General features: G+C 57.8%; 53 protein-coding genes and 1 riboswitch (2 of these 54 cut by a window edge). Of the genes, 37 read left to right on the top strand and 16 right to left on the bottom strand.

Features of this window, described 5'->3' with window-relative positions; translation table 11 throughout:
• On the bottom strand, positions 1–411 hold the 5' portion of the coding sequence (locus tag PanJK_RS04385) for a gluconeogenesis factor YvcK family protein (protein ID WP_008102701.1). 492 nt of this gene lie to the left of the window's left edge; only the first 411 of its 903 coding nucleotides appear in the window; it begins with the start codon at positions 409–411; its stop codon lies off the left edge, out of view.
• Positions 412–607: 196 nt separating this feature from the next.
• Positions 608–743: riboswitch (molybdenum cofactor riboswitch) on the top strand.
• On the opposite strand from PanJK_RS04385, the gene moaA reads away from it, so the two are divergent.
• The 7 genes from moaA to PanJK_RS04350 all read left to right on the top strand — a co-directional run bounded on the left by moaA (position 733) and on the right by PanJK_RS04350 (position 5,375).
• Positions 733–1,719: a GTP 3',8-cyclase MoaA gene (gene moaA, locus PanJK_RS04380; protein WP_265297358.1), complete on the top strand. Its 987-nt coding sequence runs from the start codon at positions 733–735 to the stop codon at positions 1,717–1,719. Its footprint overlaps the riboswitch before it by 11 nt.
• Before the next feature lie 17 nt (positions 1,720–1,736).
• Positions 1,737–2,252, top strand: coding sequence for a molybdenum cofactor biosynthesis protein B (gene moaB / locus PanJK_RS04375; protein ID WP_265297356.1), 516 nt, complete (start codon positions 1,737–1,739; stop codon positions 2,250–2,252).
• A 2-nt stretch (positions 2,253–2,254) separates the two neighbouring features.
• Positions 2,255–2,740, top strand: a complete 486-nt coding sequence (moaC, locus tag PanJK_RS04370; protein WP_154153274.1) for a cyclic pyranopterin monophosphate synthase MoaC — start codon at positions 2,255–2,257, stop codon at positions 2,738–2,740.
• Complete coding sequence (gene moaD, locus PanJK_RS04365) at positions 2,733–2,978, top strand: molybdopterin synthase sulfur carrier subunit (protein WP_265297351.1); 246 nt, start codon at positions 2,733–2,735, stop codon at positions 2,976–2,978. The genes moaC and moaD overlap by 8 nt, the downstream gene beginning before the upstream one ends.
• 2 nt (positions 2,979–2,980) lie before the next feature.
• On the top strand, positions 2,981–3,433 hold the full coding sequence (moaE, locus tag PanJK_RS04360; RefSeq protein WP_265297450.1) for a molybdopterin synthase catalytic subunit MoaE: 453 nt from the start codon (positions 2,981–2,983) through the stop codon (positions 3,431–3,433).
• 80 nt (positions 3,434–3,513) lie between these two features.
• On the top strand, positions 3,514–4,608 hold the full coding sequence (locus PanJK_RS04355) for a DUF1615 domain-containing protein (RefSeq protein ID WP_256695971.1): 1,095 nt from the start codon (positions 3,514–3,516) through the stop codon (positions 4,606–4,608).
• A gap of 59 nt (positions 4,609–4,667) precedes the next feature.
• Entirely contained in the window at positions 4,668–5,375 is a 708-nt protein-coding gene (locus PanJK_RS04350) for a Bax inhibitor-1 family protein (protein WP_265297349.1), read from the top strand.
• A gap of 102 nt (positions 5,376–5,477) precedes the next feature.
• On the opposite strand, the gene PanJK_RS04345 is transcribed toward PanJK_RS04350, so the two are convergent.
• The 3 genes from PanJK_RS04345 to PanJK_RS04335 are packed head-to-tail and all read right to left on the bottom strand — an operon-like array spanning position 5,478 to position 8,454.
• Positions 5,478–6,452 (bottom strand): lysylphosphatidylglycerol synthase domain-containing protein, encoded by a 975-nt coding sequence (locus tag PanJK_RS04345; RefSeq protein ID WP_008102686.1) that lies wholly within the window; start codon positions 6,450–6,452, stop codon positions 5,478–5,480.
• A complete protein-coding gene (gene clsB / locus PanJK_RS04340) occupies positions 6,452–7,696 on the bottom strand; it encodes a cardiolipin synthase ClsB (RefSeq protein WP_265297345.1) in 1,245 nt (414 codons plus the stop codon). The genes PanJK_RS04345 and clsB overlap by 1 nt, the downstream gene beginning before the upstream one ends.
• Positions 7,693–8,454 (bottom strand): endonuclease/exonuclease/phosphatase family protein, encoded by a 762-nt coding sequence (locus tag PanJK_RS04335; RefSeq protein ID WP_256695973.1) that lies wholly within the window; start codon positions 8,452–8,454, stop codon positions 7,693–7,695. The genes clsB and PanJK_RS04335 overlap by 4 nt, the downstream gene beginning before the upstream one ends.
• A gap of 177 nt (positions 8,455–8,631) precedes the next feature.
• Here PanJK_RS04335 and PanJK_RS04330 point away from each other — a divergent pair, with 177 nt between their 5' ends.
• The 4 genes from PanJK_RS04330 (at position 8,632) to PanJK_RS04315 (ending at position 13,465) form a co-directional block, all read left to right on the top strand.
• A complete protein-coding gene (locus PanJK_RS04330) occupies positions 8,632–9,024 on the top strand; it encodes a YbhQ family protein (protein ID WP_007890591.1) in 393 nt (130 codons plus the stop codon).
• A 215-nt stretch (positions 9,025–9,239) separates the two neighbouring features.
• A complete protein-coding gene (gene rhlE, locus PanJK_RS04325; protein ID WP_256695974.1) occupies positions 9,240–10,628 on the top strand; it encodes an ATP-dependent RNA helicase RhlE in 1,389 nt (462 codons plus the stop codon).
• Between the two features lie 4 nt (positions 10,629–10,632).
• The gene (gene dusC / locus PanJK_RS04320) at positions 10,633–11,589 is read left to right on the top strand and encodes a tRNA dihydrouridine(16) synthase DusC (RefSeq protein WP_256695975.1); all 957 of its coding nucleotides are present in this window, start codon (positions 10,633–10,635) and stop codon (positions 11,587–11,589) included.
• Positions 11,590–12,262: 673 nt separating this feature from the next.
• Entirely contained in the window at positions 12,263–13,465 is a 1,203-nt protein-coding gene (locus tag PanJK_RS04315) for an MFS transporter (protein ID WP_256695976.1), read from the top strand.
• On the opposite strand, the gene ppk2 is transcribed toward PanJK_RS04315, so the two are convergent.
• Entirely contained in the window at positions 13,462–14,382 is a 921-nt protein-coding gene (ppk2, locus tag PanJK_RS04310; RefSeq protein ID WP_008102671.1) for a polyphosphate kinase 2, read from the bottom strand. The two genes, PanJK_RS04315 and ppk2, sit on opposite strands and share 4 nt — an antisense overlap.
• A gap of 12 nt (positions 14,383–14,394) precedes the next feature.
• Positions 14,395–16,005: an inorganic phosphate transporter gene (locus tag PanJK_RS04305; protein WP_265297338.1), complete on the bottom strand. Its 1,611-nt coding sequence runs from the start codon at positions 16,003–16,005 to the stop codon at positions 14,395–14,397.
• A 162-nt stretch (positions 16,006–16,167) separates the two neighbouring features.
• Here PanJK_RS04305 and PanJK_RS04300 point away from each other — a divergent pair, with 162 nt between their 5' ends.
• Positions 16,168–17,193: a transporter gene (locus tag PanJK_RS04300; protein WP_008102665.1), complete on the top strand. Its 1,026-nt coding sequence runs from the start codon at positions 16,168–16,170 to the stop codon at positions 17,191–17,193.
• A 166-nt stretch (positions 17,194–17,359) separates the two neighbouring features.
• Here PanJK_RS04300 and PanJK_RS04295 read toward each other — a convergent pair whose 3' ends face one another.
• Positions 17,360–18,412 (bottom strand): L,D-transpeptidase family protein, encoded by a 1,053-nt coding sequence (locus PanJK_RS04295; RefSeq protein ID WP_265297335.1) that lies wholly within the window; start codon positions 18,410–18,412, stop codon positions 17,360–17,362.
• Positions 18,413–18,608: 196 nt separating this feature from the next.
• The gene (locus tag PanJK_RS04290) at positions 18,609–20,423 is read right to left on the bottom strand and encodes a glycoside hydrolase family 15 protein (RefSeq protein WP_256695979.1); all 1,815 of its coding nucleotides are present in this window, start codon (positions 20,421–20,423) and stop codon (positions 18,609–18,611) included.
• A 117-nt stretch (positions 20,424–20,540) separates the two neighbouring features.
• Between PanJK_RS04290 and PanJK_RS04285 the strand changes: the two genes are divergently transcribed.
• Positions 20,541–21,317 carry an SDR family oxidoreductase gene (locus PanJK_RS04285; RefSeq protein ID WP_265297331.1) on the top strand — a complete coding sequence of 259 codons (777 nt, stop codon included), beginning with the start codon at positions 20,541–20,543 and terminating at the stop codon, positions 21,315–21,317.
• Here the strand turns inward: PanJK_RS04285 and PanJK_RS04280 are convergent, their stop codons facing one another.
• Complete coding sequence (locus PanJK_RS04280) at positions 21,318–21,893, bottom strand: DedA family protein (protein WP_008102658.1); 576 nt, start codon at positions 21,891–21,893, stop codon at positions 21,318–21,320.
• A gap of 166 nt (positions 21,894–22,059) precedes the next feature.
• Here PanJK_RS04280 and PanJK_RS04275 point away from each other — a divergent pair, with 166 nt between their 5' ends.
• The 3 genes from PanJK_RS04275 (at position 22,060) to PanJK_RS04265 (ending at position 26,404) form a co-directional block, all read left to right on the top strand.
• A complete protein-coding gene (locus PanJK_RS04275) occupies positions 22,060–22,647 on the top strand; it encodes a Yip1 family protein (RefSeq protein ID WP_258144801.1) in 588 nt (195 codons plus the stop codon).
• A gap of 221 nt (positions 22,648–22,868) precedes the next feature.
• Positions 22,869–23,798 (top strand): D-alanyl-D-alanine endopeptidase, encoded by a 930-nt coding sequence (gene pbpG / locus PanJK_RS04270; protein WP_265297326.1) that lies wholly within the window; start codon positions 22,869–22,871, stop codon positions 23,796–23,798.
• Between the two features lie 164 nt (positions 23,799–23,962).
• Positions 23,963–26,404, top strand: a complete 2,442-nt coding sequence (locus PanJK_RS04265) for a DUF3772 domain-containing protein (RefSeq protein ID WP_265297324.1) — start codon at positions 23,963–23,965, stop codon at positions 26,402–26,404.
• A gap of 48 nt (positions 26,405–26,452) precedes the next feature.
• On the opposite strand, the gene dld is transcribed toward PanJK_RS04265, so the two are convergent.
• Positions 26,453–28,162, bottom strand: coding sequence for a D-lactate dehydrogenase (dld, locus tag PanJK_RS04260; protein WP_265297322.1), 1,710 nt, complete (start codon positions 28,160–28,162; stop codon positions 26,453–26,455).
• 154 nt (positions 28,163–28,316) lie between these two features.
• Here dld and bglX point away from each other — a divergent pair, with 154 nt between their 5' ends.
• Both bglX and PanJK_RS04250 read left to right on the top strand, forming a co-directional pair.
• The gene (gene bglX / locus PanJK_RS04255) at positions 28,317–30,614 is read left to right on the top strand and encodes a beta-glucosidase BglX (protein ID WP_265297320.1); all 2,298 of its coding nucleotides are present in this window, start codon (positions 28,317–28,319) and stop codon (positions 30,612–30,614) included.
• A gap of 145 nt (positions 30,615–30,759) precedes the next feature.
• On the top strand, positions 30,760–31,623 hold the full coding sequence (locus PanJK_RS04250; protein ID WP_265297317.1) for an oxygenase MpaB family protein: 864 nt from the start codon (positions 30,760–30,762) through the stop codon (positions 31,621–31,623).
• Between the two features lie 3 nt (positions 31,624–31,626).
• Here PanJK_RS04250 and PanJK_RS04245 read toward each other — a convergent pair whose 3' ends face one another.
• Positions 31,627–31,920, bottom strand: coding sequence for a hypothetical protein (locus PanJK_RS04245; protein ID WP_008102643.1), 294 nt, complete (start codon positions 31,918–31,920; stop codon positions 31,627–31,629).
• 225 nt (positions 31,921–32,145) lie between these two features.
• On the opposite strand from PanJK_RS04245, the gene PanJK_RS04240 reads away from it, so the two are divergent.
• The 3 genes from PanJK_RS04240 (at position 32,146) to idi (ending at position 36,124) form a co-directional block, all read left to right on the top strand.
• Entirely contained in the window at positions 32,146–33,258 is a 1,113-nt protein-coding gene (locus tag PanJK_RS04240) for a suppressor of fused domain protein (RefSeq protein WP_265297315.1), read from the top strand.
• A gap of 152 nt (positions 33,259–33,410) precedes the next feature.
• Complete coding sequence (locus PanJK_RS04235; protein WP_265297314.1) at positions 33,411–35,306, top strand: methyl-accepting chemotaxis protein; 1,896 nt, start codon at positions 33,411–33,413, stop codon at positions 35,304–35,306.
• Positions 35,307–35,590: 284 nt separating this feature from the next.
• Complete coding sequence (idi, locus tag PanJK_RS04230; RefSeq protein ID WP_265297312.1) at positions 35,591–36,124, top strand: isopentenyl-diphosphate Delta-isomerase; 534 nt, start codon at positions 35,591–35,593, stop codon at positions 36,122–36,124.
• Positions 36,125–36,155: 31 nt separating this feature from the next.
• Here idi and PanJK_RS04225 read toward each other — a convergent pair whose 3' ends face one another.
• Positions 36,156–36,662, bottom strand: a complete 507-nt coding sequence (locus PanJK_RS04225; protein WP_265297311.1) for a DapH/DapD/GlmU-related protein — start codon at positions 36,660–36,662, stop codon at positions 36,156–36,158.
• Positions 36,663–36,980: 318 nt separating this feature from the next.
• Here PanJK_RS04225 and PanJK_RS04220 point away from each other — a divergent pair, with 318 nt between their 5' ends.
• From PanJK_RS04220 to PanJK_RS04205, 4 genes are read left to right on the top strand one after another with little or no spacing between them, the layout of a single operon-like run.
• Positions 36,981–37,889: an ABC transporter substrate-binding protein gene (locus tag PanJK_RS04220; protein ID WP_265297309.1), complete on the top strand. Its 909-nt coding sequence runs from the start codon at positions 36,981–36,983 to the stop codon at positions 37,887–37,889.
• A gap of 3 nt (positions 37,890–37,892) precedes the next feature.
• The gene (locus PanJK_RS04215) at positions 37,893–39,059 is read left to right on the top strand and encodes an ABC transporter permease (protein ID WP_265297307.1); all 1,167 of its coding nucleotides are present in this window, start codon (positions 37,893–37,895) and stop codon (positions 39,057–39,059) included.
• The gene (locus tag PanJK_RS04210; protein WP_256695993.1) at positions 39,052–39,987 is read left to right on the top strand and encodes an ABC transporter ATP-binding protein; all 936 of its coding nucleotides are present in this window, start codon (positions 39,052–39,054) and stop codon (positions 39,985–39,987) included. Before PanJK_RS04215 ends, PanJK_RS04210 begins: the two co-directional genes overlap by 8 nt.
• Positions 39,987–40,718, top strand: a complete 732-nt coding sequence (locus tag PanJK_RS04205) for an ABC transporter permease (RefSeq protein ID WP_265297305.1) — start codon at positions 39,987–39,989, stop codon at positions 40,716–40,718. Before PanJK_RS04210 ends, PanJK_RS04205 begins: the two co-directional genes overlap by 1 nt.
• Before the next feature lie 170 nt (positions 40,719–40,888).
• Here the strand turns inward: PanJK_RS04205 and PanJK_RS04200 are convergent, their stop codons facing one another.
• Complete coding sequence (locus PanJK_RS04200; RefSeq protein WP_256698384.1) at positions 40,889–41,623, bottom strand: MerR family transcriptional regulator; 735 nt, start codon at positions 41,621–41,623, stop codon at positions 40,889–40,891.
• A gap of 151 nt (positions 41,624–41,774) precedes the next feature.
• Here PanJK_RS04200 and PanJK_RS04195 point away from each other — a divergent pair, with 151 nt between their 5' ends.
• Complete coding sequence (locus PanJK_RS04195; protein ID WP_265297303.1) at positions 41,775–42,338, top strand: helix-turn-helix domain-containing protein; 564 nt, start codon at positions 41,775–41,777, stop codon at positions 42,336–42,338.
• The gene (locus tag PanJK_RS04190; RefSeq protein ID WP_265297301.1) at positions 42,335–42,853 is read left to right on the top strand and encodes a GNAT family N-acetyltransferase; all 519 of its coding nucleotides are present in this window, start codon (positions 42,335–42,337) and stop codon (positions 42,851–42,853) included. Before PanJK_RS04195 ends, PanJK_RS04190 begins: the two co-directional genes overlap by 4 nt.
• 166 nt (positions 42,854–43,019) lie before the next feature.
• Here the strand turns inward: PanJK_RS04190 and PanJK_RS04185 are convergent, their stop codons facing one another.
• Positions 43,020–43,991 carry a LysR family transcriptional regulator gene (locus tag PanJK_RS04185; protein ID WP_265297298.1) on the bottom strand — a complete coding sequence of 324 codons (972 nt, stop codon included), beginning with the start codon at positions 43,989–43,991 and terminating at the stop codon, positions 43,020–43,022.
• Positions 43,992–44,148: 157 nt separating this feature from the next.
• Here PanJK_RS04185 and argH point away from each other — a divergent pair, with 157 nt between their 5' ends.
• The 7 genes from argH to PanJK_RS04150 are packed head-to-tail and all read left to right on the top strand — an operon-like array spanning position 44,149 to position 51,163.
• Positions 44,149–45,576 (top strand): argininosuccinate lyase, encoded by a 1,428-nt coding sequence (gene argH / locus PanJK_RS04180; protein WP_265297296.1) that lies wholly within the window; start codon positions 44,149–44,151, stop codon positions 45,574–45,576.
• Between the two features lie 10 nt (positions 45,577–45,586).
• Complete coding sequence (locus tag PanJK_RS04175) at positions 45,587–46,465, top strand: amino acid ABC transporter permease (RefSeq protein ID WP_176970961.1); 879 nt, start codon at positions 45,587–45,589, stop codon at positions 46,463–46,465.
• A gap of 13 nt (positions 46,466–46,478) precedes the next feature.
• Positions 46,479–47,243, top strand: coding sequence for an amino acid ABC transporter ATP-binding protein (locus tag PanJK_RS04170; protein ID WP_008102604.1), 765 nt, complete (start codon positions 46,479–46,481; stop codon positions 47,241–47,243).
• Positions 47,244–47,259: 16 nt separating this feature from the next.
• A complete protein-coding gene (locus PanJK_RS04165) occupies positions 47,260–48,081 on the top strand; it encodes an ABC transporter substrate-binding protein (protein WP_008102602.1) in 822 nt (273 codons plus the stop codon).
• A gap of 11 nt (positions 48,082–48,092) precedes the next feature.
• Complete coding sequence (locus tag PanJK_RS04160) at positions 48,093–48,938, top strand: polysaccharide deacetylase family protein (RefSeq protein ID WP_265297293.1); 846 nt, start codon at positions 48,093–48,095, stop codon at positions 48,936–48,938.
• Positions 48,931–49,818 carry a polysaccharide deacetylase family protein gene (locus PanJK_RS04155; RefSeq protein ID WP_265297290.1) on the top strand — a complete coding sequence of 296 codons (888 nt, stop codon included), beginning with the start codon at positions 48,931–48,933 and terminating at the stop codon, positions 49,816–49,818. The genes PanJK_RS04160 and PanJK_RS04155 overlap by 8 nt, the downstream gene beginning before the upstream one ends.
• Positions 49,802–51,163 carry an MmgE/PrpD family protein gene (locus PanJK_RS04150; RefSeq protein ID WP_265297288.1) on the top strand — a complete coding sequence of 454 codons (1,362 nt, stop codon included), beginning with the start codon at positions 49,802–49,804 and terminating at the stop codon, positions 51,161–51,163. The genes PanJK_RS04155 and PanJK_RS04150 overlap by 17 nt, the downstream gene beginning before the upstream one ends.
• Positions 51,164–51,399: 236 nt before the next feature.
• Here PanJK_RS04150 and PanJK_RS04145 read toward each other — a convergent pair whose 3' ends face one another.
• Positions 51,400–52,485, bottom strand: a complete 1,086-nt coding sequence (locus PanJK_RS04145) for an iron-containing alcohol dehydrogenase family protein (RefSeq protein ID WP_265297286.1) — start codon at positions 52,483–52,485, stop codon at positions 51,400–51,402.
• On the bottom strand, positions 52,485–53,441 hold the full coding sequence (speB, locus tag PanJK_RS04140) for an agmatinase (protein WP_414858924.1): 957 nt from the start codon (positions 53,439–53,441) through the stop codon (positions 52,485–52,487). The genes PanJK_RS04145 and speB overlap by 1 nt, the downstream gene beginning before the upstream one ends.
• Before the next feature lie 124 nt (positions 53,442–53,565).
• Here speB and PanJK_RS04135 point away from each other — a divergent pair, with 124 nt between their 5' ends.
• The 3 genes in view from PanJK_RS04135 to ybiB are tightly spaced (at most 54 nt apart) and all read left to right on the top strand, a layout consistent with a single transcriptional unit that may run on beyond the window.
• The gene (locus PanJK_RS04135) at positions 53,566–54,462 is read left to right on the top strand and encodes a LysR family transcriptional regulator (RefSeq protein WP_265297282.1); all 897 of its coding nucleotides are present in this window, start codon (positions 53,566–53,568) and stop codon (positions 54,460–54,462) included.
• Between the two features lie 54 nt (positions 54,463–54,516).
• Positions 54,517–56,661: an ATP-dependent DNA helicase DinG gene (dinG, locus tag PanJK_RS04130; protein WP_265297280.1), complete on the top strand. Its 2,145-nt coding sequence runs from the start codon at positions 54,517–54,519 to the stop codon at positions 56,659–56,661.
• Between the two features lie 45 nt (positions 56,662–56,706).
• Positions 56,707–57,006: the start of a DNA-binding protein YbiB gene (gene ybiB / locus PanJK_RS04125; RefSeq protein ID WP_265297278.1), read on the top strand. It continues 669 nt past the right edge of the window; 300 of the gene's 969 nt are visible here — the first part of the coding sequence; the start codon lies at positions 56,707–56,709; the stop codon falls past the right edge of the window.

Raw genomic sequence — 57,006 nt, 5'->3', positions numbered from 1 at the left:
CAGATCAACCGGCTGTTCCGACATCGGAATCAGAAACGCATCAACCTTAAGCAGATTGCGAATGATATTGATGGCTTCCAGCGGACGTACGCTTAGGTGATCGAGCGCCTTCAGCATCAGGTTGCCCAGGTTGTGGCCGGCCAGCTCGCCATTGCCGGTGAAGCGATACTCAAACATCGCGGTGGCGACGCTCGGCTCGGTGATCAGCTGATTGATGCAGTTGCGCATATCGCCCCACGCAATGCCGCCTTCCGAGCGGCGAATGCGGCCGGTGGATCCACCGTTATCGGTGGTGGTGACAATGCCGGTTAAGCGCGAGCCTAACGGTGCCAGCGCCGACATCACGCGGCCCAAACCGTGTCCGCCACCTAATGCCACTACGCGGTCCAAATCTGCCAGGGTTCGATTCATGTTTCTCCTTTGTCACTGACGTCCTCGCGTTGAGGCGTAGTTGAACTGATGTGCATCAATATCTGTGATGCATTTTACCGTATCCTGTCGCGAAAATGCGGTGAAAAATACGTTATACATCAAGATATATAGCGAAATTCACTGATGGATGCGAATCGTTAATCGCGCTACCATTCGTTTTAACCGTGTTGTCCATAATGACAACAAACTCCCAAGCCTGGTTTCCTAAGTCGTTAACGATATGGAAGGCAGGCCGCAGCCTTGAGCTGCCAGGGTGCAGAAAGAAATGACTGCATCTCCCGACTTTGGAAAGGTGTTCAGGTGCCACAATTTACAGATGCCTACGCGCGCAGCTTTTACTATCTGCGCCTGTCGGTCACGGATGTGTGTAACTTCCGTTGTACCTACTGCTTGCCGAATGGCTACAAGCCAAACGGTACGCACAATAAAAGTTTTCTCTCGCTGGATGAGATTCGTCGCGTGACGCGTGCCTTTGCGGCGGCGGGCACGGAAAAAGTGCGCCTGACGGGCGGCGAACCCTCCATGCGGCGTGATTTCACCGACATCATCGCTGCAGTGCGTGAAAACGCCGCCATTCGCCAAATCGCGATGACCACCAACGGTTATCGCCTGGCGCGTGACGTAGGTGCCTGGCGCGCTGCCGGTCTCACCCATATCAACGTCAGCGTCGATAGCCTCGACGCACGCCAGTTTCACGCCATTACCGGCCAGGACAAATTTGCAGAGGTGATGGCGGGAATCGACGCCGCCTTCGATGCCGGTTTCGAGAAAGTGAAAGTGAACAGCGTGCTGATGCGCGATGTGAACAGCCACAGTCTCAGCACCTTTCTTGAGTGGCTGCGCCTGCGACCGATTCAACTGCGCTTTATCGAACTGATGGAAACCGGCGAAGGCAGCGATCTGTTCCGCCGTCATCACATCTCCGGTGAAGTAATTCGCGATCAGCTGGTGATGCAAGGCTGGCAACGCCAGCCGCGCGGTCGCAGCGACGGCCCGGCGCAGGTGTTCCGTCATCCCGATTATCAGGGCGAAGTCGGCCTGATCATGCCGTACGAGAAAGATTTCTGTGCCAGCTGCAACCGCCTGCGCGTCTCGGCGCTGGGCAATCTGCATCTGTGCCTGTTCGGTGACGGCGGCGTGTCGCTGCGCGATCTGCTGGCCTCTGACGATCAGCAAGACGAGTTGCAGGCGCGCATTGCGCACAGCCTTGGACAGAAAAAGCAGACGCATTTTCTGCATCAGGGCAACACCGGCATCACGCAAAATCTCTCCTTTATTGGTGGCTAAACACAGGAGTTACGGCCATGGGTAAACCTTCCGGCGAATTTGTCGCCTTAAATGTGGCGGTGATGACCGTCTCGGATAGCCGCGATGCCAGCAATGACACATCGGGCGATTATCTGCGTGAAGCGCTGGCGGAAGCCGGGCATCAGGTGGTCGATCGCGCGCTGGTGCCGGATAACCGCTATCGCATTCGCGCCACGGTGTCGCGCTGGATCGCCAGCGACGATGTGCAAGTGGTGATCGTGAACGGCGGCACCGGTTTCAACAGCCAAAACAGCACGCCAGAAGCGTTGCTGCCGCTGCTGGACCGCGAAATCGAAGGCTTTGGCGAGCTGTTCCGCATGATCTCCTATGAAGAGATCGGCAGCTCAACGCTACAGTCGCGCGCGGTGGCCGGATTAGCCAATCAGACGCTGATTTTTGCCGTGCCGGGATCGACCAACGCCTGCCGCAGCGCCTGGGAACGCATTATTGAAGATCAGCTGGATGCACGTACGCGTCCGTGTAATTTCGTTTCACATTTGAAGAAGTTGTAAGCATGTCATCGTTAACTCATATCAATGCCGCTGGCGAAGCCCACATGGTGGATGTCTCTGGCAAAACCGAAACGGTGCGCGAAGCGCAGGCCGAAGCGCTGGTGCTGATGAGCGCCGAAACACTGCAGATGATTATTGACGGCAGCCATCACAAAGGTGACGTCTTCGCCACCGCGCGCATCGCCGGTATTCAGGCGGCAAAACGCACCTGGGAACTGATTCCGCTCTGTCATCCGCTGATGCTGAGCAAAGTGGAAGTCAGTTTGATTGCTGAACCCGAGCACAATCGCGTGCGCGTTACTTCGCTGTGTCGTCTGACCGGCAAAACTGGCGTCGAGATGGAAGCGTTGACGGCGGCCTCCGTCGCGGCGCTGACCATCTATGACATGTGCAAAGCGGTGCAAAAAGACATTGTCATCGACCAGCTGCGTTTGCTGACTAAAAGCGGCGGCAAGTCTGGCGATTTCAAGGCGGTGAGCCATGATTAAGGTGCTGTTTTTTGCTCAGGTGCGTGAGTTGACCGGCACCAGCTCACTGGATTTGGCTCCAGAATATGATGACGTCGCGACATTGCGCGCGGCATTAGCGGAGAAGGGCGAACGCTGGGCGCTGGCGCTGGAATCCGGCAAGCTGCTGGCGGCGGTTAACCAAACGCTGGTGCCAATGACGCATCCGCTACGTGCCGGTGATGAAGTGGCCTTTTTCCCGCCGGTGACCGGAGGCTGATGATGGAAACGCGGATTCGTGTCGGATCAGAACCTTTCAACGTCGGCGAGGAGTACGGAAAACTCGCCGCCCATGACAGCGATGGCGCGGTCGTCACCTTTACCGGCAAAGTGCGCAATCACAATCTCGGTACCAGCGTGGCGGCCTTGACGCTGGAGCACTATCCCGGCATGACGGAAAAAGCGCTGGCCGATATCGTTGAAGATGCGCGTCAACGCTGGGCGCTGCAGCAGGTCACGGTGATTCATCGCGTTGGCGAACTTTTCCCCGGCGATGAAATTGTGTTTGTGGGCGTCAGCAGCGCGCATCGGGGCAGCGCCTTCGCTGCCACTGAGTTCATCATGGATTACCTGAAAACCCGCGCACCGTTCTGGAAGCGTGAAGCCACCGCTGCAGGCGATCGCTGGGTCGATGCCCGCGACAGCGATCATCAGGCTGCTGAGCGCTGGAGCTAGCGCGCAAAATCCTCCGGCTCCGATAGCGGCAGGCCACTGAAAACGTTAAGGTACGGTTTTTGTTGGCGTCAGGGAGCAGGATGAACACGAGCAAGATGATGAAAGGCGCAGCATTGCTGGCTGCGCTGGTACTGGTTGGTTGTAGCACTAAAAAAGAGCCGCAGGTGCCAGCGCGTCAGCCCGCCGATGTGAAAAGCCAAATCCAGCAGTTGTTGCCCAGCGACGTGAAGCAAAAATCCGCTTGGGCCGACGACATCTATACCGCGTTCCGCGTGCAGCAAATCGATGCCAGCGTCAGCAACATCTGCGCGGTCATTGCCGTCACCGATCAGGAATCCAACTTCAGTGCTGATGCGGAAGTGCCGGGCTTGCCGAAAATCGCCTGGGGCGAAATCGATCGCCGCGCCGCCAAAGTGCACGTTCCGGCATTTCTGGTGCGCACCGCACTGTTAATCAAATCGCCGAACGGTGAAAGCTATGCCGCGCGTCTGGATAAAGTGCGCAGCGAGAAAGAGCTGAGCGCCATCTTTGATGATTTTATCGATATGGTGCCGATGGGGCAGAAGCTGTTTGGCAATCTTAACCCGATTCATACTGGCGGGCCGATGCAGGTCAGCATTGAGTTTGCGGAAGCGCACGCCAAAGGCTATCCGTATGCGGTTGACGGCTCGATTCGTCGAGAAGTCTTCACGCGTCGCGGTGGTATCTATTTCGGCACGCTGCATCTGCTTGGCTATCCGGCCGATTATAGCCAGCCGCTCTATCGCTTTGCCGACTTCAACGCCGGTTGGTACGCCAGCCGCAACGCGGCATTCCAGGCGGCGATTGCGCGCGCCAGCGGCATCAAGCTGGAACTTGATGGCGATTTGATTATGTATGGCAGCGAGCAGGCCAGCTCCACCGAATTGGCGGTGCGCAGCCTGAGCAAGCAGCTGGATATGAGCAATCGTGAAATCCGCCGCGATTTGGAGAAGGGCGACACTGAAGATTTTGCCAAAAGCACGCTGTGGAAGCAGACCTTTATTCTTGCCGATAAGATGGCCGGAAAACGTCTGCCGCGCGAAATGCTGCCGGGCATCAAGCTGGAGAGCCCGAAAATCACCCGCAATCTCACCACCGCGTGGTTTGCCCAGCGCGTTAATGGCCGCTATCAACAGTGCTTGACGCGCCGTTGACGCAAACGGGTGTACACTCCACACTTACAGAGTTTGTCTAACATTTAATGAGGCGCTTCATGGATCGATATCCACGTAATGATTCAATCGTGCAGCAGGCATCCACTTCGCTGCAGACCTACATGGCGCAGGTGTATGGCTGGATGACCTGTGGCTTGCTGCTCACCGCGTTTGTTTCGTGGTTTGCTGCCCGTACACCTGCAGTAATGGAATTGGTGTTTGCTAACCGTATCACTTTCTTTGGTCTGATCATCGCGCAACTGGCGCTGGTGTTTTTGCTGTCTGGCATGGTGCAACGCATGAGCGGCGCAGTGGCTACCGCGCTGTTTATGCTCTATTCGGCGCTAACCGGTCTGACAATGGCGAGTATTTTCCTCGTCTACACCTACTCATCGATTGCCAGCACCTTCTTTGTGACGGCCGGGATGTTCGGTGCCATGAGCTTCTACGGTTACACCACCAAGCGCGACCTGAGCCGTTTTGGCAGTCTGCTGTTTATGGCGCTGATCGGTATTTTGCTGGCGTCGCTGGTGAACTTCTGGCTGAAAAGCCCGGCGCTGATGTGGGCGATTACCTATATCGGCGTGGTGGTGTTTGTTGGCTTAACCGCCTATGACACGCAGAGGCTGAAGGCGATTGGCGAGAACATCAACGTCAATGACAAAGAGAACCTGCGTCGCGCCTCAATCATGGGCGCGTTAACGCTGTATCTCGACTTTATCAACCTGTTCCTGATGCTGCTGCGCATCTTCGGCAACCGCCGCTAAACCACGCACCAAACTGTTCCCTCTCCCGCGTGCGGTCTGCACCAATCCGTCCCCTCTCCCGCCTGCGGGAGAGGGCCAGGGTGAGGGGAATCCCGCACAAAACTAGCGCGAAACCGATTTCTCCATCTTCTGCTCATTCTTCTGCCGCAAATGCTTCGCGCGGCTCTCCAGCCACAAATAGAGCACCAATGCCACCAACAGCGGCAGGATAAAGTAGAGCACGCGATAAGCCAGCAACGCCGCGATAATGCTGCCGTGCGAGGCATGTTGCCCACTCAGCAGCGCCAAAAATACCGCCTCCAGCACGCCAATCCCCGCGGGAATATGAATAATCACGCCCGCGATACTGCTGATCAACAGCACGCCTAACACAATCGGATAATCCACCTGACGTGCCAGCAGCAGCCAGATAATCATGCCCATCACCATCCAGTTGGCGCAAGAGACGGCAAACTGGAACAGCGCCATGCGCAGCGAAGGCAGCTGCAGATGCTGGCCTTTTACCGTCCAGCGGCGCTTCTTCGCGAAGGCGCACGCCCACAAATAGACGGCCACCATCACCAGCAGCACCGCGCCAATAATGCGCAGGGTGGTTTCGCCAATGAACCAACCAGAAGGAATTGGCACCATGCCCGCCGCAAACACCACGCCGGCCAGCAGAATGTAGCCAAGCCAGTTGGTGGCGATGCTCAGCGAGAAGATGCGTGTAATGGTGTTGCCCGGCAAACCGAGACGCGAGTAGAGCCGATAACGCATCGCCACGCCGCCAACCCAGGTGCTGAGCGTCAGGTTGAAGGCATAGCAGATAAACGACACCAGCATCACCTGACGTTTCGCCAGCTTATGGCCGCAGTAGGCGCGTCCAATCAGGTCGTAAAGGCCGTAAGTCAGATAACTCACCACCACCAGCGCGGCGGCGCTCAGCACTACATAGCGGTTGTAGCCGACGATCACTGTATAAACGTCTTCCCAGTTCACCTTGCGCGCATACACCACCAGCAGCACAATCACCGCGATAAAAAACAGCCAGGTGAGGATTTTCTTCGCCAGTTGCCAGCGCGGATTCTTTTTCGACATTAGGGTTTCGCTCCTGAATTATCGGCTTCAACCCGATCCTGGGTTTCCATTTCAGGCTGCACCGGCGGCGCAACCTGCGACAAGCGCGGGGTATGCGCAGGCAACCAACCGGCGATGGCCGGGAAGTGGCGTAAAAAGTGAAACACAATCACGCCTTTGGTCAGCTGCCACCAGTTGCGCGGCGGCAGCTTGTCATCTTCCACGCGCACACAGTCCTGCTGAATCAGCAGCTCCAGATTGTCGCGCAGCGTCTGATTGAAGGCGCGATCGTGCACCATCAAATTGGCTTCGAGATTGAGGGATAAACTCAGCGGATCAAGGTTGCTGGAACCGACCGTGGACCACTGCTGATCCTGCACCGCAATTTTGCCGTGCAGCGGGCGGCGGCAGTATTCATACACTTCTACGCCACCATCGACCAAATAGTTGTACAGCAACTCGGCCCCAACTTTAACGATCGGCATATCGGGTTCGCCCTGCACAATCAGCCTGACGCGCACGCCGCGCTGTGCCGCGCTGCGCATCTCGCGCAGCAGACGATAGCCGGGAAAGAAGTAAGCGTTGGCGATGATCACATCCTTCTGTGCCTTGCGCAGCATGGCGAGATAGTGCTGCTCAATGTCGTCGCGGTGTTCGTCGTTATCGCGATAGACAAACAGCACCTGCGCTTCACCGGGCATGGCGTTAACCGCTGGGCGGTGGGAACGCGCACCCCACCAGCGCCGCGTGTGCTGTTCGCTGCCCATCTGTTGCTGCACGTATTGGGCAATATCCAGCACCACCGGACCTTTCACCTCCACCGCATAATCCTGCTTGGCTTCTGCACCGAAATCGATGTTGTGTTCAGCGGAGAAGTTGATGCCGCCGACAAAGGCGATCGCTTCATCAATCACCACAATTTTGCGGTGCAGGCGACGAAACACGTTAGTGCGCATACCGAGCACCAGCGGACGCGGATCGTAATAGATAAAACGCACGCCAGCGGCGGTCAGGCTATCGACAAAGCGATCGGATAGATCCGGCGAGCCGTAGCCATCGACCATCACTTCAACTTTCACCCCGCGCTGCGCTGCGTGCAGCAGAGCTTCGTGCAGGTCGTTGCCCACTTCATCCTCAAACAGGATAAAGGTTTCCAGCAGCAGCGTGCGTTCGGCACGCTGAATCGCGCCCCACACGCGCGGGAAAAATTCGTCACCGTTCTCAAGCAAACGGAGCTGATTACCGTCGCGCCAATTGAAACTCATAGGAAAATCTCCACCGCTAATGGCGCATGATCGGACAGGTGTGACCAGGGTTTAACCGGCAGCGCCCACGGCTTACTGACCGTGGCGTTGCGGATGTAGATACGATCAAGCCGTAACAACGGAAAACGTGCCGGAAAAGTGCGGGCAGGGCGGCCAGTTTTGATACTGAACACTTCCTCTAAGCCCACCGCGCGCTTGAGAAAGCGATTGGCGCTGACCTGCCAGTCATTAAAATCACCGGCCACCACCAAGGGCGCATTGGGCGGCAGCGTATCAATGAAGTCGCACATCATCTTCATCTGCGCCTGACGATGCTTCTCCTTCAGACCGAGATGTACGCAGAACACATGCAGCGGCTCAGCACGATCCGGCAGGCGAATTTGGCAGTGCAACATGCCGCGCTTTTCACTTCCAGCGACGGAAATATCGCGGTTTTCATATTCAACGATGGGAAATCGTGACAATATCGCGTTCCCGTGATGTCCCTCGGGATAAACGGCGTTGCGGCCATAGGCGAAATCGTTCCACATGGTATCGGCCAGAAACTCGTAATGTGAGGTTTCCGGCCAGTTTTCGATGTTCAGTGAATGGATGGCGTGGGTGCCCATCACCTCTTGCAGGAAGACGATATCCGCCGATGTGGCGCGGACTGCGTCGCGCAATTCCGGCAGGATAAAGCGGCGATTAAAGCTGGTGAACCCCTTGTGGGTATTGATCGTCAGGACTTTAAATGAAAATCCTTGCGTATTTTGTGGCATACTTCGACGCGCTCCTTTTCATCATCAACAGCACAAAGTGTAGTCTTTGTCACAAATGGATGGTGTTAAGGGCAGAAAATTAGGGCGTAATCCGAAATTTGCTTTACATTGAGGACGTTCGTCTGGCCTCCAGCCAGATACACTTGGGCGACCTGTTGGGTCTGCCAGGAGAAGAGAATGAAATGGTCTAATCGTGTTCAGATTGTTACCGGACAAACCTGTTTGCACATTGCAATGCACCTGCTGGTGATTGCCGCGCTGGTTTGGGGCTGGAAACATAGGGCGCTGGTTGAAGTGAGCAGTACCCTGGTGGCAGCTTATGCGGTGGTATTTATTACCATGCTGGTCATGCAGCGTAGTGCCCGTTTACGTAGAATGGGTGATTCCCTTGAAGAGGTGACCACCACGTACTACTTTGGCGCAGCGATGTTAACGCTGTTCCTTATCTCCCGCTTTATCCACAACAACCTGCTGATTGGTATTCTCGGCGTGGTGATGTTGGTGGGACCGGCGCTGGTATCACTGCTGGCGAAAGAGCCGGTCCAGCGCATCGAGAAGAAGCGCAGTTGATTGATTAGGGACCGCAACCCTGCGGACCTGACAAAAAGGAGCCGAATGCGGCTCCTTTTTTTATGGATGCTGTACGCGCGGAAAGCTGCTAAACTCGCGCCCTTACGCATGGTAGTTTGTGCCCTTTTCACACGTGAGCCTCGCGCTTGCGTCATATCCCTCCTGAAAACTACATCGCCCACGGCGATCAGGACGGTTCGGAGTAATACACCTGCATGTCATTTGACTCTCTCGGCTTAAGTGCCGATATTTTGCGTGCGGTAGCAGAACAAGGCTACCAAGAGCCGACGCCGATTCAGCGTCAGGCAATTCCTGTGGTGCTGGCTGGTCGTGACCTGCTGGCGAGCGCCCAAACCGGCACCGGTAAAACCGCCGGCTTTACGCTGCCATTGCTGCAGCGTCTGACTGCAAAACCGTCCACGGCGCGTGGCCGTCGTCCGGTGCGTGCGCTGATCCTTACCCCAACCCGCGAACTGGCGGCTCAGGTTGGCGAGAACGTGCGTGAGTACAGCCAATATCTGGATATCCGTTCGCTGGTGGTCTTCGGCGGCGTGAGCATCAACCCGCAGATGATGAAACTGCGCGGCGGCGTTGACGTATTGGTGGCAACACCGGGCCGTCTGCTCGATCTGGCACACCAGAACGCGGTTGATCTGTCACAGGTTGAAATCCTCGTGCTGGATGAAGCGGATCGCATGCTCGACATGGGCTTCATCCACGACATCCGTCGCGTGCTGGCGCGTCTGCCTGCTAAGCGTCAGAACCTGCTGTTCTCGGCCACCTTCTCTGACGAGATCAAAACGCTGGCGGAAAAACTGCTCACCAACCCAGAACAGGTTGAAGTGGCGCGTCGTAACACCGCATCTGAGCAGGTTTCTCAGCAAGTGCACTTCGTGGATAAGAAGCGCAAGCGGGAACTGCTGTCGCTGATGATTGGTCGTGATAACTGGCAGCAAGTGCTGGTGTTCACCCGTACCAAACACGGCGCCAACCACCTGGCTGAACAGCTGAACAAAGACGGCATCACTGCCGCCGCGATCCACGGCAACAAGAGCCAGGGCGCGCGTACCCGTGCATTGGCTGACTTCAAATCTGGCGGCATTCGCGTGTTGGTCGCCACCGACATCGCGGCGCGTGGTCTGGATATCGAAGAGCTGCCACACGTGGTGAACTACGAGCTGCCAAACGTGGCGGAAGATTACGTGCACCGTATCGGTCGTACCGGCCGTGCAGCTGCTACCGGCGCGGCACTGTCGCTGGTGTGTGTGGATGAACACAAACTGCTGCGTGACATTGAGCGTCTGCTGAAGCGTGAAATCCCGCGCATCGAGCTGCCTGGTTTCGAAGTCGATCCAAGCATCAAAGCCGAGCCCATCCAGAACGGTCGTCAGCAGCAGGGCGGCGGTCGCGGCCAAGGTGGACGTGGTCAAGGCCAGGGTCGCGGACAGGGCGGCAACGTCTCTCGTCCACACAGCGGCAATGCACCACGTCCGCAGGGTGAAGCGCGTCCAGCGCGTCGTCCAGCGCAGGGCGCAAGCCAGGCCGCGCCAGCCGCCAACAGCGGTCGTCGTCGCCCGGCACCAAAGAAAACCGGGAACGCCTAACGTCATGAGGGTTTTGCTGGCGCCGATGGAGGGCGTGCTTGATTCGCTGGTGCGTGAGCTGCTCTCCGGGGTTAATGATTATGACTTATGCGTGACCGAGTTTTTGCGCGTGGTCGATCAGCTGCTGCCGGTAAAATCCTTCTATCGTTTGTGTCCTGAGCTGCATAACCACAGCCGCACGCCGTCAGGCACGCGCGTTCGCATGCAGCTGCTCGGGCAATATCCCGAGTGGCTAGCAGAGAACGCCGCGCGCGCGGTGGAACTCGGTTCCTGGGGCGTCGATCTCAACTGCGGCTGTCCGTCGAAGCTGGTAAACGGCAGCGGCGGCGGCGCCACCTTGCTGAAAGATCCCGAACTGATCTATCGCGGCGCGAAAGCGATGCGTGAAGCGGTGCCGGATCATCTGCCGGTGACGGTGAAAGTGCGCCTTGGCTGGGATTCCGGCGATCGTCGCTTTGAGATCGCCGATGCGGTGCAGCAAGCCGGTGCCAGCGAATTGGTGGTGCACGGCCGTACCAAAGAAGATGGCTATCGCGCCGAAAGCATTAACTGGCAGGCGATTGGCGAAATCCGCCAGCGTTTACGCATTCCGGTGATCGCCAACGGTGAAATCTGGAACTGGCAGGATGCGCAGGATTGCATGCGTATTACCGGCTGTGATGCGGTGATGATTGGGCGCGGTGCGCTCAACGTGCCGAATCTGGCGCGCGTGGTGAAGTACAACGAAGCACCGATGCCGTGGCCTGATGTGGTCGCATTGTTACTGAAGTATACCCAGCTGGAAAAGCAGGGCGATACCGGCATGTATCACGTGGCGCGCATCAAGCAGTGGCTTGGCTACCTGCGCAAGGCGTATCACCAAGCCGACGGCTTATTCAGCGAAGTCCGCACCCTCAAAGTCTCCGCCGACATCGCCACCGCAATCGAGCGCCATGCCGCAGCATTAATCAAATCCTCGTAGGGTCGCCATTCATGGCGTAATACTCGTCAGTTAAGAAAGCATGTTGCTTTAAACTGGTGCGGGCTCTGACACATCTGCTGCGTCACGGGCCGTCCTCGCGCCGCTAGCGCGGTGCCTTCGGCTTTCACGTCGTGCCAACGGACCGTTCGCGGATCGGCCGTCCTGGCCGGCCCCGAACTGCCTCACGCATCCATGCGCGAGGCTCCTGGCCCAACGTAAAAGCCGCAGCGCTGCGAATGGCCCTTTTGCCGCAGCAGACGCGCCAGCGCCTCTCAAAATTGAGCCGTTTTCAACAACACGCACGGAAGCTAAGAAGCAGGCCGGGGTCGCTTTTGGGCAGGCAATCCGCAGCGCTGAACGAAGCGAGGAAGCCAGGAGAGCCCGCAGGACGCGGGCGAAAGGCGGAGCCGGGACATGGAGGTCCCGTCTCCGCCGGTCCGTCAGGCAGACGAGCAAAGTGAAGGTACCGCGATAGCGGCGCGAGGACCGCAGGACCAAAAGTGGCCCCGGCCTGCGCACTCATCGTTGGCTTAACTGACAAGCATTACGCCATTCATGGTGACCTCTCCTAAAAAAACGATTAAAACTTTATAACTAAAAAATCCGCGATCTCTTAGCACGCTAAGGTTATAGTTGTCGTTCAATTTCATCATCATGCCCGACGCCACCTTCCATGTCTGACGCCGCTGTACTGAGTAACGCTCAGTTAAATAAACGTATTCTCTCCGTCATTGTCTTCACCTTCTTTTGCTACCTTTCGGTGGGTTTGCCGCTGGCAGTGCTGCCGGGATTCGTGCATAACCAGCTTGGATTCAGCTCATTCATCGCCGGATTGATCATCAGCCTGCAGTACTTCGCCACGCTGTTAAGTCGCCCGCACTCCGGTCGTCTGGCGGATCGCTACGGTCCAAAACGCGTGGTGATGATGGGATTGGTGTTCTGCGGCATGAGCGGCGTGTTATCGATTATCGCCGCGCTGTGCAGCGATATGCCGCTGCTAAGCCTGGCGCTGCTGGCGGCGGGGCGCTTGTTCCTCGGCGTCGGTGAAAGCTTCAGCAGCACCGGATCGACGCTGTGGGGCATGAACATTGTCGGCCCGCTGCAAACCGCGCGCGTGATCTCGTGGAACGGCGTGGCGACCTATTTCGCCATGGCGATTGGTGCGCCGCTTGGCGTGCTGCTTAATCAGTGGTTTGGCATCAGCGGCTTTGCCGGTTTGGTGGCGATCATGGGCGTTGCCGGATTCTGGATGGCGAGCCGCAAAGCGGGCGTCAGCGTTACCGCCGGCGTGCGCATTCCGTTTCATCGCGTGGTCAGTCGCGTGTGGATGTTTGGCCTGGCGCTCGGCTTTGGCACCATCGGCTTTGGCGTGATCTCCACCTTTATCACCCTCTATTTCGCCAGCCGCGACTGGAGCGGTGCCGCGTTCGCGCTGACACTGTTCAGCCTCGGCTTTGTGATTGTACGCCTCGGTTTTGGCCGCTACATCACGCGTTTAGGTGGCCTGAAAGTGGCGCTGGTGTCGTTTGTGCTGGAGTGTGCTGGATTGCTGCTGATTTGGCAGGCCGACAGTATCTGGCTGGTGGATTTGGGCGCGTTCCTTACCGGCGGCGGTTTCTCGCTGGTGTTCCCGGCGCTGGGCGTGGAAGCAGTGAAGCGCGTCCAGCAGCAGGATCAGGGTTCGGCGCTCGGCACCTATTCGGCGTTTCTTGATTTAGGGCTGGGATTAACTGGGCCGGTAGCGGGCTTGCTGATCGGTCATTGGGGCATGCAATCGGTCTATCTGGCGGCAGCGCTGATGGTGTTGGGCGCGTTTATGATTACGCTGCGCCTGCACCAGCAGCACCGCAGCCAGACGGCCGCGCAAGCGCTTTAGTATTTCTCAGGCACCACCATGTGCTCGGGTACCGGCGCGCGGCGATAGTCTTCAGAACGTTCGCGCGGCGGTAACATAATCGGTTTGGCTTCGCTCTCTTCGTACGGCATCTGCTGCAGCAAATGGCTGATGCAGTTAAGGCGCGCGCGTTTCTTGTCCACGCCTTGCACCACCCACCACGGTGCTTCGGGGATGTTGGTGCGCTCCAGCATCTCCTCTTTCGCCTCGGTGTAATCTTCCCAGCGACGACGGCTTTCGAGATCCATCGGGCTCAGCTTCCACTGTTTAAGCGGATCGTGAATACGGCTGAGGAAGCGCAGCTCCTGCTCCTCATCGGTGATCGAGAACCAGTATTTGATGATCTGGATGCCGCTGCGCGTCAGCATTTTTTCAAACTCCGGCACGCTGCGATAAAACTCTTCCACTTCATCTTCGTTACAGAAACCCATCACGCGCTCAACGCCCGCGCGGTTGTACCAGCTGCGGTCAAACATCACAATCTCACCGGCTGCCGGCAGATGGGCGATATAGCGCTGGAAATACCACTGCGTTTTCTCGCGATCGTTGGGCGCGGGCAGGGCGGCTACGCGACAGGTGCGCGGATTGAGACGCTGAGTGATACGTTTGATGACGCCGCCTTTCCCCGCCGCATCGCGCCCTTCAAACAGGATTACCACGCGATGTCCGGTACGCATCACCCAATCCTGCAGTTTCACCAGCTCGCCTTGCAGATGCAGCAGTTCGCGGAAATAGCGGCGACGAAAGGCTTTATCGTCATCCGCCTGCGGCTCGCCGCTGTCATTAAAACGCAGGTCATCCAGCTCCATCTCCAGCTCTTCGTCGTAGCTGTCGTAAAACTCCTGCAGCAGACGCTGATTAAAGGTCTCGCTGTGGAAGCTATTGTCGTGGGTCGCCATCATTTTCTCCCGTTACAGGTGGATAAACAGGGCGTAAAGGAGCCCCGAAAGTAAAACAGAAACCGGCAGCGTCAGCACCCACGCCATCGCCAGATTGCGGATGGTGGAAAGTTGCAAACCTGAACGGTTGGCAGCCATCGATCCGGCGACGCCCGAAGAGAGCACATGCGTGGTGGAAACCGGCAGGCCAAACACATCCGCCGCGCCAATGGTCGCCATTGCCACCAGTTCGGCGCTGGCCCCTTGCGCGTAGGTGAGATGGGTTTTACCGATGCGTTCGCCCACCGTGACCACAATGCGACGCCAGCCAACCATGGTGCCGAGGCCCAGCGCTATCGCCACCACCACTTTCACCCACATCGGGATAAAGCGCGTCGCGGCATCCAGCTCTTTCTTCACCGCCGCCAGGTTGCGTGCGGTCTCTTCCGGCAGCGTCACTTTGGCATTTTGCAGATGCTTGATGGTTTCCGATGCCAGATACATGTCGTTTCGCGTGTTAGTCACCGCCTGCGCCGGAATATTCTCCACCGCGCCGTAGCGGCGAATCTGATCGCCAATATCGCCGAGCATCATGCCGAGCGCCGGTATCACTTGCGGGCGATTTTGGTTGGTACGCACGAATTCGGTCAGCACTTCACGCGGTGCGAGCATGGCGGCGGGCGCTGGTTGCAGCATCAACAGCTGCTGTTCCGTCACCTGAGTTAAGGCGGCGACGCGCGGAATCTGTTCCGGCGGCAGCGAGCGGTTCAGCGCATAGGCAATCGGCATGGTGCCGACCAGAATCAACATGATTAAGCCCATGCCTTTTTGGCCGTCATTCGAGCCATGCGCGAAAGAGACGCCGGTGCAGGTGAGGATCAGCAAGCCGCGAATCCATACCGGCGGCGGCTGATTGCCCTTCGGCGCTTCATACAGCTGGCGATTGCGGATAAAGGCTTTCATCGCCAGCAGCAGCAGCGCGGCGCAGACGAAGCCAACAATCGGCGACAGCAGCAGCGCGTAACCGACTTTAATCGCCTGATCCCAATCCACGCCGCTGGTGCCGCTGCGGCCATGCAGCAAGGCGTTCGCCACGCCAACGCCGATGATCGAACCGATCAACGTATGCGAAGAGGAGGCCGGCAAACCAAAATACCAGGTGCCGAGGTTCCAGATAATCGCCGAGAACAGCAGCGCATACACCATGGCAAAGCCGTGGCCGCTGCCCGCTTGCAGAATCAACTCTACCGGCAACAGCGAGATGATGCCGAACGCCACCACGCCGCTGGAGAGCAGCACGCCCAAAAAGTTACAGAAACCGGACCACATCACCGCCACGCCCGGCGACAGCGAATGGGTGTAGATCACCGTAGCAACGGCGTTGGCGGTATCGTGGAAACCGTTCACAAATTCAAAGCCGAGCGCGATGATCAGCGCCACGCCAAGCAGTACGAACGGCGTATAACTGGTGACCGGCGCGCCGGTCTCTTCCACGTCGTTAAACAGGTTAATGCCGGCATACATCAGCCCAGCAATCAGCAACAGTACAAAGATCAGGCGTGAGGCTGGACCGTTGCCGCGGTTAAGGTTCGGGCGTCCGCTGTGGGACGAGGAGGTCGATGCAGGTAAACTGTTTTCAGCCATAAAACACCTCAGTGTTAAATCACGATGCTCGAACGGCATCCGTTACTGGCAGTGTGATACGTGGTTTGTATGACAGAATGATGATGGCGATCACGCTGTGTCATCGTGCTGCAACAAAGCTGTCGCACGCTATGGATCTGACCGCTGCGGAATGACCTGCTAATGCTCCAGCCCGTACTACCACTCGCCTCGCTGCCGGACTTCAACAATGAAGTCGCCGGATTGATTCACGGTTATCTGTTTACCCCCGCGTCGCCGCCCCAGCGCCTCAATGCGCGCGAAGCGGCCCAGCTGGCGCAGCAGCAGCTGCCGGAGTCGTACTTTATCTGGCTGCACATCAACCTGAATCACGCGCGAGCAGAGCGTTGGGTTCAGGACCACTTTGGCGTAGACCACGACTTTTTCGATGAGATACATTCGGCTTCGCCGCGCACCCGTTTAGCCCATCAAAACGATGCGCTGCTGGCGGTGCTCAATGACGTGACTTTCAGTAAGGAGGAGCGCAGCACGCAGAACGCCACGCTGTGGATGTGGTGCTGCCCGCGAGTGGTGGTCACCGCGCGTTTTCGTCCGGTTGGCATGATTGAGCGCATGCATCAGCAGATGGATCGCCTGAAGTTCGCGGAGCCGGATGCTATGTTGCTGTGGCTGCTCGGCGAGCAGGAAGCGCAGCTGGAGCAAGTGGTACGGCGATCCAGTCAGGCGGTGGATGCGATTGAAGAGCGGTTGCTGAGTGCGGCGATCAAAACTAATCGCCGCGAGCTGGGGCAACTGCGCCGTATGCTGCTGCGCGTGCAGCGTTTGCTGGCACCGGAACCGGCGGCGCTGTTCCGCCTGTTGAATCGTCCGCCCAAATGGCTGAAGCGCGAACCGTTAGGCGAGCTGCGGATTTTTACTGAAGAGTTCAGCGTAGCATTGAATGATTTGGCGAGTTTGATGGAGCGGATTCGTTTGTTGCAGGAAGAGATCGCCGCGCGTTTGATGGAGCAGAGCAACCGCACGCTGTTTTTGCTGACGGTGATTACCGTACTGGCGCTGCCGATCAATATCGTGGCGGGATTTTTTGGTATGAATGTGGGCGGGATTCCGCTGGCGAATAATCCGCACGGTTTTTTGCTGCTGGTGTTGGTGGTGCTGGCGTTTACGCTGGTGGCGGGGTGGCTGGCGTTTCGACGACCGCGTGATTGATTTGGCCAGGTCGCCATAAATGGCGACCCTACAAAACCCGGAACGGACGCTTTCGCCATAAATGGCGATCTTGCCGTTTCCGTAGGGTCGCCATTCATGGCGACCTTGTTAATGCGCGCACAAAAAAACCAGCCCGCAGGCTGGCTCTTCACATCTTCAACCGTGATTACAGGCTGGAGGTCGGCTGCGCCGCTGGCGCTGCACCGTTGATACCTTGCGGTGTCATTGGCTCTTCTTTCGGCAATGCGTCAGAAGACTCCTGAACCGGAACCGGTGCTGGCTGAACCTCGCCTGCTGGACCGTTAATCTTGATCGGCATACCGTTACGCGCCTGGATAGCGTTGTTGACCGCATCCTGGTTGGTGCTGGCATCGGCAATCACTTTGGTCACCGCGGAAGTCAGGTTAATCGGCACCACTTCGCGTGAGTTGAACTGCTCTTCGGTGGTCGACAGCGGATTGTGCACTTCCACATAACGCGAACCATCTGGCTCAACGGTGGCTTTCACCGGCTGATCGATGAACTGAACGCGCGTGCCAACCGGCACGTTGTCGAACAGCCATTTAATGTCGTCAGCACGCAGACGCACGCAGCCGTGGCTCACGCGCAGGCCGATACCGAAGTTGGCGTTAGTACCGTGAATCGCATACAGGCGGCCAATATACAGCGCGTGCAGACCCATCGGGTTATCCGGGCCAGCCGGGAACACCGCAGGAATGCTCTCGCCGCGTGCCGCATATTCTGCGTGCATCGCTTTGGTTGGCGTCCAGGTTGGGCCATCTTTCTTACGCTCAACCGCCGTTGTCCAGTTGACCGGCGTATCTTTACCCAGCTCGCCGATACCGATTGGCAGCACGACCACGGTCTTGGTGCCTTTCGGGTAGTAGTAAAGACGCATCTCAGCGCTGTTGATCACGATGCCTTCACGCGGCGCGTCAGGCAGAATCAGCTGCTGTGGGATGATCATTTTAGTGCCAGCTTTTGGCAGATAAACGTCAACGCCCGGATTGGCTTCCAGCATATTGCTGAGGCCCATCTGATACTGTGCAGCAAAGGCTTCCAGCGGAAGTTTGCTGTCATCAGGGACAGTGATTTCAATGTTTTCGCCGATCAGACGGCTGTTAGCCGGCGGCAGCGGATAGACTACTGCAAATGCCGACTGGCTGAACGCCGCCAGTGCGAGGGCGAGTGAAGCGAACGCGCGAATGCTCATTTTCATGTTTTTCAAGTCGTTATGGCCATGTTTCAGGCTTGTCAGTGTGTCGAATCCATCGTGGTCAGTATGACCCGCTGCGCATTATATGTGCATTGACGCATTGATGGAAATCAGGATTTTTACTGGCTGCAGATACTTTACGCAATTCCTTGTCTTTACCAGACAATTCTCTTGGATCCGCAGCCCAAAAAGTGAATTTTCACGGCTGCCACAGCGTCACTTCATTACTCAGTTTACGATTGAGGAAAAAAGCGGCACTGATTAAGGCCAGATGCGTCAATGCCTGTGGCATGTTACCCAACGCTTCACCGTGCGAAGTGAACTCTTCGGCATACAGACCAAGCGGGTTGGCGTAACTCAGCAGCTTTTCAAACTCAAAATGCGCCTCATGTACGCGACCCGCACGCGCCAGACACTCCACATACCAGAATGAGCAGGCGGCAAAAGAGCCTTCTCCACCTTTTAAAGCATCGGCAGGCGTCTCGTGAATGTTATAGCGTCGAACTAAACCGTCGCTCACCAGATGCGTTTTAATCGCGTCCAGCGTCGAAATCCAGTCGGGATCGGTGGAGCTAACAAAGCGCACCAGCGGCATCAACAGCATCGACGCATCAAGAAATGTTCCGCCGCGCGTGGCGGTGAAATGGCCCAGTTCCGGGTTCCAGAAGTTCTGCCAGATATCATCGCGGATCTCGCTGCGCACCCGATCCCAGCGTTCGTATGGCATCGGCAATGAACGCTTCATGCCTAATCGCAGCGCACGATCGAGCGCGACCCAACACATCAGGCGTGAGTGCAGGAAATGCTCTGGTTCACCGCGCATCTCCCAGATTCCAGCATCGGGCTGATTCCAGTTTGCGCAGACGTAATCGATCATATCGGAGACGTACTTCCAGCCGCGATGCGAAATCGCTTCGCCATATTTGTTGGCGAGATAGATGGCATCCATCAACTCACCGTAAATATCGAGCTGCGTCTGACGCCAGGCATCATTGCCGATGCGTACTGGACGCGAATTGGCGTAGCCGGAAAGATTAAGCAGCTCGGTTTCATGCAGCTCGGTGCCGCTGTCGAGGCGATACATCACCTGTAAGTGCGGCGTGTCGTCGTGGCTGTGCTCGACGCAGCGGCCGACCCACTTGGTGAAGTCACGCGCTTCTTCGGTGTAGCCGAGGCGCATCAGCGCGTACATGCTAAATGAGGCATCGCGGATCCATGAGGCGCGATAATCCCAGTTTCGCTCGCCACCCAACTCTTCCGGTAAACCAAAGGTGGCGGCCGCGGCGATTGAACCGTGCTGATGCGAGGTCAGCAGCTTCAGCGCCAGCGCCGAACGCGTCACCATCTCCTGCCAGCGGCCGCGATAGGAACTGTGGCTGCTCCAGCGCCGCCAGTACTGGAGCGTGTCATGGAAACACTGCTCGGTAGCGATCCTGGCCACGTTGGCATCGTCATCGTTGCCAAAGACAAATTCGGCGGTTTCACCGGCTTTCAGGGTGAATTCCGCTACCGCGCTGTGATTTTCGCGCGTCATCACCACCGTAGCGCTCAGGCGCAACGTGGGTTGTCCGGGTGCCAGAAACGCAATGCCGCCGGGGCGCAGTTCGGTGGTGGTTTCGGCGCGGGCATAGTCATGGCGCGGGGCGCACAGCAGATGAAATTTTGCCGTACCGCGTACCATCTTCACGCGACGCACGATACGCGGCACTTTGCTGTGTTCATCGCAAATCGGCATGTAATCGGTGATCTCTGCCACGCCCGCGTCATCCAGCCAGCGGGTTTGCAGAATATTGGTATCCGGCAGGTAAAGCTGCTGCTGGCGGGCATGTTTCCAGTCCGGCGCGAGGGAGAAAAGGCCTGCCTCATCGCTGTCGAGCAAGGCGGCGAAAACCGACGGGCTATCGAGCTCCGGCCAGCATAAATAATCGATGGTGCCGTCATTCGCGATCAGGGCGCAGGTGCGTAAATCACCGATCACACCGTGGTCGTCTATTCTTCGTTTTATCTCGCTCATCGTGCCCCCTAATCCGTATGTAATTGTTAACTATAGACGAAACGGCAGATTCGGCGGCGCTGAGGCACAGAAGGATAACTTCTATACTGTTAAGACACCCTCAATCAGGAGAATGTTATGAGTTCAGGAAAACAGAAAGTCGCTGTGGTCACCGGATCCAGTTCTGGCATTGGTCGCAGCTGTGCGGTGATGCTGGCCGAAGCGGGCTATACGCTTGGCATCACCTGGAGTTCGGATGAAGAGGGCGCCCAGGAAACCGCACGCATGGTGGAGAGCCGTGGACAGCAGGCGCAGGTGCGGCAGGTTGATCTCGCCGATCCGCAAGCTGGCGCACAGCAACTGGCGCAACTGATCAACTCGCTGGGACGTATCGATGTACTGGTGAGCAATGCGGGCGTGATGACCAAAGCCGACTTTCTCGACGTCACCTTTGAGGATTGGCGCAAGGTGTTCAATGTGGATGTCGATGGCGCGTTTCTGTGCGGGCAGATTGCCGCGCGCCATATGGTGGATCAGGGCGACGGCGGACGCATCATCAACATCACCTCGGTGCATGAACACACGCCGCTGCCGGATGCCACCGCCTATACCGCCGCGAAACATGCGCTTGGTGGCCTGACCAAGTCGATGGCATTGAGTCTGTTGCCGCACCATATTCTGGTGAACGCGGTCGCGCCGGGCGCGATTGCCACCGCAATGAACGATATGAAAGATGATCAGCAAGGGCGACGTATGCCGGAAATCCCGATTGGGCGTCCCGGCGATACGCGCGAAGTGGCGAGTTTAGTGGCCTGGCTCTGTTCGGAGTGGGCAACCTATACCACCGGACAATCGTTTATTGTCGACGGTGGTTTTATGTTGGCCAATCCGCAGTTTAAGGGTTACCATCAATAATTAACCGGCGCGGCGGCGGTTCCAGTGGCGAATGATAAAGCGCAGGACAATGCCGAAAATCACCGCTGCCGCCAGCCACAATACCGGCTTGAGGTGCTGATCGATCTTGTGCAGCCAGGGCGCAACGATCTGTCCGGCGAAGTAGCCCAGCGAGACAAAGATCAGTGACCACAGCGCCGCGCCAATCACATTCAAAATAAAGAAGCGCAGCGGCTTGAGATGGCTGGTACCGATGATGATCGGCCCGACAATACGGAAGCCATACATAAAGCGCACGCCAATCACGAACAGGCTGGGATGTTTGCGAATCAGCCGATTAGCTTTGCCGATAGTTTCCTGATGTTTACTGAAACGACGCAATATACGCGTGCCATAACGACGTCCTAGCCAGAACAGCAGTTGATCGCCAATGATGCCGCCCGCCATTGCCGCCAGCACCACGCCGCTGAAGTGCAATAAGCCTTCATGCGCCGCCACCCCGCCCAACAGCGTGAACGTTTCCCCTTCAGCGATACAGCCAATCAGCAGCGCCAGATAACCGTATTGGGTGATTAATCCATTGATATCGAGATGCAAATTATCCTCCCTGCAAAGTGTGAAATCGTTATTAGTGTATACCAGCGGCTTAATTTGTGTGGCGACCCGCAAAAACGGCGCTGACGATTATACTTGAGTTAACGCTGCCTCCGTTGATCAGGCCGTTAGCTGTAAGGGCAGCCCATCGCAGCAAAGGAGTAGATGTATGAATCATGTCTGGGGTTTACTGGCGCATCCAGGTCAGGAAATGCGCGATATTAAACAGGAAAATGAGAGCGTTTCGCACCATTACACCCATCATGTTCTGTTAATGGCGGCGATCCCGGTGATCTGCGCCTTTATCGGGACCACGCAACTGGGCTGGAATCTGGGCGAAGGGCAATTCGTACAACTCAATCTACTGACCGGTATCGGTCTCGGCATTCTGTTCTATCTGATTATTCTCGGCGGCGTGGCGGTAATGGGGCGGGTGATCCACTGGATGGCACGTAACTACCCGCAGCGTCCTAGCCTGCAGCGCTGCACGGTGTTTGCCGGCTATGTGGCAACGCCGCTGTTCCTTAGCGGGCTGGTGGCGCTCTATCCATTAGTATGGCTTTGCGTGCTGGCGGGCGCGGTGGCGCTGGTTTATACCGGTTATTTGCTTTATGTCGGCATTCCGGTGTTCCTGAGCATCGACCGTGAAGAGAGCCTGCGTTTCTCCGGTTCAACGTTGGCGATTGGTGTGCTGGTGTTTGAAGTGCTGCTGGCGCTGACGGTGGTTCTGTGGGGTTACGGGCCACGGTTGTTCTGAGGTTAGCCAGGTCGCCATAAATGGCGGCCCTACAAAAAAATGCAGTTAACCCGCAAGGTCGTCATTCATGGCGACCTTTTTAACGCCCGGAAACAATCTCTATAAGAAATTTCTCAGGTAAGTGCGTATGATACTGCTGCCAGCCCGCATCCTGTCTGGATTGTTGCGGGCGGCCTGTGTCTCAACACAGCGCAAACTCCTTACCGGATTTTTTTGACACGATGTCTGCAAAAATGCGTATTTCCTTGCTGTCGCTGGCGCTGTTTGTCGCCGCGCCAGCCGCTGTAACGCCCGCGTACGCTGCGCCGGCGGCACTCTCGAACCTGGCGCCGATTGCTCAACCGCAAATCGCCTCCGGCAGTGCCATGATTGTTGATTTGGAAAACGGCAAAGTGCTGTTTTCCAGCCATCCTAACCGCGTACGTCCAATCGCTTCACTTACCAAAGTAATGACGGCGATGGTGGTATTGGATGCCAAACTGCCGATGGATGAAATGCTGTCGGTGGATATCAGCCATACCGCTGAGATGCGCGGTGTGTTCTCCCGCGTCAAACTGAACAGCGAAATTAGCCGCCGCAACATGCTGCTGCTGGCGCTGATGTCCTCGGAAAACCGTGCTGCCGCCAGCCTGGCGCATCACTATCCGGGCGGTTACGATGCGTTTATCCGCGCCATGAACGCCAAAGCGCGTGCACTTGGCATGACGCACACGCGCTATGTGGAGCCGACGGGCCTGTCGATTCAGAACGTTTCCAGCGCGGAAGATTTGGTTAAGCTGGTGAAAGCCACGCGTCAGTACCCGCTGATTGGCGAACTGAGCACCACCAAAGAAGATACTGCGGTATTTAAACATCCGAACTACGCGCTGCCGTTCCGTAACACCAATCATCTGGTGTACAAAAACGACTGGCGTATTCAGCTGACCAAAACCGGTTACACCGACGAAGCCGGGCACTGCCTGGTGATGCGCACGGTGATCAACAACCGTCCGGTAGCGCTGGTGGTGCTGGATGCCTTTGGCAAATACACCCATTTCGCCGATGCTAATCGCCTGCGCGACTGGCTGGAAACCGGCAAAGCCGCACCGGTTCCGGCCGCAGCGCTGGCGTATAAAAAGCAGAAGTCCGGTTTGACGGCCAATAACGAATAATTCTCCCGCAGGTGCTTCCGGGCACCTGCAAAAACGCTTATCGTAAGCGCCAAAGTTTTACACCTTCATTCCTATAGTTTCAGTGTCGGCAACGTCTTAAACTAGCCGCCATTCACGATCGCACTTGCGTTTATCGGCTGTTATTGCGCTGGAATCTCATTCATATGTTCAAGTTTCGTCATCTGTTTACCCCGTTTTTACTGCTATTCGTGCTGTTAGCCCCCACGCTGAGCGTGGCCGCCGACACGCCGCCCAACGATCAGGCAGAAGACGCCGCACCGAAGGTTAATGCCTCGGTCGAGCTGCCTAAGATGCAGAAAATTCTCGACAAAATTAAAGGTCAGGTCTCAGGCGATACCAATGAAAGTCAGCTCAACCAGCTTAATGAGATGGCGCTCGAGCTTTCCGGTAATGCCGAAACCCTCGGCCAGGCGTTGATCCCGCAGGGGCAGCAGCTGGATGCCCAGTTAGCGGTGCTCGGCCCGGCACCGAAAGCCGACAGCGGCGTAAAAGAGACGCCCGAAGTGACGCGCAAACGTGCGGCGCTGGAGAGCCAGAAAGCCAAGCTGGACGATCAGATCAAACAAGCCGATGGCATCAAAAATGGTGCACTGGTGCTGTCATCACAGATCGTCAACCTGCGTCGTGACCAGCTGAAAAGCCAGCTGGCGCTGAACTCCGGCAGTATCCTCGGCCCGCGTTTCTGGGCGCCGGTGATGAGCAGTCAGGATCTGGATGGCGAGAAGATCAGCGATTTTATCGCCGAATTGCAGGACACCGCCGCGCTGTCGTGGGAATCGGGCTGGCGTTTTGGCACCATCGCCTGGCTGTTTGCGGCGATGCTGGTGATGACGCTGGGACGCCGCTACAGCGAAGAGTTCTTTGCCTGGGTCAGCATTCATAAAATGCCGGAAGGGCGCTTACGTCGCAGCTTCCTCGCCGCTACCACCGCGCTCACCACGCTGGCGGCGGTGGTACTCACCTTCAACTTCATCGCGCTGGCCTTTACGCGCCGCGACGAAGTCTCTGGCGATGTGCAGGATTTTGTCGAGCGTCTGGTGCAGCTCAGCGTCTATTGCGGCTTGATTGCCGGTTTAGGCCGCGCGTTCCTCTCAACGCGTCGCCCAAGCTGGCGTCTGCCGGCCATCTCCAACGAAGTAGCGCTGGCACTGAAGCCGTTCCCGCCATTCACCGCCGCGCTGGTGTTTGTTTTCCAGACGGTGGAAGCCTTCAACTACAGCGTCGGCACCAGTCTGAACACCACTATTTTTGCTAACGGCTTGACCGCGCTGCTGATTGGCAGCACCGGACTGGCGATCGGCATGCGCATCAACCGCGTACGCCGCCGCATGGTGCAGGAAGGTCATCAGCCTGAAGCGCGCTCAACGCTGGTGGGATTGGTACAGCTGGCGTTAATGCTGACGGCGCTGGGCATTCTGATATCGCTGATTATCGGTTACGTCACGCTGGCGCGCTTCCTGAGTTATGAGGTGATTTGGTGCGGCATCTTGTTTGGTTCGTTCTACTTCCTCAGCCATCTGGTGAATGACGGCTGCGAAAGCCTGTTCTCCATCAGCAATGCTACCGGCAAGCGCCTGCAAACCACGCTGAATATCGATGAGCGCTACCTGCAACAGGCGGCGACGCTGCTCAGCGCGCTGGGTAAAACCTTGCTGATTGCGATTCTGGCGCTGGCGCTGCTAAACGGCACGTTTGCCTCATCAACGCCGATTGAGCTGATCCAGAAGGTGATTGAATTCTGGGGCGGTAAAGGGCTGGAGTCGCTGAACATTGTGCCGGCGCACATGGTCAATGCGATTCTTTGTCTGGTGGTGGGGATTTACGTGCTGCGTTCGGTGCGTCGCTGGCTGGATAAAGATTTCCTGCCCAAAACCACCATGGACGTTGGCATGCGCGTGTCGCTGGTGACGCTGTTCAGCAACATCGGTTACGTGCTGATTATCCTGCTGACGCTGTCGATCATGGGCCTGCAGTGGAACAAGCTGGCGTGGATCGTCAGCGCCTTGTCGGTTGGTATCGGTTTTGGTTTGCAGGAGATTGTGAAGAACTTTATCTCCGGCCTGATTCTGTTGACCGAACGTCCGGTGAAAGTCGGCGATTTGGTGAGCATCAGCGGCATTGAAGGGGATATCCGTCGCATCAACGTGCGCGCCACCGAAATTCAGCTGGGCGACAAATCAACGGTGATTGTGCCGAACTCGCAGTTTATCTCGCAGAACGTGCGTAACGCCACCATGGGCAATGCGCAAGGCGTGGTCACCATCTTGCTGACCTTCCCGCTGGATATTGATCCGGTGCGCGTGCGTGAAATTCTGCTGGAAGTGTATCAGGAGAATGAACGCATTCTGGAGACGCCGGAGCCGTCCGTGTCGTTCAAAGATTTGACGCCGGCGGGCATCGTGTTAAGCGTCACTGGCAACGTGGCGGGTCAGCGCCAGATTTCCGGCGCCAAGAGTGATTTGCTGTTCGATATTCTGACGCGTCTGCGCAAAGAGGGCATTATGCTGTCAACGCCGCAAACCATGATTATCGAGCGCCGCGCCATGGCTGCGGCACAAGATCAGCAAAGCGATCCGTTGCCATAAATCCGTAGGGTGGCCATTCATGGCCACCTTTACCATAACCTCTCGGTCTCAAACCTTCACCGCCCAACCCTTCTGCTTACTGGTTTTACCAATCCCCGGATTAAAACTGTTGGTAGGATCCAGCTGCTGATAAAACGCCTTCAGCTGCGGTTTCGCCTGATACAGATGGCCGACGTTATGTTCGGCCGGGTATTCTGCACCGCGCGCGGCTAATATCGCCAGCATCTTCTCTTTCAGCGCGTGCGCATCCACGCCTTTTTTCACGATGTAATCCTGATGGAACACGTGGCAGAAGAAGTGGCCGTAATAGAGACGATGACTTACATCCTTATCGAACTCGGCTGGCAGACGCTCAAACCACTCTTCATCATTACGACGCAGCGCGATATCCAGCGCCAGAATGTCTTCCACTTCATCGGCATGCACCGCGTGATAACGCACCGCAGCACCAGCGGCAGCAAAGCGATGCAGGAACGCGTGCGCGCCCTCTTTGGCGTCGCAGGCGAAAAACGCGCCGCCGCCTTCGCGGAAATATTCGGTCAGATAGGCCTGCGCTTCGGCCACGCCGTCGCCAGACATCTTCAGCATCAGGTGATGCTCATATTTATCGCGATACTGTTTAAGGCGCTTAGGCAGATGCGCCGGTAGCCAGCCGCTGACGCGCTGTAATAAACGATCGCTGAGATGCGGTTTCACCCAGCTCAGCTTGCTAAGCCAGGCATCGACGCGGCCTTTGAGGGTGAAAAACAGCGGCATTTTATCGGTGCCGAGTTTATCGATCATCACGAAAGTATCTTTGCCGTACACCTCGGCGATGTCGAAAATGTCGCGGTGCATATATTCGCCCGCTACCGGCAGATGGGTAAACTCCGCCAGAATATGGCGACGAATATCGCCCAGCTCCGCTGGATTGTTGGTGCCGATATAGAACACCTGCTGCTGCGGTTCAGTGGGGAAGGTATCCAGACGCACGGCAAACACCGCCAGCTTCCCGGCGCAGCCGGAGGCTTCAAACAGGCGGCGCTCATCGGCGTTGAAGCGCGCTGGCGTCTGCGCATTAATATCGCGCACGCGCTCGGCGTAGTCGTGATCCGAGGCGTGACGTTCATCCCAGCGCACATCACTCTGCTGCCAGCGATCGTCATCCAGCCGCCCCAACATCTCTTCCGGCGAATGGCCAAGATCGATGCCGAGATGGTTCACCAGCTTGAGTTTGCCGCTGGCATCGATCTGCGCAAACAGCGCCATTTCGCTGTAGGCCGGACCGCGTTTGATCAGCGATCCGCCCGAGTTATTGCAAATGCCGCCCATCACCGAGGCGCCAATGCAGGAGGAACCGATTACCGAATGCGGTTCGCGTCCAAGCGGCTTCAGCGCCTTTTCCAGCTGATACAGCGTGCTGCCGGGGAAGGCGAGGATCTGTTTGCCGCTGTCGATCAGCTGCAATTTATCCAGACGCAGGGTGCTGATGATCACTACCGGACGATCGTAATCGTTGCCGTTTGGCGTGGAACCTTCGGTCAGGCCGGTGTTGGCGGCTTGCATCAAGATGATCGCATCGGCGCTCACCAGCGCCTGCAACGCACGCCACAGCTCAAGCAGCGAACCGGGAAAAATCACCGCCAGCGCCTCGCCTTCGCCTGAGCGAAAACCTTTGCGGTAGCGCGCAGTTCGTTCCGCGTCGGTTAACAGGTTCGACGATCCGACCAGACGACGCAGTTCGGCGAGCAGAGTAGGGTGCGAAGTGTTGTTATTCATTGGCCTATCCTTGTCTTTAACATGGCGCATTTACTGTAGCACGCGTCAGCGACAGGGTCGCGGTGTGACATGGCGGCTACCTGCTATCCTCATCTTGTGGCAAACTGCCCCGGTTATTTCGATATTGCGCAGTCACTTAAGAGAACCCGACCTGATGAAATGGATTTACTCTGTTAGCCTCGCTGTCTCCTTAGCCATTCAGCCCGCTTTCGCGGACGACTTGTTTGGCCCACATCCGATGACTGAACAGGCGCGCGACGCCTTTGTGAATCAGCTGCTCAGCAAAATGACCCTTGATGAAAAAATCGGGCAGATGCGTTTGATCAGCGTAGGACCGGATACGCCAAAATCGGCGGTTCGCGACATGATTCAGCATGGTCAGGTCGGGGCAATTTTTAACACCGTGACGCGTCAGGATATTCGCGCCATGCAGGATCAGGTGATGCAGCTCAGCCGCCTGAAAATTCCGCTGTTCTTCGCCTATGATGTGGTGCACGGTCAGCGCACCATCTTCCCGATTCCACTCGGCCTGGCGGCGAGCTGGGATCTGGATGCCATCGCCGAGGTGGGACGCGTCTCTGCTTATGAAGCCGCAGATGATGGCCTGAATATGACGTGGGCTCCGATGGTTGATGTGTCACGCGAACCCCGTTGGGGGCGCGGCTCAGAAGGCTTCGGCGAAGACACCTTCCTCAGCGCGCAAATGGGCAGCAGCATGGTGAAAGCCATGCAGGGCAAAAGCGCGGCGGATCGCTTCTCGATCATGACCAGCGTGAAGCACTTCGCGGCCTACGGCGCAGTGGAAGGCGGACGAGATTACAACACCGTCGACATGAGCCCGCAGCGCCTGTTCCAGGATTATCTGCCGCCGTACAAAGCATCACTGGATGCCGGCAGCGGTGGCGTAATGGTGGCGCTCAACTCGCTGAATGGCACGCCAGCCACGGCAGACAGTTGGCTGCTGAAAGATATCCTGCGCGGCGACTGGAAGTTCAAAGGCATCACCATTAGCGATCACGGTGCGATTAAAGAACTGATTAAACACGGTGTGGCCAGCGATCCGCAGGATGCGGTGCGCATTGCGATGAAATCAGGCATCGACATGAGCATGAGCGACGAATATTACAGCAAATACCTGCCGGGCCTGGTGAAGAGCGGCGCGGTGAGCATGGCGGAAGTGGATGATGCCGCGCGCCATGTGCTGAACGTCAAATATGACATGGGCCTGTTTAACGATCCTTACAGCCATTTAGGACCGAAGGAGAGCGATCCGCAGGACACCAATGCCGAAAGCCGTTTGCACCGCGCCGAAGCGCGTGATGTAGCGCGCAAAAGCATTGTGTTGTTGAAAAACTGGCGTGAAACGCTGCCGCTGAAAAAAGACGCCACCATTGCGTTGGTGGGACCGTTAGCGGATAGCCAGCGCGATATCATGGGCAGCTGGTCGGCCGCTGGCGTGGCGAAACAATCGATCCCGCTGCTGCAAGGCATGCGCAATGCGATGGCGGGCAAAGGCACGGTGCTGTACGCCAAAGGCGCTAACATCAGCGACAATAAAGGCATTCAGGACTTCCTCAATCTGTATGAGCAAGCGGTAAGCGTGGATAAGCGCTCGCCGCAGGAGCTGATTGATGAAGCGGTAGCACAGGCGAAAAAAGCCGATGTGGTGGTGGCCGCCGTCGGTGAAGCGCAAGGCATGGCGCACGAAGCCTCTAGCCGCAGCGATCTCGTTATTCCACCTGGCCAACAGAAGCTGCTGGCGGCGCTGAAAGCCACCGGTAAACCGCTGGTGATCGTGCTGATGAATGGCCGTCCGCTGACGGTGGTGAATGAAGATAAGCAAGCCGATGCGATGCTGGAAACCTGGTTCAGCGGCACCGAAGGCGGCAACGCGATCGCTGATGTGCTGTTTGGCGATTACAACCCGTCAGGCAAATTGCCGGTCTCCTTCCCGCGTTCCGTGGGCCAGATTCCGATTTACTACAACCATCTGCCAACCGGTCGTCCGTACAACTTTGCTAAGCCGAACAAGTACACTTCGCATTACTACGATGCGGTGAACGGTCCGCTTTATCCGTTTGGTTACGGTCTGAGCTACACCACCTTCAGCGTATCGCCGGTGAAGATGTCGTCACGCACCATGCCGCGTAACGGTTCGGTGGAGGCGTCAGTGACCGTCACCAACAGCGGTAAACGCGATGGCGCGACCGTGGTGCAGCTCTATCTTAACGATCCGGTGGCCAGCATTAGCCGTCCGGTGCAGGAGCTGCGCGGCTTCCAGCGCATCATGCTGAAAGCCGGTGAATCACAGACTGTGAAGTTTAAAATCGACGTTGATGCGCTGAAATTCTGGAACCAGAAGATGCAGCACATCGCCGAGCCGGGCAAAATCAACGTAATGATTGGACTGGATTCGGTGCGCACTCAGGATGCGCAGTTTGATTATCTGTAATCGCTGATGCCCCTCACCCTAACCCTCTCCCGCACGCGGGAGAGGGAACCGATGGGTGCGGAATTCAATCCCGTCGCGATCCTCTCCCTCTCCCGCTTGCGGGAGAGGGCCGGGGTGAGGGCATTAACCGCACAAGCACAAACCCATGAACATCCGCGAACGCATCCAACAGCAAGTCTTCCGCCTTAACGGCCTGTCACTCAACGAATTCGACATCTCGCAACCGCCTGGCGATCCCGGCTTATTTGGCCCGGACCACGTTATCTGGCGCGTCCACGGCGACTTCACCTCCATGCTGTGCGGCGGCATCAGCGCCTTGATGCTGCAAATGCTGCATCCGGCGGCGCTGGCGGGCGTATGGGATCACTCCAATTTCCGTCAGGACATGATGGGCCGCCTGCGCCGCACCAGCCAGTTTATTGCCGTCACCACCTTCGGTAATACCGCCGATGCCCATATCCTGATCGACCGCGTCAAACGTATTCACCTGCGTGTCACCGGTGTTGATAACGCGGGCAAGCCGTATGCCGCCAGCGATCCGCATCTGCTCACCTGGGTGCACGTCGCGGAAACCAGCCGTTTTCTGGCGGCGCATCTGCGCTATAAGAATCCGCAGCTCAGCCTCGCCGATCAGGATCGCTATTATCAGGAAGCGGCATTCGTTGCCGAAGCGCTAGGTGCGCAGCGGGTGCCGAAAAGCGTGCAGGCGGTTGAGGCGTATCTTCAGATGATGCGGCCTGAGTTGATCTGCGATGCGCGCACGCTGGAGGTGATGCAGTTATTGATTAACGCGCCCGCGCCCAGCTGGCAGGCAAAACCGGCCATGCGCGTGATGCTGAAAGCAGGGATGGGATTGTTGCCGGACTGGGCACAACAGCAGATCCAGCAGCCGGTTGCGCCGCTGACGCAGTGGCGCGTGGATCGGGAAATGGCGGTGATCGCCGCACTGCTGCGCTGGTCGATTCAGCGCGGCGCTTATAGCCGTGCGATGCAGCGCATGGGCCGCTGAAGGTTACAGATGCAGCTCATCCTGCTTGTTCGTGTAGGTGCGCGGCGTGCGCGCTTGACGTTTTAGCGCCAGCTGACGTTGCTGATAATGGTGCAGCAACATGCCGAGCCCGAGGCCAATCAGCGCCAGCGGCAGCAGGCTGTAATAGATATCAATCGGTAATAACACCAGCAATGCCACGCCACTTAATAACAAGGTCAGCGACGACATCACCCATGTATAGCGGATAAACAGCCACACCAACATCACGAAAATAACCACATCCCGCAGGTTCAGATCGAGGTTTTGCAGCACCATGATGGCAGCTCCAAAGAGGCGAATGTGCAAACAATATCACGCGAAATGGTAAATGAATCGCAAATTAATCTGAAGCTTGTCAGCCAGTTAAGCGGCGATTTATAAGCCGCTCTCATCTATTTCCCACCGCACTTTGAGAGTTTTACCCTTGTGTCACATGGCACGAGTGCCGATCCTGCTCTATTCTCGGGGAAAATGGATTCCTCCAGGTAATATCGAGGCGTTATGACCCACCAACCTCTGATTGCTGAGGTGCCGAATCAGCAACACACACTAACCGCGATCGTCGAGCAGGATGCGCGTACGGCCTATTTTTATATCTGGCCGAATGACCTGTTTCGCAGCCGATACGCGGTGCGCGGCTGCTGGCTGCGTAACCTGCTGCCTGCCCCCGCGCAGGAAGATCGTGAAGCGATGGAGCAGGGCATCGCGCCGCTGCTGAGTGCCGAATATTGCCGCACGCTGGAGGCCGAGCCGATGCTCGATCCGGCGGGATTACAGGTGCTGTGGGAGCCCAGCGACGACGGCGCCGCGCTGTGGTATTACGGCCAATTGCTGGCGGTGATCCCCGGCTGGAGCCTGTATCAGGATAAGCAGGTGAGTTTTTCTGCTGCCTGCATCAAAGAGAATCGCCTGACCGCGCCGCTGGGATCGGCCTCCACCAACGAATACTACGCGCGCGCTGAACAGCAGCGTCACTTTTGGCGCGACTGGCACGACGGCCATTTGTGGGATGTGGTGCAGCGCGAGCTGATGCAGTGTTATCAGGCGCAGTTTGGCGAGTCGGTAAAATATTACTCCATCGATCAGGGCAACTGGCCGCCGATGGCGATTTCGCAGCACTTGCATAACGGCGTTTGGTACTTCCTCACCCTGGGCATGGGAATCCGCCCGATGCCGCAGGTGGATCATCTGTTTGACGAGCTGGCCCCGCAGTATCGCCGCGTCGAGCTGGCGATGGCGGTAGACGGTGAAGTGATGACTGAAGCCAATGCGGTGCAGATGGCGAGCGCGCTGGCGGAGTTTGCCCATCTGCCGTGGGCGCGTCTGACCTGGATTGGCGAAGGGCATACGCTGGCGTCGGAAGTGGCACCGGTGGGCTTTGAAAGCTTCCTGCTGGCGAATGATTTAGCGCCGGAAGCGGCGCAGTTCCGCCTGCCGAAACGCGATGGTGATCGCGTAAATCTGCTGTGGTCCACGCCGATTACCGAGGCCGAACGCCAGTTCGCCCAGGCTGACGATCGTGGTGGACAGCAGCTGCTGCAACGTTTGCTGGCGGACGGTAATAATCATGTGTTTCGGCCACGGCAGGAAGTGGTGGAAACCCCCGCACCGTAAATCAGGTCGGCACCAATGCCGACCCTACGATTTTAAATTATCACCCAAATCAACTATTTCATTGCTTTGTGATCGCGCTCACCTCAAGTTCCCCATTAACACGCCGTTAACCTCGATCAGGCAACTCGCCAACCAGGGTAAGGGCACACATAATGTTCAAAACAACACAATCCCGTTTCACCGCGACGCTTGTCGCCTTTTTTGCCGCTCTGATGCTGGTTACCGTATTGGTAATCAATCAGTTCATCGCGCCGCAACTCTCCGAAAATGAAAGTCGTCTGGTGCGTTACGAAGTGGACGGCCTGGCCGGACGCATTGTCGAGCAGATGAACCGCGTACAGGCGCAACAGCGCGCCATTACCGAAGCCGCAGGCGTGATGGACAGCGCAGCCATCGATACCTTACTGCCTGCCTTGGTTAACCAATATCAGGACAGCAATGTGTTCGGCGGCGGCATCTGGCCGTTACCAAACCGTCGCGATCCCGCCAAAGAGAAAAACAGCTCATTCTTTGCGCGCAACACCAGCAACCAGCTGCAGGTCAACACCTACTGGAACTCGGACGCCGCCGACAAATACTGGGAGCAATCCTGGTATAAAGATGGTTTAGCCGCGCCCAAAGGCCAGTGCGCCTGGGCGAAAGCCTATCAGGATGCCGCCAGCCCGCAGCCGCGTACCAATTGCGCAATGGCAATCTATCGCGATGGCACCGCGTGGGGCGTGGCAACCATTGACGTGACGCTCGGCTTCTTCAACCAGCTGGCAAAACAGATGGGTGAGGCGATTCAGGGCCGCGTACTGATCGTTGAAGCTGATGGCAAAGTGGTGGGTAACGCCGCGCTGGTGGATGGCGCGCCGAAGCTGGAAAACCTCGCGGATACCCAGCTGCCGATGGCGTCCGCGCTGAAAGGTCTGTTGGCGCAGGCGGGCAGTCAGCCCGCGCAAACCACCTTTGCAGGTGAAGATGGCGAACACACGCTGTTCGTACAGGCGATTGCTGGCAGCCCGTGGTATCTGGCCAGCGATGTGCCGTCGAGCTTGCTGGATGCACAAACCCACAGCATGTTGACGCGTCTTGGTCTGGTGCAGATTCCGCTGGCGGTGATCCTGCTGCTGGTGCTGCTGGGCTTCGTGCGAGCCATGATGAAACGTCTCGCCGTGCTGAACAGCAATATCGAAGCCTTATCGACCGGCGGCGCCGATTTGACGCAGCGTCTGCCTGCCAGCAACAGCCCGGAATTCAACGCCGTGGCGCAGAGCTTCAACCAGTTCATCGCCTATCTGCAAGGCCTGATGCGTCAGGTGGGCGACAGCGCGCTGGCGATCACGGCGGCTTCGCGAGAAATCGCCAGCGGCAACGCCGATCTCTCGGCACGTACCGAATCGCAAGCCAGTTCGATTGTTGAAACGGCGGCGTCGATGGAAGAGCTGACCGGCACGGTGCGGCAGAACGCCGACAACGCCACGCATGCGAACCAGCTGGCGGACGGCGCGTCGCAGGTTGCTGCACGCGGCACCGAAGTGGTGCGTCAGGTTGTCACCACCATGGGCGCGATCAATCACTCATCGCGTAAAGTGGTCGATATCATCAGCGTCATTGATAGCATTGCCTTCCAGACCAACATCCTGGCGCTGAACGCCGCGGTCGAAGCGGCGCGCGCCGGTGAACAGGGTCGCGGTTTTGCCGTGGTAGCATCGGAAGTGCGTAACCTGGCACAGCGCTCGGCTAACTCGGCGCGTGAAATCAAAAAGCTGATTGAGGAGTCGGTGGCGAATATCGATACCGGCAGCCAGCTGGTGGAGCAGGCCGGGCAAACCATGGATGAGCTGATGCAGGGCGTGAGCAGCGTGACCACGCTGATGAGCGAAATCATGTCGGCCAGCCGCGAGCAGAGCATGGGCATCGATCAGGTGAACGTGGCGATTACTCAGCTGGATGGCAGTACGCAGCAGAACGCCGCGCTGGTCGAGCAGGTTTCCGCCGCCGCGCAGTCGATGCAGCAGCAAAGCGTGCAACTGGAGCAGGTGGTGCAGAGCTTTAAGTTGTAAGTTTTGTGAAATCGGTCGCCATAAATGGCGACCCTACAAAATCTCCCGGCCGTTGAAAAATTGCGGCCGGCACAACTCTCCCGTAAGGTCGCCATTTATGGCGACCTTTTCATCCTCCGCACACATCTCCTCCGTTAACGCCATTCCCCACCTTTTTATGCTGAATTGTCCGCAGGCTGCTACGCTTTAGTGTGCCCACGTTAACGCACGGAATGTGCGCTATTTCCTCCATCAACACGTTGGAGGTTGTGTACAATAGCTGCGAATTTTCCGAAGGAGTTGTCATGCCCGCCATTGAAGTTATTCTCGTTGACCACCTCGATCGCCCTATCGGCAAAATGGAAAAGCTGGAAGTGCATGAAAAAGGATTGCTGCATCGCGCGGTGACGGTTTACGTGTTCAATTCGCGCCATGAAGTGCTGTTACAACGCCGTGCCAGCACGAAATATCACTGTGGTGGATTGTGGAGTAACACCTGCTGCAGTCATCCCTATCCGCAGGAATCGACGCGCGACGCCGCTGAGCGCCGTTTGCGTGAAGAGATGGGCATGAATCTGGCGTTAACGCCGGTGTTTGAGCTGAGCTACAACCTGCCGCTGAGTAACGGCTTAACCGAGCATGAGTATGGTCACGTGTTCTTCGCCATCAGCGATGAGCAGCCGGTCCTCAACCCGGAAGAGGCCGATGCGTGGTGCTATCGCTCGATTGCACAAATTCAGCAGGAAATGCAGGAGAATCCGGCGCAGTTCACGCCGTGGTTTTTGCACACCTTCCCGCGCATCCCTCATACGCTTGGTGAGTTTCGCCTGACGGCATAGAAGCATGGACATTGCTTTGTGGGGGCGACGTTCATAAGTTCCGTTTAAAGATAGCCGGTGCGCCGGCGAAGAGGGCGTTCTCTGGCACATTCGCTGTAACAACGCTATTTGCTGCGATAACGCTATTATCTCCGATTGTTACGCCGGGTAAGACCACGACGCCGGCCCCTAACCACACATTTTTTCCGAGAGTTATCGGGGCTGTAATCAATTGATAGCTTCTTTGAGCTGGGCCACATGGATGGCTTGCTGTCGATAGCGTCACGTTCGGCCCTATCAATGAATTATCCCCAATCGTTATTGCCGAATTATCGAGAAAAACGCAGCCGGCATTAATGTATACGTGGCAGCCAATCGCTATATTGCCAAATTCATAAAAGAAAGGCGTTGTAACGATGCTTTCATCCCCAATTTTTACCCCAGATTTGGCCAAAAGGCGATTGTGTCGTTTACGGGATAAATTTCTGCTGTTGATAAGATTTCGGGCTACGGGAACCTCAACATATTTTACGAAGTGAGACAGGAAATACATCAGCATATTTTTTAATCTTCCATAATTTTGGCTCAACGATACAAATCGCAAGCATTTAATTCAATCCCTTTCTTTCTACCAATTTGAAAATTTCTTTGCAATAAATGCTGCAAGGCATAAAAAGTTTTTATTACACTCTTTGACACTCCTCATTTCACAGTGAAATTTTTTACATTCCTTTTGGCTATATGAGCTGCGTTTTGGTTATAGCCAATACGATATTGATAGCAAAAAAAGCACGAAGTAAGCCGCTTGACCGCGCCCATCCCGATTCGCCAGGCTACGCTTGATAGTCACACAATGAAAACAAATGAGGGAAGCGAGATGATAAAGCAGGGTTTATTGGGAATGATTGCATTGGCAATGAGCGTGGGTGCAGCGCATGCGGCGGATCCGGTCAAAGTCGGTTCCAAGATTGATACCGAAGGCTCGCTTCTCGGCAACATTATTCTGCAGGTGCTGGACAAACACGGGGTAAAGACCGTCAACAAAATCCAGCTCGGTACCACGCAAGTGGTGCGCGGTGCGATCACCGCCGGCGAGCTGGATATCTACCCGGAATATACCGGCAACGGCGCCTTCTTCTTCAACGATGAGAAAGACACGGCATGGAAAAACGCCCAGCAGGGCTACGAGAAAGTGAAAAAACTCGACGCCGAGAAAAATCATCTGGTGTGGCTGACACCCGCGCCAGCTAACAACACCTGGACGATTGCGGTGCGCGGTGACGTAGCGCAGAAGAACAACCTCAACTCGCTGGACGATCTCAGCGCCTACCTGAAAAAAGGTGGCACCTTCAAGCTGGCTGCCTCGGCGGAATTCATCGAACGCAGCGATGCCTTACCGGCGTTTGAAAAAGCCTACAACTTCAAACTCGAGCAGGCGCAGCTGCTGTCGCTGGCCGGTGGCGACACCGCCGTGACCATCAAAGCGGCGGCGCAGCAAACCTCTGGCGTGAACGCGGCAATGGCGTACGGCACCGACGGTCCGGTGGCGGCGCTGGGCCTGCAAACGCTGAGCGATCCGAAAGGCGTGCAGCCGATTTACGCCCCTGCGCCGGTGATCCGCGAAAGCGTGCTCAAGCAATATCCGGACATCGGCAACTGGCTGCAGCCGGTCTTCAGCAAGCTGGATGAGAAAACCCTGCAGCAGCTGAATGCACAGATTGCGGTGGATGGTCAGGATGCCAGCCAGGTCGCGAAACAGTGGTTACAGACCAATAAGTTGCTGTAAGCAGTGTCATCGTTGTTACTCAGACCGCGCCAGCAGCCGGTGCTGCTGGTGTTAATCACGCTTATCACGCTGGCGCTGTTTGCCTTGCCGCTACTGAGCTATGCCGCCAATCGGCTGGTCTCTGGCCAACCGCTGACCTTCTGGCAGGTGACCAACAGCGCACTGCTGTTGATTCCGCTGCTGTGGCTTTGGCAGAGCTTGTGGTGGTCGCCGCGCCGCATTCACGCGATAACGGTGCTGCTGGCGGCGGAGTTGCTGCTGGCCTTGCTCATCTGGCTCGCCGGACAGCAAGCCAGCGAACTGGCGAACAGCGGCAGCCCGCTGGCACGCACCGCGTTTGGTAGCGGCTTGTGGTGCGCGGCGGCGCTGGCGCTGCTGCTGGCGGCGGAAGCGGTTCGGCAAATCACGCGCAGTACGCCGTGGCGCATTGTGCTCAATCTGCAAATCTGGCTGTTGCCGCTGGCGCTGTTACTCAGCGGTCATCTCGATCGTCTCTCGCTTATGAAAGAGTACGCCAACCGCACGACGGTGTTTGATGTGGCCTTCACGCAGCATTTGTGGCTGCTGGGCGGCACGCTCCTGCCGACGGTAATCATCGGTTTGCCGCTCGGCCTGGCGATTGCGCGCCGTCCGCGCTGGCAAAATGCTGCGTTTAGCCTGCTCAATCTGATCCAAACCGTGCCGTCGGTGGCGCTGTTCGGCTTGCTGATTGCGCCGCTGGCGGGATTGGTGGCGCATTTTCCGCTGCTGGCGCGTTGGGGCATCAGCGGCATCGGCATCGCACCGGCTTTGATTGCGCTGGTGCTCTACGCGCTGCTGCCGCTGGTGCGCAGCGTGGTGGCCGGTTTGCAGCAGGTGCCGCAGGAAGTGCGTGAAACCGCGCGCGGCATGGGCATGAGCGCGTGGCAACAGTTCTGGCACGCCGAGTTGCCGCTGGCGCTGCCGGTGTGGCTCTCCGGGCTGCGTGTGGTGGTGGTGCAAACCGTTGGCCTGGCGGTGGTCGCAGCGCTGATTGGGGCAGGCGGATTCGGCGCCATTGTTTTTCAGGGATTGCTGAGCAGCGCGCTGGATCTGGTGCTGCTGGGTGTGATTCCGGTGGTGGCGCTGGCGGTGATTTTTGATGCACTGCTGCGTTTACTGTCGGCACTGCTGGAGAGACGTCATGATTGAATTTCACCAGGTGAGCAAAGTGTTCGCCGGGAAAGAGGCGATACGTAACCTGTCGCTGAAGATTGAGAAGGGCAGTTTTACCGTGCTGATCGGCACGTCGGGTTCCGGCAAATCGACCACGCTGAAGATGATCAATCGGCTGGTCGAGCACGACAGCGGCGAAATTCGCTTCGCCGGAGAAGCCATCGAAAACATGGATGCGCGCGCGCTGCGTCGCCGCATCGGTTACGCCATTCAGTCGATTGGTCTGTTTCCACACTGGAACGTGGCGAAGAACATCAGCACCGTGCCGTCGCTGCTCGGCTGGCCGCAGGCAAAAATCAACCAACGCGTTGAAGAGCTGCTGGCGCTGCTCAATCTTGATAGCCATCTGGCGACGCGCATGCCGCATCAGCTGTCGGGCGGACAGCAGCAGCGCGTCGGCGTGGCGCGTGCGCTGGCGGCGGATCCTGAATTGCTGCTGATGGATGAACCTTTTGGCGCGCTTGATCCGGTCAACCGTCTGGCGCTGCAACACGAAATGTTGCGCATTCAGAAAATGTCGGGTCGCACCGTGGTGCTGGTGACGCATGACATCGACGAAGCGCTGACGCTGGCCGATCAACTGGTGCTGATGGACGGCGGCGAAATCGTGCAGCAGGGCAGGCCGATCGATCTGCTGACGCAGCCGGTGAATGATTTTGCCCGCGAGTTCTTTGGCCGCAGTGAACTCGGCGTGCGTTTGCTGGCGCTGGGGCGTGCGGGCAGCGCGGCGCGACGCGGTGAATGGCTCGATGCCGAACCGATTGCCGCATCGCTGACGCTGCGTGAAGCGCTGTCGCAGTTTATTGCGCGCCGCACCGACAAATTGCCGGTGATCGATCAGCATCAGCAACCGCTCGGCGTGCTGCACTTCAGCGATCTGCTGCGCCAGCGGGAGGCGAGCTGATGCGGCTGCTGCGCGATCCGCTTTACTGGCTGCTGGCGGCCTTTCTGTTGCTGCTGTGGGGTTTGCCGCACAGCGGTCCGCTGTTTGCCCATTGGTTTCCGCAGCTGGAGCGCCCGCTCTATCTGCAGGAGAGTTTCTGGCGGCTGGCGCTGGCGCATCTGGCGTTGGTGGTCAGCGGCAGCCTGCTGGCGTTGCTGGTCGGCGTCGGCTGTGCGGTGTTTGCTACGCGTCACGCCGGGCGCGCCTTTCGTCCGCTGCTGGAAACCGTGGCGGCGGCCGGGCAAACCTTTCCGCCGGTTGCGGTGTTAGCAATTGCGGTGCCGGTGATGGGATTTGGCGCGACGCCCGCGGTGATGGCACTGTTTCTCTACGGCTTGCTGCCGATTTTGCAGGGCACGCTGGCGGGCTTAGATAGCGTACCAGCCAGCAATCGCGAAATCGCGGTCGGCCTCGGCATGGGGCCGTGGAAACGCTTGTGGCAGATTGAACTGGCGCTGGCAGCACCGGTGATTATGGCGGGCGTGCGAACCTCGGTGATGATCAATATCGGCACGGCAACCATTGCTTCCACGGTGGGCGCGGAGAGTCTGGGATCGCCGGTGATTATCGGTTTGAGCGGCTTTAACACCGCCTATGTGATTCAGGGCGCGCTGCTGGTGGCGCTGTTGGCGTTGATCTGCGATCGCCTGTTAGAGCGCGTGCAGCGTAAACTTAGTGGGTATGCACAATGAGGCTGTAGCCGACCAGCATCATACCGCCCATGCCGCCAAGCGCCATAATGGCAAACAGGGAACCGATAAGGAGTTTATTCCAGTTCATGAGGAGACCTGAGAAAAGAAATTTAGGGCGGCATGATAACGCGCACACCACGCCAGGCAAAGGCCGTGTGTGCGATTTTTACTTATGCGGGATCGTGCAGGTGAATGGCAAAACCTTGTGCCTGCCAGTGTTCAAACTGCTCGACCTGGCGACGCGTTGGCTTTTTGCCGGTCCAGATAAACAGATTTTGTCCGGGGAATAACTCAGGGCGCGGCATGTCCAGCGGCTCCGCCAACACATCCATGCGCCAGCCTTGCTGCGACAAACGCCAGGCTTCCAGCCAGATGCGGGTACGATCTTCCACCGCCCAACCCAGCATCAAGGCATCTTTACCGGCTTTTTTACGTCCACAGGCCAGACAAAACGCCACATAATCAATCAGCGCGCCATCAAGCAGACTGCACATGGTACGCGCGGTGTTCTGATCTAAACCGAGACGCTGGCGAACCGGCACAAATACGTGATCGATTAACGCATCCACCGGATGTTCCCGGCCAATAGTGGCAATTTTAACGCGCAATTTCGCCGGCCGAACGTGGCGCAGTACGCTCATCAACTCTTCCTGCAGCGCCGACCAACCGTCATCCACATTGACGGTGGCGCCTTCCAGCAACGCTTTCACTTTGCCAACGGGCACGCCACTCTCTATCCAGCGTTTTATCTCTTCGATACGCTGAACATCTTCATCATCAAACTGCCGATGACCACCTTCGGTACGCTGGGGTTTTAACAGACCGTAACGTCGCTGCCAGGCGCGAAGCGTTACCGGGTTGATTCCACAGCGTTCGGCCACATCCCCGATACTGTATAAGGCCATAAAGTCCTCAAAAATACTGACCTGCATAACAACACCTTAACCCTCAGGCTTGGGTTGTACAACGATTTTTTAGTTGTACAACTTGACCGTGTTGAGGATTCGTAGTGTTATCTCATATGTGAGATTTATTTCCCATAAATGAGAGGTAAGGATGTCTGCTTCGGATACCGACGATCGACTGGCGGCACGACTGGCCGAATTACGCGTACAACGCGGTTGGTCATTAGATGATTTGGCGATGGTGACCGGCATCAGTCGGGCGTCATTGTCGCGCATTGAACGCGCTGAAACGAGCCCAACAGCCGCTTTGCTTAACCGCCTTTGCGTGGCCTACGGATTGACCATGTCGCGCCTGCTCAGCGAGGTGGAAGAGGAAGCCGCGCTGCTGCTGAAAGCGGAGCAACAGCCGGTGTGGCGCGACGACGCCAGCGGGTTCCTGCGCCGCAACGTATCGCCGCCCGGCAGCCACTTTAAAGCGGAAGTGGTGGAAGGCGTACTGCGTCCCGGCGCGCGCATTGATTACGACGCGCCGCCGATTCAGGGGCTGGAGCAACATATCTGGCTGCAATCGGGCGAGCTGACCATCAGCATGGACGATCAACACTGGACGCTGCAGGCGGGCGACTGTCTGCGCTTCCATCTTACCGGCAAATCCGCGTTTGCCGCTCATGCCGAAGCCGGCGCGCGCTACATTTTGGTGGTATGCAAACCATGATTGACATCGAACGTCTCAGCGCCACCCAGGCGCAACCGCTGCTGGCGGCTTTGTGCGATGTGCTGCAGGGCTGCGTCGCCGACGGCGCCAGCGTGGGCTTTATTGATGCCGACGATCGCGCGGCCATTGCGCGCTTCTGGCAGGACAAAATTTACAGCCTGGCGAGCGGCGACAACCAGCTGCTGGTGGCGTATCAGCAGGGCGTGATTGTGGCGACGGTGATGGTCGGTTTCAGCGCGATGCCGAATGGTCGCCATCGGGCGGAGATCAGCAAGCTGCTGGTGCATCCGCGCGCCAGACGGCAGGGCATTGCGCGCCGCCTGATGCAGCAGGCCGAACAACTGGCGGCAGCGCAGGGCAAAACTTTGCTGGTGCTGGACACGCGCAGCGGCGACGTGGCGACGGATTTATATTTGTCGATGGATTGGCAGATTGCGGGGTCGATTCCCATGTATGCCGAGTCAACAGAAGGTGTGCTGGATGCGACCACGGTGATGTTTAAGGTTTTGGGGTGATTATGATTGTGCCTGCTGTCCCCCTCCTCGGTCCTCCCCCATAAATGGGGGAGGAAGATGCTGCCACATGTCAGTGTTGAAGCTGCATGTGGCAGCGTCTCCTTCCCCCGCTTGCGGGGGAAGGCCGGGATGGGGGACAGCGAGCACAATCTTAAAACGCACCAAATCAGTGCGCCGCCTCCGCCTCTGCCACGCCCAGCGCATGCATAAAAAGCCGGATAATCGGGTTTATTTTGCGGCCTTTCTTCATCATCAAACAAAACGGGTTTTCACGGCGAATCGAATCATCGCCCAACTCACACAGCTGACCACGCGCAATAAACGCGGCGGCATAATGTTCCGGTAAATAACCAATAAAATGGCCGGTTAAAATCAGCATGGCGACAGATTCAACCTGAACCGCCTGCACGCCGCTGTCCTGCAACGGAATGATGCGACGATCGTCGCGCGGCGTCACATATAAATGATTAATAATTTTCTGCTCACGTAATATGTCCGTCGATATATTTTTATCGCACGATCCAGAATATAAAGGATGTGACATGGAGCAATATAATTTTGAATATTCCTTATAAAGCGGGAAGTAATCAAAATCACTTTTCATTTCATAAACTGGTGCAATACCACAATGAAAACGGCCTTCACTGATGCCGCGCTCAATATCATCTAACTGTGAGGTTTGCAGTCGAATTTGTACCTTTGGCGCTTTCTGGTGCAGCTGTTGCACCGCCGCGGTGACCGGCGATTGCGGATCGGAAATGGTGTTATCCACCACGCAAATCGCAATGTCGCCCAGCAGTTCATTGCGGCTGTTGTGTAAGCGCTCGCGAAACAGATTCAGCGAGACGAACAGCTCCAGCGTGGCCTGATACACGTTGATGCCGTATTGCGTCAGCTCAAAACCTTCGCGTCCGCGGCTGCATAATGTCATGCCGAGACGAATTTCCAGATCGGAAACCTGTTTACTGATCGCCGCCAGACCAATATTCAATTCGTGACTGGCAGCGGTTAATCCGCCGGCTTCTACTACGCATTTAAATACCCGCAGTAATTTTAAATCGATATTACTCAGTGCCAGAACCGCATTATCGCTGCGATTATTTGCATTGTTTCCGGACTGGGAAACTTTACTTTCCATTTTTGCTATTCAACTCCGGAATAATTGCGGTGAAAGTACAGTGAACCTGAAATAGGCCCTGTTTACCAGTGTAGCCATAAAATAAGCTTTCATTATCTCAACTGGCTCATCCATATCTTTTTCATATCGCTGATGATTATCTGTAAGGGGAAATAGCATGTCTGATAATGCCGAACTGTTATGGGGCGCGCGTTTTAAAGCGGCACCGGCGGCGAGTTTAACCGCGCTGTCTCGTAGCCCGGATTATTACTTTGCATTGGCACCTTACGATTTGGCGGGCTGCCGGGCGCATGCCCGAGAACTGGCGCGCGGCGAGCTGCTGAGTGCCGAAGAGCTCAGCACCATGCTGGCGGCCATTGACGCGTTAGATGCCGATTATCGCGCCGGTCAGCTGCATCCGATTGCCGCCGACGAAGATGTGCACACCTTTATCGAACGCGCGCTGACCGAGCGTTTAGGTGCGCTGGGCGGCAAGCTGCGCGCCGGCCGTTCGCGCAACGATCAAACCGTTAACGACCTGCGTCTCTATCTGCGCGACAACGGCCGCAAGGTGGTCAGCGCCTTGCTGGCCCTGCAGCAGGCGCTGGTCGAGCAGGCGGCGCAGCACACCGAAAGCGTCGCGCCCGGTTTCACACATTTGCAGCAGGCGCAGCCGATTGTTTTTGGTCATCAACTTTTGGCTCACGCGCAATCCTTTGCCCGCGATATTGAACGTATGCAGGATTGGGATCGCCGCAGCGCGCGCTGTCCGCTCGGTGCCGCGGCCATGGCCGGTTCCGCCATTGCGCGCCAGCCGGAGCACGCCGCCGCCGATCTTTCCTATCTCGCGCCGTGCGAAAACTCCATCGATGCCGTGGCCAGCCGCGACTACGCCGCTGAATTCCTGTTTGTCACCAGCATGATCGGCATCAACCTGTCACGCCTGTGCGAAGAGGTGTGCATGTGGGCATCCCGCCAGTTCCGCTGGGTTGAGCTGCACGACAGCTACGCCACCGGCAGTTCCATCATGCCGCAGAAGAAAAACCCGGACATCGCCGAACTGACGCGTGGCCGCTCTGGCCGCCTGGTCGGCAACCTGATGGCGCTGCTCACCACCATGAAAGCGATGCCGCTCTCCTACAACCGCGATCTCAGCGACGACAAACGCAACGTGATCGATGCAGTGGATACGTTGCTGCTGGTGCTGCCAGCGATGGCGGGCATGATGTCGACGCTGAAATTCAACACCGACGTGATGCGTGAGCAGGCGCCGGACGGCTTCACGCTGGCGACCGAAGTGGCCGACTGGTTGGCGATGCGCGGTGTGCCGTTCCGCGAAGCGCATGAGATCACCGGCCAGCTGGTGCAGCTGTGCGAGCGCGAAAACTGCGGTCTGTCCGATCTCAGCGATGCGCAGCTGCACGCGGTGGATGCCCGCTTAACGCCGGAGGTGCGCAGCGCCCTGACGCTGGAAGCCGCGCTGGCGGCCCGCAGCGGCTACGGCGGTACCGCACCGGCACGCGTGCGTGAGCAGTTGGCACGTCTGCAAACCCTGATGCAGGACCAGCAGCGCTGGACCGAAGATTACGCTGGCCCACGCGCCTGAGGAGAGCTTTATGTCGCAATCAACGCCGATTGAGCCGAGTTTGAACAACAGCCGCGAGCAGACGCATTACGATCTCGATCGTTATCAGGTGGTGCCGCGCCGTTATTACGGCCGCATTACCGCGTCGGCGGTGATTCTGGTGCTGCTGGCGCTGCTGGTGAACGCCTTTGCCCACGGCAATATCGAATGGTCGTTTGTTGGCCAGTTCTTTACCGCCCAGGCGATTCTCAATGGCGTGGTCAACACGCTGATCATGTCGGTGCTGGCGATGGGGCTTGGCGTGCTGTTTGGCGTTATCACCGCCATCATGTACATGTCGCCGAATCCGGTGCTGCACTACATCGCCGTGGGCTACGCGTGGATTTTTCGCGGCACGCCGCTGATTTTGCAGCTGCTGCTGTGGTTCAACCTCGCGCTGGTGTTTCCCACCATCAGCATTCCCGGTGTGTTCAGCGTGCAAACCGTCACCATCATGACGCCGTTCCTCGCCGCGCTGCTCGGTTTGAGCATCAATCAGGGCGCGTACACCTCGGAAGTGGTGCGTGCGGGCTTGCTGTCGGTGGATACCGGGCAATACGAAGCGGCGAAAGCCATCGGCATGCCGCGTCTGCAGGCGCTGCATCGCATCATTCTGCCGCAGGCGATGCGCGTGATTCTGCCGCCGGTCGGCAACGAATTTATCAGCATGATCAAAACCACCAGTCTCGCCAGCATGATTCAGTACTCCGAACTGCTCTACAACACGCAAACCATCTACTTCGCCAACGCGCGCGTCATGGAACTGCTGTTCGTGGCAGGCATTTGGTACCTGATTGTGGTCACGGTGTTGTCGTTTGGACAGAGCCGACTGGAACGTTATTTCTCACGCGGCCATCGTCAGCGTCAGTAATCAGGAGCCCAACATGAGAAACATCGTGCGCGCCGTCAAGGTGAACAAATATTTCGACCAGTTCCACGCCCTGAAGGATGTCAGCCTCGAAGTGAACTACGGCGAGGTGATGTGCATCCTCGGTCCCTCCGGTTCCGGCAAAAGCACCTTTTTGCGCTGCATCAACCAGCTTGAGAAGGTTGATAAAGGCGGGATTTGGGTCGACAACGAGCTGGCGGGCTATCGCATCGCCGGGAACAAACTGCATGCGCTGAGCGACAAGCAGATTGCGCGTCAGCGCCTGCAAACCGGCATGGTGTTCCAGCGCTTTAACCTGTTCCCACACAAAACCGCGCTGGAGAACATCATCGAAGGGCCGTGTCGCGTGCTGCTGCGTCCAAGACGTGAAGCCAGCGAAGAAGCCATGGCGCTGCTCGATCGCGTCGGTCTGGCGCACAAAGCGCACGACTATCCGCAGTCGCTCTCCGGCGGCCAGCAGCAGCGCGTGGCGATTGCCCGCGCGTTAGCAATGAAACCCAAACTGATGCTGTTTGACGAACCCACCTCGGCGCTGGATCCGGAGATGGTGGGCGAAGTGCTGGCGGTGATGCGTCAGCTGGCAAAAGAGGGCACCACCATGCTGGTGGTCACCCACGAAATGGGCTTTGCCCGTGAGGTGGCCAATCAGGTGGTGTTTATGGACGAGGGACGCATTATCGAGCAGGGCGCACCGGAAGACATTCTGCTGAACCCGCAAAATCCACGGATGAAAAACTTTATTAACGCGATTCTTCTTTAACATTACCGGGGTGAATATGAAAAAGCTGTTATTGAGTGCCATCAGTGCCGCCGTATTGCTGCAATCCTCTGCCTGGGCAGATATCGCGGTTCCTGCTGCGATCAAAGAGAAAGGGCTGACCGTGGCGATCATGCCGAACTACCCGCCGATGGATTTTAAAGATCCGGCCACTAACCAGCTGACCGGCGTGGATTACGATCTCGGCCAGGCGATTGGTGAAAAGCTCGGCGTGAAGATCAACTGGCAGGAGATCGCCTTCGAGCAGATGGTGAACGCGGTGGTGACCAAGCGCGTTGATCTGGTGATGTCCGGCATGACGGACACCAAAGAGCGTCAGCAGGTGGTTAACTTTATCGACTACTTCAAAACCGGCCCGCAGTTCTATACCCAATCCGCGCGCAGCGATATCAACAGCGCAATGGATCTGTGCGGCAAGAAAGTCGGCACCAGCCGTCGCACCACCTTCCCGCTAGAGATTGCCAACTGGTCAAAAGCGCACTGTGAAGCGGCCGGTAAGCCGGCGATCATCGTGGTAGGCGCCGAAGGCACCGCCGATGCGCGTACTCAGCTGCGTCAGAACCGTCTGGATGGCGTGGTACAGGGCAGTGAAACGCTGCCGTACATCATGGATCTGGAAAAGGGCAAATATAAGGCGCTGGATAAAGCCTTCTCCTTCCAGTACACCGGCATGGCGATTGGTAAAGATGCGGGCGAGCTGACCACGGCGATTCAGGCGGCGATCGACGCGATGATTGCCGATGGCTCTTACCAGAAAATCCTCGGCAAATGGGGTCTGGCAGACAACGGCGTGGCGAAGGCGACCGTTAACCAGGGCTAAGGAGCGCGCAGATGCAACAACCGGGCGCAGTGCGCTGGCCGCAGGGTAAACGCGGCTGTATGGCGCTGGCGTTTGACCTCGACGGTCCCACCGGCGATGCCATGCTGAATGGCAGCCTGTGGTCAACGCCAGAGTATTTTACCTTTGGGGCCTACGGGCCGTACCGTGCGCTCGGGCGTCTGCTTGACCTGCTGCGCGCCTTCGAGCTGCCCGCCACCTTTTTTGTGCCGGCGTGGGTGGTGGAGCAGTGGCCGCAGCAGTGTCAGGCGATTATCGAACAGGGCCACGAAGTGGCCTATCACGGCTATCGCCACGAATCCTTCTGGGCGATTTCACCGGATGAACAGCGTGCGGTAATGGCGAAATCCGCTGAAATTTTCCACAACATTCTCGGTATCACCGCCTGCGGTTTTCGTACGCCGTCGGGCGACTGGCATGCCGAAACGCCACAAATCCTGCGCGATGCGGGCGTGATCTACTCCAGCAGCATGCGCGGCGACGATCGTCCATACAGCATTCCGGTGGCCGGCCATACTCCGCTGGTGGAGATCCCCGGTAAATGGGAGATGGATGATTACGCCTCGCTGGCCTACACGCGCCAGCCTGATTTCCCCAAAGGCGGCGACCGCATCGCCAGCTATGCGCACACGCGCGATAACTGGCAGCGCGAGTTCGATGGCGCGATGGATGAAGGCTTGTGCCTCACCACGCTGTTTCACCCGAAAATCTCCGGCCAGCCGGGACGCATTTTGCTGCTCGAACAGCTGTTTGAACATATGACGGCGCGCGAAGACGTGTGGTTCGCGCGTTGCGATGCGGTGGCGCAGTGGTATTTGCAGGAGCAACAGCATGACTGAACCTTCACGCTGGCCGCTGGGCTTCCAGTCGGCAGCGATCCTCACCCTCGACTTCAACGACATTCACGGCATTCTCACCCAGGCGCCGGCGGTAGCAGGGCGCGATAAAACGCTGTCGGTGTGGCGCTACGGCACGCTGCGCGGCGTTGATCGCTTGCTGGCGCTGCTGGCGGAAAAACAGCTTAAAGCCACATGGTGTATGCCCGCGATTGTTGCCGAAGAGCAGCCGGAACTGGTGCTGCGCATGGTGGCCGACGGCCATGAAATTGCCTGCAGCGGCGATATGCATGAAGATTTCTCGTTACTCACGCTGGAGCAACAAATTGCCAGCGTGACGCGCGGCTGCGACAAACTGGCGCACATTACCGGTAGCCCAATCGTCGGCTTCCGCACGCCCGCCGGGCAGTGGAAACCGGGATTGGCCGAGGCGCTGATAGAACGCGGTATTCGCTGGTCATCGAGTTGGCGCGGCGACGATTTACCGTACTTCCATCCCGGTACGCGCCTGGTGGAACTGCCGATGCACTACACGCTGGAAGATGAGCCTTATTTCGCCTTCAACCTCAGCCCGGCTATTCCGCCAGGGCAATCGCGTATCGCACCTTGTGCGGAAACGCTGGCGAATATGACGCAGGATTTCCACGGCTTCCACCGCTTTGGGCTGTGCTACCTGCTGCGCCTGCATCCGGAAATTATCGGCACCGCCGGACGTATTGGCCTGCTGCGGGCGCTGCTTGACACGCTGCAACAGCACAACGTGTGGATCGCCACTGCCGAGCAGGTGGCGGCGCACTGGCAGACGCAGCCGGATAACGATGTCTCCCATCCGGCGGAAGTGTTTACCCGCATCATCGGAGGTGCGCATGACGAGCACGCTTGATCAACTGGCGGCCTTTATCGCCGAGACGCGTTATGCACAACTGCCTGCGCCGCTGGTGGAGCAGGCGAAACGCCATCTACTGGATACGCTCGGTGCTTCGCTGGCGGGCTGCGACAGCCCGATTTGGCGCGAATGTCTGGCTCTGGTGCAGGCCGAAGGTGGACGCGAGCAGGCGCAGATTTGGGGCAGCGCGCAACAGGCCAATCCGCGTCAGGCGGCATGGCTGAACGGCGTGGCGGCTCACATGTATGAACTCGACGACACTGGCGGCTGCGATCACTCCGGCGCGGTAGTCATTCCGGCACTGCTGGCGGCCTTGCCACTGGCGACGCAGCCGGTGGACGGGCCAGCGCTGCTGGTGGCGATGGTGATTGGTTATGACGTCGGCCGCCGGGTGCTAGAAGCCTGCGGCGGTTACTCGGCGCACAACGGCGCAGGCTGGCACTCTACCGCCAGCTGCGGCGTGTTTGGTGCGGCGGCGGCGGTGTGTTCGCTACTGCAGCTGGATCGCGCGCAGTGTGCGTCTGCACTGGGCATTGCCGCCAGCTTCAGTGGCGGTTTGTGGGGCTTTATTCACGACGGATCGCACACCAAAAAACTGCATGCCGCGCGTGCCGCAGAAGGCGGCGTGCAGGCCGCGCTGCTGGCACAACGCGGCATCAGTGGGCCTTCGGCGGTGTTTGAACCGCGCTGGGGCGGCTTCCTGCAAACCTTAGCGGCAGATACTCAGCAGCCACAGGCCTTGACGGCGGATCTCGGTGAGGTATGGAAACTGGCGCGCTGCTCGATCAAACCTTACGCCTCGTGCCGTGGTACCCACGCGGCGATTGATGCGCTGGGGATCCTGCTACACCAGCATGATGTACGCGTAGAGCAGATCGCGCGCATTGTGGTGGGCGTGAATCCGTTCCTGCTGGAGATGTGCGGCGGTCGTGAGTTACACAGTCTGGCGGCGGCGCAAATGAGCTTGCCGTATGCGCTGGCGGCGCGTGCGCTTTACGACTCGGCGGAGCTGGCAAGTTATGAAGACGCCAAACGTCTGCACCCTGATGTGGAAGCGTTGCTGGCGCGTATCGAGCTGGTGATCGATGCGCAGCAGAGCCGCGACGACGAACCGTGGGTGCGGCTGGAAACCGAGCAGGGCGTACAGTGGCAGCAGCATGTGCCGGTGTCGTCAGGCGCGCCAACCAATCCGCTCACGCTGGATGCGCTGCTGGCGAAGTACCGCAGTTTGGCCGCACGCGTATTGCCGCTGGATCAGGTCGAACGGCTCGAGGCGGTGTGTCTGGAGTTGGATGAGGTGGCGGATGTAAGGGAAGTGGTGGGATTGTTGGCGATAAGGTGATTTTTATTGTGCTCGCTGTTTCCCATCCCGGTCGGTGCACGCTGTCCCCCTCCTCGGTCCTCCCCCATAAATGGGGGAGGAAGATGCTGCCACATGTCAGTGATGAAGCTGCATGCGGCAGCGTCTCCTTCCCCCGCTTGCGGGGGAAGGCCGGGATGGGGGACAGCGAGCACATTCAAACCACAGCGAGCACATTCAAACCACAGCGAGCACATTCAAACCACAGCCAGCATAGATTAAACCCTGCCCGCCAACCCCTCAATCCGCACCATCGCCGCCAGCAAGCGCGCTTCGGTCACCGCTTCGGCCATGTTCTCCATATCCGGCGCATGCACCGATTCGCGCACAATCCGCGCCAGCTCATGCTCATCCAGCTCGGCAATCTCGCTCAGCGTCAGCGGCACGCCGCAGTCGCGTGCCAGGCGCATCTCATCCAGCACCTCCTCATCGGCGCGATTCTCCAGCGCCAGCAAACAAAGATTGCCGAAGCCGACCAGCAGGCCATGACCAAACTCGCGGGTTTTATCGCAGAAGGTAAAACCTTCATAAATCGCATGCGAAGCCGCTGCGTGTGCGCCATTGCTCATCAGCGAGGTTAATCCTGCCCAGGTGAAAATCGCATCCAGCACCTGATCAAGCGACGCGCTGCTCTCACCACGCAGCACTGCGGCATAGGCCGCCGGGCCGTGTTCGGCAATCACGTCATAACAGATCTGGCTGTGCGCCAGTGACGACAGCGCATTGCCGTCGCATGCCGGATGGCGTGCGCTGACCGCGCGGAACTCGTACCACTTCGCCAGCGTATCGCCCAGCCCGGCGGCGAGCCAGCGCGCGGGCGCTTTTGCCAGCAGCTCGCTGTCGATAATCACTGCCGCCGGTGCCTGCGGCAGCGGGAAGATGTCGAAGAAATTGCCGTTATCGTCATAGCGAATACTCAACGGCGTCACCGCGGAACAGGTGGCGGCGATGGTTGGCAGCGTTACTACCGGCAAGCCGAGCTGTGCGCCCACCGCTTTCACCGTATCCAGCGATTTACCGCCGCCGACGCCAATCAGCACCTCGGCCTGCAGTTCAGTCGCCAGCGCCGCTAAACGGTTGATGTGATTGATCGAGGTTTCGCCGCCAAACCACTCTTGCGCCAGCAGCGTAACGTTGGCCGCCAGCAGCTGCGCGCGAACCTGCGCTTCTACCGCCTGCAACGCCTGATGGCCGCCAATCAGCAGCGCACGCTGGCCCAGCCCGGCGCAGATCGCGCCTAATTGATTGATCACGCCAGCACCGCGCAGCACGCGCGCCGGGAACACCAGATTCTGTTGTGTCATCACTTGTTCTCTGTGTAACGGACGCCGGGCAACACGCACAGCATCTCATAAAGGATATTGGCCGCCAGCTGCGAGGTCATGCCGCTGATGTCATACGGCGGCGAGACTTCCACCAGATCGCCGCCCACCAGATTGAGTCCACGGCAGCCGCGCACGATCTCCAGCCCTTGCATCGAAGTCAAACCGCCCACTTCCGGCGTACCGGTGCCGGGCGCCCACGCCGGATCAAAGCTGTCGATATCGTAAGAGAGATACACCGGGCCGTTGCCGATACGCGCGCGCACCTCGGCCATCAGCGGCGTCATGGAGCGATACCAGCACTGCTCGGCGGGCACCAGATGGAAACCCTGATCGACGCCCCACTGAAAATCATCGGCGGCGTAGCCTTGCGCACGTTGTCCAATCTGCACCACGCGCTGACAGTCGAGCAGGCCTTCTTCCACCGCACGGCGGAACGTGGTGCCGTGCGCAATCTTCTCGCCAAACATCTCGTCGTTGGTATCGGTGTGCGCATCAACGTGAATCAGCCCCATCGGGCCATGCTTCTTCGCCAGCGCGCGCAAAATCGGCAGCGTTAGCGTGTGATCGCCGCCCAGCGTTAACGGGATAATCGGCCAGGTATTCAGCTCGGTATAATAGTTTTCGATGATATCAACCGATTTCAGCAGGCTGTAGGTGTTGATCGGCACATCGCCGAGATCGCCGACGCGCAGCGAATCAAAGGGCGCGGCGCCGGTGGCCATGTTGTACGGGCGGATCATCACGGAATCGGCGCGAATGGCGCGCGGGCCATAGCGCGTACCGCTGCGCTGCGAGGTGCCGATATCCAGCGGAATGCCGACGAACGCCACATCCAAATTGGCCGGGGAGTCAGCGGCGGGCAAACGCATCATGGTGCCGCGTCCGGCAAAACGGGGCATCTCGTTGCCGCCTTGCGGCTGGGGGAAATCGGTCATCACGCACTCCTTCAGTCAGGTGAAACCCATCATTACCCAGCCCGCGTGCCGGAAAAATCCTTGACAGCAGATAATCACTTCAGAGATTACTTAACTTTAGTTAGCAATCACTGAAGGAAAATCGGTGCAGACGCTTCCCAATCTTAAACTGCTGCAGGTGTTCGCCAGCGTGGTGGAAAATCAGGGTTACTCGCGCGCGCAGCAGGCGCTGAACATGACCACGCCCGCCATCAGCGCCTACATGAGCGAGCTGGAAACGCAGCTCGGTTTTATCCTCTGTCAGCGCGGGCGCGGCGGCTTTACCCTGACCAGCAAAGGCGAGCAGTTCTATCGTTACAGTCAGGAGATGCTGGCGACGCTGGCGGGTTGGCAGGAGCAGGTGGAAACCTTGAAAAGCGCGCAGGGCGGCACCTTCTCGCTTGGCGTGGTGGACGCCACCGTCACCGACAGCACGCTGGATCTGCCCGCTGCCATCGCCCGCTTTAATCAGCGCTTTCCGGCGGTGTTTTTTAATCTGAGCGTGCGCGATCCCAATGAGTTACAGCAGCAGTTGCTGGAGGATCGGCTCGATTTGGCGATTGGTCACTTCCCGCTGCGCGCCAGCAATCTGGTGACCATTCCGCTGTATGAAGAGCAGCATTGGCTCTATTGCAGCCCGGAACATCCGCTAGCTGAAGGTCATCCGGATGTGCGCACCGTGCAGCAAACCGGCATGGTGACGCGGCGTTACTGGAATCAGCAGGAGCTCCACAAGCGCGGCTTCCGCCAGAGCAACGCATCGGTGGAGAGCATCGAAGCGCAGCTGACGCTGATTCTCTCCGGCCGCTTTATCGGCTATTTACCCGAACACTATGCGCGCAGCGGGGAACAGCAGGGCACGCTGCGCCGTCTGCTGCCGCACCATTTCCACTTCCGCGCGCCTTTCTCTTTTGCGTTCCGCCGTGGGCGCGCGCGGGAAACCTTGATTCGTGCGATGCGTGAAATTCTGAATCCAGCGCGAAAAAATAGCAGCGAAAGCTGACGCTGCGCCAATACTGTGTAAAAATACAGGCCAATTCAGCAAACAGTAACGAAAATGGCCCTGACAGCAGCGATAAAAAGCCAGATTGCGCAATGGTATAAGGCGCTGCAGCAGCAGGTTCCTGACTTTATCCCGCGCGCGCCGCAGCGCCAGATGATTGCCGAAGTGGCGAAAAGTCTGGCCGGTGACGAAGGGCGTCATCTGGCGATTGAAGCGCCCACCGGCGTCGGCAAAACCCTCTCTTATTTGATTCCCGGTATTGCCGTAAGCCGCGCTGAGGAGAAGCGGCTGGTGATCAGCACCGCCAACGTGGCGTTGCAGGATCAGATCTTCACCAAGGATCTGCCGCTGCTGAAGAAAATCATCCCTGATCTCACCTTTACCGCTGCCTTTGGCCGTGGACGCTATGTTTGTCCGCGCAACCTTGCGGCGCTGGCAGCGACCGAAGATCAGCAGGGCGATTTGCTGCTCTATCTTGATGAAGAGGCGGTCACCGGCTCGAAAGAGGAGCAGAAATTCTGCGCCAAACTGGAGAAGCAGCTCAGCAGCTACCGCTGGGATGGCTTGCGCGATCACACCGATGTCAACATTGACGACAGCTTGTGGCAACGCCTCTCCACCGACAAAGCCAACTGCCTCGGCCATCACTGCCGCTGGTATCGCGAATGCCCATTCTTTGTCGCGCGTCGCGAGATTGAGCAGGCGGATGTGGTGGTCGCCAACCATGCGCTGGTGATGGCGGCGATGGAGAATGAATCGGTGCTGCCGCCGGCGAAAAACCTGATGCTGGTGCTGGACGAAGGCCATCATCTGCCGGAAGTGGCGCGCGATGCGCTGGAGATGAGCGCGGAGATCACGCCAGGCTGGAGCGGTTTACAGCTCGATCTGTTTGTGCGGCTGGTGGAAACCATCATGGCGCAGTTTCGCCCAAAATCGCCGCCGCCGCTCACCAATCCGGAACGCCTGAAAGGCCACTGCGATGAAATGCGCGAGCTGCTGCAGATTCTCTGCGATGCCCTCAACCCGCTGCTGCCTGGCCATAATCAGCCGGGCGAGTTCCGCTTTGTGCTGGGTGAATTGCCGGAAGAGCTGCTGAGCTTGTGCGCGCGGCTGTTCAAACTGAGCGATGCGCTGCGTGGCTTAAGCGAAGGCCTGCTCAACGAGTTGGGCGATCAAACCGGTAAAGCCGATATCATGCGGCTGCATAAAGCGATTATTCAGCTCAATCGCCACTTCGGCTGGTTCGAATCAATCAGCAAGCTGTGGCGGCTGGCGGCGATGGAGAAAGCCTCGAATGCGCCGGTGTCGAAGTGGATTACGCGTGAGATCCGCGAAGGCCAGGCGCATCTGCTGTTCCACTGCGCGGGCATTCGCGTGAGCGATCAGCTGGAAAAAATCCTGTGGCGCAAAATCCCGCATGTGGTGGTGACCTCCGCCACGTTGCGCTCGCTCAACAGCTTCAACCGTTTGCAGGAGATGTCTGGCCTGAGCGAGAAAGCCGGCGACCGCTTCGTGGCGCTGGATTCACCGTTTAACCATATCGATCAGGGCAAACTGGTGATTCCGCAGATGCAGTTTGAGCCGCAGATGGCGCAGGAAGCGGAACACATCGCCGAGATGGCGCGTTTCTTCCGTCAGCAGATTGCCGAAGAGAAGCACAAAGGCGTGCTGGTGCTGTTTGCCAGCGGCCGCGCGATGCAGCAGTTTGTCGCGCACATTCCGGAGCTGCGTTTATCAATGCTGGTGCAAGGTGACCAGCCGCGCTCGCGCCTGGTGGCGCTGCACCGGGAACGCGTCGAAGCCGGTAAAACCAGCATTTTAGTGGGGCTGCAATCGTTCGCTGAAGGGCTGGATTTGAAAGGCGATCTGCTGTCGCAGGTGCATATCCATAAAATCGCTTTTCCGCCGGTGGACAGTCCGGTAATTTTGACCGAGGGCGAATGGCTGAAGAGCCTGAAACGTTATCCGTTCGAGGTGCAGAGCTTGCCGAGCGCCTCCTTTACCTTGATTCAACAGGTAGGACGTTTGATTCGCAGCCACAGCTGCTTTGGCGAAATCGTGATTTACGATCGCCGCCTGCTCAACAAAGCTTATGGCAGCCGACTGCTGGCCGCGTTACCGGTGTTCCCGATTGAGCAACCGCCGATGCCGGAAGCTAGCAGTGACAAGCCGAAAAAAAGTCGCAGTAAGAAAATCTAACTTTGGCAGCCGCATGGCGGCGCGCCCTGGAAGCGGGAATGCCTGATGGAACTGAATAAAATCATTAAAGAGATTGGGCGCGGGAAAAATCACGCGCGCGATATCGATTTCGACACCGCGCAGGCGCTGTACAGCGCGATGCTGGCCGGTGAAGTGCCGGAGCTGGAGCTGGGTGGCGTGCTGATTGCGCTGCGCATCAAGGGCGAAGGCGAAGAGGAGATGCGCGGTTTTTACCACGCGATGCAGCAGCAGATGATGCAGTTGCAGGCACCGGCTCATCGTCCGATGCCGATTGTTATTCCCAGCTACAACGGTGCGCGTCGTCAGGGCAATTTGACGCCGCTG

The sequence above is a fragment of the Pantoea sp. JK genome (genome assembly GCF_026130245.1).
Taxonomy (GTDB): Bacteria; Pseudomonadota; Gammaproteobacteria; order Enterobacterales; family Enterobacteriaceae; genus Pantoea; species Pantoea trifolii.
The sequence above is the reverse complement of the archived record's forward strand: the minus strand, read 5'-3'. Positions and strand labels throughout refer to the sequence as shown.

Coding starts and splice junctions, on each gene's coding strand:
- moaB (WP_265297356.1), top strand. CDS start 1,737: ATGGGTAAACCTTCCGGCGAATTTGTCGCCTTAAATGTGGCGGTGATG.
- moaC (WP_154153274.1), top strand. CDS start 2,255: ATGTCATCGTTAACTCATATCAATGCCGCTGGCGAAGCCCACATGGTG.
- moaD (WP_265297351.1), top strand. CDS start 2,733: ATGATTAAGGTGCTGTTTTTTGCTCAGGTGCGTGAGTTGACCGGCACC.
- moaE (WP_265297450.1), top strand. CDS start 2,981: ATGGAAACGCGGATTCGTGTCGGATCAGAACCTTTCAACGTCGGCGAG.
- PanJK_RS04355 (WP_256695971.1), top strand. CDS start 3,514: ATGAACACGAGCAAGATGATGAAAGGCGCAGCATTGCTGGCTGCGCTG.
- PanJK_RS04350 (WP_265297349.1), top strand. CDS start 4,668: ATGGATCGATATCCACGTAATGATTCAATCGTGCAGCAGGCATCCACT.
- PanJK_RS04345 (WP_008102686.1), bottom strand. CDS start 6,452: ATGTCGAAAAAGAATCCGCGCTGGCAACTGGCGAAGAAAATCCTCACC.
- clsB (WP_265297345.1), bottom strand. CDS start 7,696: ATGAGTTTCAATTGGCGCGACGGTAATCAGCTCCGTTTGCTTGAGAAC.
- PanJK_RS04335 (WP_256695973.1), bottom strand. CDS start 8,454: ATGCCACAAAATACGCAAGGATTTTCATTTAAAGTCCTGACGATCAAT.
- PanJK_RS04330 (WP_007890591.1), top strand. CDS start 8,632: ATGAAATGGTCTAATCGTGTTCAGATTGTTACCGGACAAACCTGTTTG.
- rhlE (WP_256695974.1), top strand. CDS start 9,240: ATGTCATTTGACTCTCTCGGCTTAAGTGCCGATATTTTGCGTGCGGTA.
- dusC (WP_256695975.1), top strand. CDS start 10,633: ATGAGGGTTTTGCTGGCGCCGATGGAGGGCGTGCTTGATTCGCTGGTG.
- PanJK_RS04315 (WP_256695976.1), top strand. CDS start 12,263: ATGTCTGACGCCGCTGTACTGAGTAACGCTCAGTTAAATAAACGTATT.
- ppk2 (WP_008102671.1), bottom strand. CDS start 14,382: ATGGCGACCCACGACAATAGCTTCCACAGCGAGACCTTTAATCAGCGT.
- PanJK_RS04305 (WP_265297338.1), bottom strand. CDS start 16,005: ATGGCTGAAAACAGTTTACCTGCATCGACCTCCTCGTCCCACAGCGGA.
- PanJK_RS04300 (WP_008102665.1), top strand. CDS start 16,168: ATGCTCCAGCCCGTACTACCACTCGCCTCGCTGCCGGACTTCAACAAT.
- PanJK_RS04295 (WP_265297335.1), bottom strand. CDS start 18,412: ATGAAAATGAGCATTCGCGCGTTCGCTTCACTCGCCCTCGCACTGGCG.
- PanJK_RS04290 (WP_256695979.1), bottom strand. CDS start 20,423: ATGAGCGAGATAAAACGAAGAATAGACGACCACGGTGTGATCGGTGAT.
- PanJK_RS04285 (WP_265297331.1), top strand. CDS start 20,541: ATGAGTTCAGGAAAACAGAAAGTCGCTGTGGTCACCGGATCCAGTTCT.
- PanJK_RS04275 (WP_258144801.1), top strand. CDS start 22,060: ATGAATCATGTCTGGGGTTTACTGGCGCATCCAGGTCAGGAAATGCGC.
- pbpG (WP_265297326.1), top strand. CDS start 22,869: ATGTCTGCAAAAATGCGTATTTCCTTGCTGTCGCTGGCGCTGTTTGTC.
- PanJK_RS04265 (WP_265297324.1), top strand. CDS start 23,963: ATGTTCAAGTTTCGTCATCTGTTTACCCCGTTTTTACTGCTATTCGTG.
- dld (WP_265297322.1), bottom strand. CDS start 28,162: ATGAATAACAACACTTCGCACCCTACTCTGCTCGCCGAACTGCGTCGT.
- bglX (WP_265297320.1), top strand. CDS start 28,317: ATGAAATGGATTTACTCTGTTAGCCTCGCTGTCTCCTTAGCCATTCAG.
- PanJK_RS04250 (WP_265297317.1), top strand. CDS start 30,760: ATGAACATCCGCGAACGCATCCAACAGCAAGTCTTCCGCCTTAACGGC.
- PanJK_RS04245 (WP_008102643.1), bottom strand. CDS start 31,920: ATGGTGCTGCAAAACCTCGATCTGAACCTGCGGGATGTGGTTATTTTC.
- PanJK_RS04240 (WP_265297315.1), top strand. CDS start 32,146: ATGACCCACCAACCTCTGATTGCTGAGGTGCCGAATCAGCAACACACA.
- PanJK_RS04235 (WP_265297314.1), top strand. CDS start 33,411: ATGTTCAAAACAACACAATCCCGTTTCACCGCGACGCTTGTCGCCTTT.
- idi (WP_265297312.1), top strand. CDS start 35,591: ATGCCCGCCATTGAAGTTATTCTCGTTGACCACCTCGATCGCCCTATC.
- PanJK_RS04225 (WP_265297311.1), bottom strand. CDS start 36,662: ATGCTGATGTATTTCCTGTCTCACTTCGTAAAATATGTTGAGGTTCCC.
- PanJK_RS04220 (WP_265297309.1), top strand. CDS start 36,981: ATGATAAAGCAGGGTTTATTGGGAATGATTGCATTGGCAATGAGCGTG.
- PanJK_RS04210 (WP_256695993.1), top strand. CDS start 39,052: ATGATTGAATTTCACCAGGTGAGCAAAGTGTTCGCCGGGAAAGAGGCG.
- PanJK_RS04205 (WP_265297305.1), top strand. CDS start 39,987: ATGCGGCTGCTGCGCGATCCGCTTTACTGGCTGCTGGCGGCCTTTCTG.
- PanJK_RS04200 (WP_256698384.1), bottom strand. CDS start 41,623: ATGGCCTTATACAGTATCGGGGATGTGGCCGAACGCTGTGGAATCAAC.
- PanJK_RS04195 (WP_265297303.1), top strand. CDS start 41,775: ATGTCTGCTTCGGATACCGACGATCGACTGGCGGCACGACTGGCCGAA.
- PanJK_RS04190 (WP_265297301.1), top strand. CDS start 42,335: ATGATTGACATCGAACGTCTCAGCGCCACCCAGGCGCAACCGCTGCTG.
- PanJK_RS04185 (WP_265297298.1), bottom strand. CDS start 43,991: ATGGAAAGTAAAGTTTCCCAGTCCGGAAACAATGCAAATAATCGCAGC.
- argH (WP_265297296.1), top strand. CDS start 44,149: ATGTCTGATAATGCCGAACTGTTATGGGGCGCGCGTTTTAAAGCGGCA.
- PanJK_RS04175 (WP_176970961.1), top strand. CDS start 45,587: ATGTCGCAATCAACGCCGATTGAGCCGAGTTTGAACAACAGCCGCGAG.
- PanJK_RS04170 (WP_008102604.1), top strand. CDS start 46,479: ATGAGAAACATCGTGCGCGCCGTCAAGGTGAACAAATATTTCGACCAG.
- PanJK_RS04165 (WP_008102602.1), top strand. CDS start 47,260: ATGAAAAAGCTGTTATTGAGTGCCATCAGTGCCGCCGTATTGCTGCAA.
- PanJK_RS04160 (WP_265297293.1), top strand. CDS start 48,093: ATGCAACAACCGGGCGCAGTGCGCTGGCCGCAGGGTAAACGCGGCTGT.
- PanJK_RS04155 (WP_265297290.1), top strand. CDS start 48,931: ATGACTGAACCTTCACGCTGGCCGCTGGGCTTCCAGTCGGCAGCGATC.
- PanJK_RS04150 (WP_265297288.1), top strand. CDS start 49,802: ATGACGAGCACGCTTGATCAACTGGCGGCCTTTATCGCCGAGACGCGT.
- PanJK_RS04145 (WP_265297286.1), bottom strand. CDS start 52,485: ATGACACAACAGAATCTGGTGTTCCCGGCGCGCGTGCTGCGCGGTGCT.
- speB (WP_414858924.1), bottom strand. CDS start 53,441: ATGACCGATTTCCCCCAGCCGCAAGGCGGCAACGAGATGCCCCGTTTT.
- dinG (WP_265297280.1), top strand. CDS start 54,517: ATGGCCCTGACAGCAGCGATAAAAAGCCAGATTGCGCAATGGTATAAG.